Raw genomic sequence first — 56815 nt, 5'->3', positions numbered from 1 at the left:
CCGAACCCGGGCTCGCTCCGCCGTCGGGCGGCTCGACGGCCCCTTCGTCGTGGGACTCGCGCCAGTCGTCCGGCAGGATGTGGTCGAGCACGTCGTCCACGGTCACCACCCCCAGCAGACGACGCTCCGGGTCCAGCACCGGCAGCGCGAGGAAGTCGTAGGCGGCCATCATCCGTGTCACCCGCCCCACCGGCGCGTCCGGTGTCAGCCACGCCTGCGTGTCCGAGTCCAGCACCGACGCGACCGCGGCGTGCGGGGGCTCGCGCAGCAGCCGCTGGAAGTGCGCCACCCCGAGGAACCGGCCCGTCGGGGTCTCCGTCGGCGGCCGTGCCACGAACACCATGGCGGCCAGCGCGGGCGGCAGCTCCTTGCGCCTCAGCTGCGCCAGGGCCATCGCGATCGTGTCGTCCGCGCCCAGGATGACCGGCTCCGTCGTCATGAGACCGCCCGCCGTGTCCTCGCCGTACTCCAGCAGACGCCGGACGTCCGCCGCCTCCTCGGGTTCCATGAGCGCCAGCAGGTCGTCCGCCTGCGCGTCCGGCAGCTCGCCCAGGAGGTCCGCCGCGTCGTCGGGCTCCATCGCCTCGAGCACGTCCGCGGCACGTCCGGCGTCCAGCTCGGTGAGGATCGCCACCTGGTCGTCCTCCGGCATCTCCTCCAGGACGTCGGCGAGGCGCTCGTCGTCGAGCGCCCGGGCCACCTCGATGCGCCGCACGGGCCCGAGCTCGTGGAGCGCGTCGGCGAGGTCGGCGGCACGCATGTTCTCGTACGCCTCCAGCAGACGTGCCGCGCCCTGGTCGACGTCGGTGCGCGCCAGCCCGGTCACGCCGTCGACCGGAACCGTCAGCGTCGATCCTCGGCGACGCAGCGACAACGGCGCCACCCGTTCGGGCCGCCGCCGTACGAACAACTGGTCCACCAGCCAGTCACCCGTGCGCTGCCTCGTGATGGCGACGTCCTCCACCGTCGCCTCGCCCGACCCGTCCGTGAGCCGCACACGGCGGTCGAGCAGTTCCCCCAGCACCAGCGACTCCATCGCCCGCTGCTCGAACCGGCGCATGTTCACCAGACCGGTGCTGATCACCTGGCCCGGGCCGATGCTGGTGACGCGGGTGAGGGGGAGGAACACCCGCCGTCGTCCCGGAACCTCCACGACCAGGCCGACCGCCCGCGGAGGCCGGTTCGAGCGCATGAGCACGACCACGTCACGCACCCGTCCCACCTGGTCCCCGATCGGGTCGAAGACCGCCGTACCGGCCAGGCGCGCCACAAACACCGGGGAAGTGGTGGAGCTCATGGTCGCCAGGCTACGCCGGACCGGCCGCCGGTTTCTCGCGATCCCCAGGGAAGTACGGGAGACTGTGCAGATGAGCATGTCCCGCCCGGGCGCGATCCCCAAGGTTCCCACTCTGCCCGCCGGAGACGAGGTCGCCGCATACCCGACCTACCTCCAGGCGCAGCAGGCCGTCGACTACCTGTCCGACCACAAGTTCCCCGTCGAGAACGTCACCATCGTCGGCACCGACCTGCGCATGGTCGAACGCGTCACGGGACGGCTCACGTACGGCCGGGTGGCGCTCGCCGGTGTTCTGTCCGGTGCCTGGTTCGGCCTCTTCGTCGGCCTGCTGCTCACGCTCTTCGCCGGCGACGGCGGAGGCGGGGTGCTGTTCGTCGGTATCGGGCTCGGTGCCGGGTTCGGGCTGCTCTTCAGCGTGCTGTCGTACGCGTTCACGGGCGGACGGCGCGACTTCACGTCGTCGTCCCAGATCGTGGCGGCGACGTACGCCATCCTCTGCGCGCACGACCACGCGAGCGACGCGCGAGCCATGCTGCTGGATTCCCCGAGCGGCGTGGGGCGGCCGTCGGGGAGCGCGCTCCCGGCGGCCGGGCGCGGGCCCTTCGGCACCACGCACCCGGGGATGTCCGACGGCGGTACCGGCGCGGTCCCGGGTGCCGGCACCGCGCCCACCGGGCAGGGCGCGGCGGGCGAGACGCCACCGGTCCGCAAGCCGGACCCGCGCTTCGTCACCCCGGAGGGCAAGCCTCGGTACGGCGCGATGCGCCCCGAGGAGGACACGCCGAACTCCGGGGCCGACGGCGCGGCGCCCTCCGGGGACGACCAGGAGGCCCGCAAGGACGACTCCTGAGGCGGGCGGCGGGCCGGCGGGTCAGCCGCGCAGGCCCGCCATCCACGCCTCGACGGCCTCCGGCTCGCGCGGCAGCGCCGCCGAGAGGTTCTCGTTGCCGTCGGCGGTGATCAGTACGTCGTCCTCGATGCGCACCCCGATGCCGCGGTACTCCTCGGGGACGGCGAGGTCGTCGGCCTTGAAGTACAGGCCCGGCTCGATGGTGAACACCATGCCGGGGGTCAGTTCGCCGTCCAGGTACATCTCGCGTCGCGCCTGCGCGCAGTCGTGCACGTCCAGGCCCAGATGGTGGCTCGTGCCGTGCACCATCCACCGCCGGTGCTGCTGCCCGTCCTGGCCGAGAGCCTCCGCCGCGGTCACGCCGTCGGGCAGCAGGCCCCACTCCTCGAGCCGCGCCGCGATCACCTCCATCGCCGCGTCGTGCAGGTCTCGGAATCGCGCGCCGGGCCGGGCGACCGCGAACGCCGCGTCCGCGGCGTCCAGCACGGCCCGGTAGATCCGTCGCTGCACGTCGCTGTACTCGCCACCCACCGGCAGCGTGCGCGTCACGTCCGCCGTGTACAGCGAGTCCACCTCGACGCCGCCGTCGAGCAGCACCAGGTCGCCCTCACGCACCTCGCCGTCGTTGCGGATCCAGTGCAGTGTCGTCGCATGGTCGCCGGCGGCCGCGATCGTCTCGTAGCCCACGGCGTTGCCCTCGAGGCGCGCGTTCGCGTCGAACGTCGTCTCGATGACGCGCTCGCCACGCCGGTGGGCCACCGCGCGGGGGAGCGCACGGACCACGGCCTCGAAGCCCTCGATCGTCCGGGCCACGGCCTCGCGCAGGTGCTCGATCTCCAGCTCGTCCTTGAGCAGCCGGATCTCCGAGGCCGCCTCGACGAGTGCGGCGTCGTCCAGGACGTCCGACGCCCGCTCCGCGGCCTCCGCGGACGCCTCCGCCTCGGCACGCTCGGCCAGGTCGAGACCGGCCTCGGCGCGGATCGCGTCGACCAGTGTCTCGATCTCCTCGTCGGCACCCGTCATGACGAGCAGCACGACGCCACCGTCCCCGACGTCCTTGGCCAGCGCGTCCTTCAGCTCGTCGACGTGCCGGGCCTCGATGCCCGTGAGCGTCTCGACGTCGGCCAGGGTCGGCCGGGCCCCCACCCAGAACTCGCCGTAGCGGGCGTCCGCGAAGAACTCCTCGTTGTCGCGCGGCGCGAGAGGCCGCACGTACAGCACGGCGTGATGGTTCGACGGCGTCCCGTCGGCCGCGGGATCACCGGTTCCCTCCTCGACCGGCTCCAGCACGAGCACCGCGTCGGGCTCCTGGTCCGTACCCAGACCCGTGAGGTGGGCGAACGCCGAGTGCGGGCGGAACCGGTAGTCCGTGTCGTTGGACCGGGTGCGCAGCGGGCCGGCAGGGATCACCAGACGGGCTCCGGGCAGCCGGGTGGAGAGGGCGGCCCTGCGGGTGGCCGTGAACGGCACCGCGCGGGAAGCGCTGACACCCAGGTCCGCCCGCGGTGCCCACTGCGACATCACGAAGTTCTTGAAGGCCCGGGACGCAGGACGCTGCGAGCGGTTGGATCCCCGCTCCTCGATGGACTGGTCGGACGAGGTGGTGTTCTCGCTCATGCGACCAGTCTCGCACTCGCACGCACGCACCCGGTAGCCGGCCTCGCCCCCGCCCGTGTGACCGCACCCGGCCGCCGCGTGCCGGACGTCACGCCCGGCGCGGAGCCGTGCCGGGCGCGGAAACTCTAGACTCGGTCCGTGATCGACCTCCACACCCACTCCACGGCGTCGGACGGCACCGACAGCCCGGCGCAGGTGGTGAAGGTCGCTGCCGCCGCCGGGCTCACGGCCGTCGCGCTGACCGACCACGACACGACCGCCGGCTGGGACGAGGCGGCCGCCGCCGCGGCCGGCGAAGGACCAGCTCTCGTCCGCGGTATCGAGATCTCGGCGCACGCGCTCGTGGGCGCCCGTCCCGTGGGTGTCCACGTCCTCGCCTACCTGCACGATCCCGGACACCCCGGGCTGCTGGCCGAACTGCGAAGGACGCGCGAGTCGCGGGCGACCCGGGCGGAGCGGATGGTCGGGCTGCTCGCCGAGGACTATCCGATCACCTGGGAGGACGTTCTGGCGCAGACCGAACCGGGCACGACGATCGGCCGCCCTCACCTCGCCGACGCCCTGGTCGCCGCCGGAGCGGTCGTCGACCGCGACGAGGCGTTCGCCACGATGCTCCACACGGGAAGCCCGTACTACGCACCGCACTACGCGCCCGACGCCGTGGAGGTCGTCCGCCTCGTCCGCGACGCCGGCGGCGTCCCCGTGTTCGCTCACCCCGGAGCGGACCGTCGGGGGCGGATCGTGCCGGACGAGACGATCGCCGACCTCGCGGGCGCCGGCCTCGCCGGGCTCGAGGTCCATCACCGCGACCACGACGCCCGGGCGAGGCACCGGCTGGTCGTGCTCGCGGACGCACTGGGCCTGCTGGTCACCGGTTCGAGCGACTACCACGGGCGCGGGAAGGCGAACCGGATCGGGGAGAACACGACCACACCGCAGGTGCTGGCCGAGATCGAGCGGCAGGGGGCACGCGAGGTGCTCCGGCCGGAGGCGGGGAACCACGCATGAACGAGCTCCTGGCGCTCTTCGCGACCGTCTTCGTGACGCTGTTCGTGATCATGGATCCGCCGGGCACGGTGCCCGTGTTCCTCGGCCTGACCAGCAGCATGGACCACAAACGGCGCAACCGCGCCGCACGGCAGGCGATCCTGGTGTCGTTCCTGGTGGTCGTCATCTTCGCGGTGTTCGGCAAGTACGTGCTGGCCTACATGGGCATCTCCCTGCCGGCCCTGCGCGCGGCGGGCGGTCTGCTGCTGTTGTTCGTGGCGATGGAACTGCTGACGGGCAAGGCCGAGGAGCCGTCGGCGTCAGCCAACACCAACGTCGCGATGGTGCCGCTGGGTACCCCGCTGCTCGCCGGGCCGGGCACCATCGTCGCCACCATGGTGTTCGTCGAGGAGCACGCCGAGCTCGCGTCCTGGGCCGTGATCGGCGCCGGGGTCGTGGCGGTGCACGTCTGCGTGTGGCTGTCGATGCGGTTCGCGAACATCATCCAGCGCGTCCTCCGGGACGACGGCGTGACGCTGGTGACCCGGATCGCGGGTGTGCTGCTGGCCGCGATCGCGGTGCAGATGATCGCGACGGCGGTGACCCAGTTCGTCACCGACCCCGAGATCCTGACAGGGCACTGACCGTCGTCAGTGGTCGACCGTCTCCAGCGTGACGGAGACCGGATCGTGGGCCGTGAGGTGCTCCTTGGTGCGTACCGCCTTCTTCATCGGCAGCACGTAGCCCCCCTCCCGGTCCGACGGAAAGACCGAGGTGCGCCAGGTGGTCGACCCCACGGTGACCTCGACGCGGATGGATCCGAAGCCACGTGGCGGCAGGGGAAGGTCGGCCAGGTCGTCGGAGACGTCGGCCGGTACGGTGACGAACCACCAGGCCTCCGACCGGGCCTCCCACTGCCACAGCGGAGCGCTGAACGATGCACGCACGGGTGGATCGTACGCTCCGGCCTCGCGGAGGCGGCCGGTCGCGGGGCCGGAGCGTACGGGCGGTGCGTCAGTTCTCCGACGGCGGGGTGGCGGGGCGGCCGCCCCGGGTACGGCGCCGGTTCCGGGTACGACGGCGGTTCGAGGTGCCGTCGCGCTCGGGCGTTCCTCCCGTGCCCCGGTCCGGTGTCGGGCTGCCGTCCGACGCCGCACCACCCCGGCTGCGGTTCCCGCTCCGGCTACGGCCGGCCGAGCCGGCGCGCTTGCCGGTCTCCCCGAGATCCTCGAGCCGCTCGCCCTCGAGGCCCTCGAGCACGCGCTTGCTCTGAGGCAGGCGGCCCTTGGTGCCCTCGGGGATGCCGAGCTCGGAGAACAGGTGCGGGGACGTCGAGTAGGTCTCGACCGGCTCCGGGATGCCGAGCTCCAGGGCTTTGTCGATGAGCTTCCAGCGCGGGACGTCGTCCCAGTCCACGAACGTGACGGCCGTGCCCTTGTTGCCCGCCCGGCCCGTGCGGCCGGTGCGGTGCAGGTACGTGCGCTCGTCCTCCGGACACTGGTAGTTCACGACGTGGGTGACGTCGTCGACGTCGATGCCGCGGGCGGCGACGTCGGTGGCGACGAGGACGTCGATCTTCTCGTTGCGGAACGCGCGCAGCGCCTGCTCACGAGCACCCTGACCGAGGTCGCCGTGGATGGCGCCGGCGGCGAACCCGCGCTCGCGCAGGTCGTCGGCGACCTTGGCGGCGGTGCGCTTGGTACGTGCGAACACGATGGTCCGGCCCCGACCCTCGGCCTGGAGGATGCGCGCCAGGACCTCGACCTTGTCCAGCGCGTGCGCGCGGTACACGACCTGCGCGATGTTCTTGACCGTGAAACCCTCGTCCGGGTCCGCGGCACGGATGTGCGTGGGCTGCTTCATGTACCGGCGGGCCATGCTCACCACGGCGCCCGGCATCGTGGCGCTGAACAGCATGGTGTGCCGCTGCGCGGGGGTGCGGGAGAGGATCTTCTCGACGTCGGGCAGGAAGCCGAGGTCGAGCATCTCGTCGGCCTCGTCCAGCACCACGGTGCCGGCCCGCAGCAGGGTCAGGTGTCCCTGGTTCATCAGGTCGATCATGCGGCCCGGCGTGCCGACGACGACGTCGACACCCTTGCGCAGGGCCTCGATCTGCGGCTCGTACGCCCTGCCGCCGTACACCTGCACGATGCGTACGGAACGCTTCGCCGAGGCGGTGGCCAGGTCGTTCGCGACCTGCACCGCGAGCTCGCGGGTCGGGACGACGACCACGGCCTGCGGCTTGCCCGGCGCGACGAGCTGGTCGTAGCCCTCCTCGCCGGGGGCGACGATGCGGTGCAGCAGCGGGACACCGAAGCCCAGGGTCTTGCCGGTCCCGGTCTTCGCCTGGCCGATGATGTCGTGGCCGCTCATCGCGACCGGTAGCGTCATCGCCTGGATCGGGAAGGGGTGCGTGATGCCCGAGTCGCGGAGGGCGTCGACGATCTCCTCGCGGACTCCGAAGTCCGCGAACGTCACGTTCTGGGCCTGGATCGCGGAGGGCGTGCTGTAGTCGGGGGAATCGGAAACGGTCTCGGCCGTACTCGCGGCCTGGCTGTCGGTGGTGGTCACTGGCGCCTTCATCTCTCGTCGGCGCGGCAACTGCCCCCTGCGGGCGATCGGCACGCGCCGTTCGTGCGGCAGCCGATCGTGAAGATTCGTCGCTGGCCCGGCGCCGTCGTGGCGCTCCGGGCTGCGAGTTCCGCGGGGCGGCCGGGCGGCCGGAGCGCGGAGTCGGAAGTCGTGAACAGGACGACCGGGCAACCGATTACGTGGCTCATGGTACGCGGTCGAGGTTTCGGGTGTTCTCCGGGGCCGCCGGGCTCGGCCCCGTGAGGGCTGTGCCTCGCGCCGGGGTTCCCGCGACCTCTGCGGGCCCGGGACCGGCTGTGTGCGTCCGAGGCGTGGCGGGACGCCGAGCCAGGTCTCCGGGTCGTTGCGGCGGCCCCGGGCCGGTCAGAGGGAGCCGAAGCCCACCTTGCGCGGTTCCTCGGTACCGATCTCGACGTAGCCGATGTGCTGAGCGGGAACGACGACGCGGCGGCCGCGGGTGTCGGTGAGTTCCAGGACGCCGTCGGGCAGTGCCTTCCGCACCGCGGCGGCGATCGCGTCGGCCGCCTCCTCGGTCTCGACGACGACCTCGCGCGGCAGGTGCTGCACACCGATGGTGACTTCCACGTTCACTCCTTCACGTGCCCGGACGGGCGGCGGGGCGCCGGAGGATCCCGGCTCGTCGCGATCCTAACCACGGCGAGCTCCGCGGATCGCGCGGTTTCGCCGAGGGCCGATGCGGGAACATCTCGGCGCGAACCCGTGGTACACCCGCGTGACCGGTCCGTGACCTCGTGGCACGATGTTCTTCGTGCAGAAGGCTCCCCGCTCCGGCCGATCCGCCCTGGCACTGCTGCTCGTGCTCGTGGTGGGTGTGGGCGCGGGTGCCGCTGCGACGGCGTACCAGCGCCCCGCGGAGTCGCGGGACGCCGTGCGGGCGATGCTCGACCGTGTGGCGGGGCAGGGCGCCGAGGTCCGCCACGAGGACGGGAGCCTGATCGATGCCGCGCGGCCACCCTCGTCCGGCCTGCGGTCGCCGGAGATGTCGTCGGAGACCGCACGGGAGCCGGAGGGCCCGGCTCCGAGGCGGGCGGCACGCCGGGCCCCCGCTCCGAGCCCCGTGCCGGACCCCGGCTCGGGGCTGCTGGAGGACGCCGAGGTGCCGGGGCGGGCGTCCGGAAAGCTGCGCACCGTGCCGGGGCGGGAGGGCGCGCCCGGGGACGGCGAGGTGCTGCGGGTGCGGGTGGCCGTCGAGCGAGGACTTCCCGTCGACCACGGTGTCTTCGCGGACGCCGTCATGACGACGCTGAACGACCGCCGTGGCTGGTCGTCGGTGGACGGCGTGACGTTCGCGCGGACGGACACCGACGACCACGACTTCCGCGTCGTGCTGGCCAGCCCGCGGACCACCGACGAGCTGTGCCATCCGCTCGACACCGGCGGGACGCTCTCCTGCGGGGTCATCGGGACCGCCGTCCTGAACTTCCGGCGCTGGGTCCACGGCTCCGACGCCTGGGAGAGCGACGCGCGCTACCGCCAGTACCTGGTGAACCACGAGGTGGGCCACGTGCTCGGCCATCCGCACGACGAGTGCGCCGGCCGGGGGAAGCGGGGCACCGTGATGCTTCAGCAGACGCTGTCGACCCAGGGTTGCCGGCCGGAGCCGTGGCCGGCGCCCGGCAGGCGCTGACGGCTCCTGGGCCGCTGCTCCGACGGCCACCCGCGCCGGGCGGTGCGTACACGCCGTGCGGACTGTGGTGGAGGGACGGTGTCAGTGTCTCGTGATGGGATGCTCCGCGTGACGACAGCACTCCCGAGACTCCGGCTCGTGCCGCCCGGGCCGGACCGGCGCGACACCGCTGTGCGCCCTTTGGACGACACCCAGGCGGAGGCGGTGGAGGTTGCTCTGTCCCGGCCGGTCACCCTTGTCGCCGGCGCGCCGGGCACGGGCAAGACGACGGTGGCGGCACAGGTGGCCGTCCAGGCGTTGCGAGCGGGCGCGCCGCCGGAGCGTGTGCTGGTCCTGGCGGCGTCACGGCGCTCGGCCGCCCGGATGCGGGACGACGTCGCGACCCGGGCGGGCCGGACCGTCGGGGCGCCGATGGTGCGTACGGCCGCGTCCGCGGCCTTCTCGATCCTGCGCACCCGTGAGCTGGCCCTCGACGCACCGCCGCCCACCCTGGTGTCCGGGCCGGAGCAGGACCTGATCCTGGCGGAGCTGCTGGCCGGGCACGCCGACGGCAGCGGCGCGGGCCTGGAGCTGCCGCCGGGTCTGCCGGCGGACTCCCTGTCGCTGCGCGGACTTCGCCAGGAACTCCGTGACCTGCTGATGCGTGCCGCCGAACGCGGTCTGGGGCCGGTGGAACTGCACCGTCTGGGCAGGGAGCACGGCCGTCCGGAATGGGTCATGGCGGCCCGGCTGTACGAGGAGTACCTCGACGTCATGACGTTGCGGTCGGGTACCCCCGACACGGGAGCGCGCTACGACCCCGCCGTCGTGGTGGACGAGGCGACGCACGCGCTGCGGTCCTGGGAACAGGACCTTCCCGGGCTGCCACGTCTCACGTGGGACCTGGTGGTCGTGGACGACTACCAGGAGGCGACGGCGGCCACCGCCCGGTTCCTGCACGTGCTGCGCGAGGACGGAGCTCGCCTGGTGCTCCTGGGGGATCCCGACAGTGCCGTCCAGGGCTTCCGGGGCGCCGCGCCGGGCCTGGTGGGCCGTGCGGCCGCGAGTCCGGGCCCCGTGGGGGCGTTCGATGCCGTGACGGTGGTCCTCGGCACGGCGTGGCGGCAGGGGGCCGAGCTGCGTGGGGTGACGCGCGCCGTGACCGGACGGATCCCCGTTCTGGCGAGCGCACTCCACCGTCGCGCGGCGGCTCGCCCCGGAGCCGGGCGCGACGGCGGTGAGCCGGACGGTCGCGGCCCCGCCGGGGACGGCGCGGAGGGCGGCACCTCCGAGGCCGGCGCGGCCGAGGCGGTACGCGTGGCGGTGCTGCCGGGCGCCGCGCAGGAGGCCGCCTGGATCGCACGCGAGCTGCGGGCGGAACACCTCTTGCACGGCACACCCTGGGAGCACATGGCGGTGATCGCGAGGAGCGGGACCCGGCTGGCGGCCCTGCGCAGGGAACTGGCCTCGGCCTCGGTCCCGGTGGCCCTGCTCGGCTCGGACCTGCCGCTTCGGGACGAGCCCGCGGTGGCCCCGCTGCTCGCGGCCGCCCGGGTCGCCGCCGGGGCGCCGCGCGGCAGCCTGGAGGCTCTCATCGCCGCCGAGATCGACGGCGCGGAGACCGGCGCCCTGGACCCGGGGACGGCCGCCCTTCTGCTCACCTCCCCGATCGGCGGACTCGACGCCGTGGCGCTGCGCCGGCTACGGCGAGCGCTGCGGTCGGAGGAACTGGCCGAGGGCGGGGGGCGCACCTCCGACGCGTTGCTCGTGGAGGTGCTCGGGGACCCGGCCCGGGCCGGGCTGCTCCCCGAGCCGGTGCGGCAGGCACCCGTCCGGGTGGCGTCCGTGCTCGCGGCGGGCCGTGCGGCGGCCGCCGAGCCGGGTGCCACGGCCCAGACCGTGCTGTGGGCGGTCTGGGAGGCCACGGGCCTCGCCGAGCGCTGGCGCAGGTACGCGCTGGGTGGTGGTCCGGGCGCCCTGCGTGCCGACCGGGATCTCGACGCGGTGCTCGCGCTGTTCCGCGCGGCGGAGACGTTCGTGGACCGGATGCCGGGGGCGCCGGTGTCGGCATTCGTGGACTACCTGGAGTCGCAGGACCTGCCGGCCGACTCGCTCGCGGCGTCCGGCTCGGGCGCGGGCGCGGTCGAGGCGCTGACCCCGGCGGGCGCGGCGGGCCGCGAGTGGGACGTCGTCGTGGTGGCCGGGGTGCAGGACGGCGTCTGGCCCGACCTGCGCCTTCGTGACTCGCTGCTCGGCTCCCAGGCGCTGGTCGAGCTCTACGCGGGGCGTGCCGACGACGCGCGGGTGCACGGCGCCGAAGCCCGCCGGCAGGTGCTCGCCGACGAACTGCGCGCCTTCGCGGTGGCGGTCTCACGCGCTCGTCGCCGGCTGCTGGTGACCGCCGTCGAGGACGCCGAGGACGCTCCGAGCGTCTTCTGCGACCTGATCTCGCCGCGGGACGACGACGGTGGAGGTCCTGACCCGCGCCGCGCCGTGGTCGGCCCGCCGCTCGATCTGCGCGGCGTCGTGGCCGCCGCACGGGCCGAGCTGGTCAGGGCCGTCACGTCGGCCGATCCGGCGTCCGCCGGAGTCGGCGAGTCCGCGCGGGCCGCCGCCCGGCTGCTGGCGGACCTGGCGGCCGCGGGTGTCGCCGAGGCGGATCCCACGACGTGGTACGGCGTGGCGGGACCGTCGAGCGACGCACCGCTGTGGGGTCCGCGTCAGACCGTGACGGTCTCGCCGTCGAAGGTGGAGACGGTTACCACGTGTGCCCTGCGCTGGGTGTTCGAGGCGGCCGGGGGAACGGCGCCCGACGCCACCCACCAGAGCCTCGGTACGCTGCTGCACTCCATCGCCCAGGACATGCCGCGGGGTTCCCTGCACGAGCTGAAGGCCGAGCTGGACCGGCGGTGGCCGGAACTCGCCCTGCCGGAAGGCTGGCCCTCGCGGCAGCTGCGCGGGCGGGCCGAGCAGATGGTCGAGCGGCTCGCGGCCTACCTGGCAGGCTCCGGCGAGCCGCTGCTGGTGGAGGCGGACTTCGACGTGCGCGTGGGGCGGGCGCGGCTGCGTGGCCAGGTCGACCGGGTCGAGGACGCCGGTGACGGCGCGGTCCGGGTCGCGGACCTGAAGACCGGCAAGTCGGCGCAGTCGAAGGCCGAGGCCGCCGAGAATCCTCAGCTCGGCGCCTACCAGCTCGCGGTGGAGCAGAACGCGTTGGACCTTCCCGAGGGCACGGTCAGCAAGGGCGCGAGCCTGGTCTACGTCGGCACGCCGTCCGCGGGTGCGACCGTCCGGGACCAGCCGGCGCTCGCTCCCGGGCCCGACGGCGAGTCCTGGGCGCGGGACGTCGTGGAGACGGCGGCGGACACGATGGCCTCGGACAGCTTCGCGGCCCAGCGCAACAAGCTCTGTGAGATGTGCTCGGTGCGTCGCTCCTGCCCGTTGCAGCCCGAAGGGCGCAAGGTGGTCGAGTGAGCCAGGACGCCCTGTTCGGTGACGACTTCGTCATCCACGACGACTACCTGACGGCCGGCCCCGACGCGGCCGGTGACCTGCGGCAGCTCCAGGACCGGGCGCTGTCGGAGGCCGGTCGCCCGAGACTCTCCGCGCGCGCCATCGCACGGCTGCTCGGCAGGCCCGAGCCCACCGACGAGCAGGCCGCCGTGATCGAGGCCCCTCTCGAACCCGCGCTCGTGGTCGCCGGCGCCGGCTCCGGAAAGACGGAGACGATGGCGGCACGCGTGGTCTGGCTCATCGCGAACCGCCTGGTCTCACCCGAGGAGGTGCTCGGCCTCACCTTCACCCGCAAGGCAGCCGGGGAGCTCTCCCAGCGTGTCCAGACACGGCTGGCACAGCTCGCCCGGGCCCTCGGCGCGGAGTCCGGCGAGGCGCTGCCCGGCGCGGCGGACCTCGCGATCGACCGGCCCACCATCGCCACATACAACGCGTACGCGGCCGGGCTCGTGGGGGACCACGGGCTGCGGCTGGGCGTCGAACCCGGCGCGCGCCTGCTCGGCGAGGCGGAACAGTGGCAACTCGCGTCGCAGGTCGTGGAGTCGTGGTCGGAGGATCTCGGCACCGACAAGGCGGTCAGCACGGTGACCGCGGCAGTGGTCGCGTTGTCGGGAGCGCTGGGTGAGCACCTGCTCGACCCGGCCGACGCCCGTGCCCGCCTCGACGCCATGGCCGAACACCTGGAGTCGATACCCCTCGGCGAGAAGCAGCGCAAACGCACCAAGGACGTGGAGCAGCTCATCGGTTCGGTGGCCGAACGGGCCCGCCTCGTCGATCTCGTCGTGGAGTACCGCCGCCGCAAGCGGATCACCGAGACCCTCGACTTCGGCGACCAGGTCGCCTTCGCCGCCGAACTGGCACGCTCGGTTCCCGCCGTCGGTGCGGCCGAACGCTCGCGGTTCGCGGTCGTGCTGCTCGACGAGTACCAGGACACCTCGTACGCGCAGGTGGAGCTTCTGGCGGGCCTGTTCGGCGGCGGCCACCCGGTGATCGCGGTCGGCGACCCGCACCAGTCGATCTACGGCTGGCGTGGGGCGTCCGCCTCGGGCCTGGCACGCTTCCCCGAGCGGTTCCGGCGTGACGACGGCGTCGCCGCCCGCGTCCACTACCTGTCCACCTCATGGCGGAACGACGCCGCCGTGCTCGCCGCGGCCAACGTCGTGGCCGGCCCGCTCCGGGCGGCCGGCGGATCGGGTACGACGGCGGGACGTGGTGTGCACGTGCCGCCGCTCGACCTGCGTCCCGGCGCCGGGCACGGTCGCGTGGACGCGCACGTCGCCGCCACCGTCGAGGAGGAGGCCGCCGCCGTCGCCGAATGGGTGGCCGCGCGCTGGCGTCCCGGGACCGCCCCGGGCGGGCGGGTCACGGCCGCCGTCCTGTGCCGGGCACGGTCCCAGTTCACCGCGGTCGAGGTCGCGCTCCGCTCAGCCGGCCTCCCGGTCGAGGTCGTCGGCCTCGGAGGACTTCTCACCACCCCCGAGGTGGTCGACGTGGTGGCGCTCCTGGAAGCCGCGCACGACCCCTCCCGCGGCGACTCGTTGCTGCGCCTCCTCACCGGGCCGCGCGTCCACCTCGGTGCCGCGGACCTGCACGCCCTCGGATCGTGGGCCGCGGACCTCGCCCGCGAGGACGACCCTCGCCGTGCCGGCGAACGTGCCACCGGCGGCGATCCGCCGGAAGGGCCGGACGCCGCCGTGGCGGATCACGGCACCGGCCTGCCCGGTCCCGACGACGTGACGGTGGTCGAGGGTGACGTCGTCGACCACCGTTCCATCATCGATGCGCTCGACGACCTCCCGGAACCGGGCCGGCCCGCACGGGACGGGCGGTTCCTCACCCCGCAGGGGCATGCCCGGCTGACGGCCCTCGCGGAGGTGCTGCGCGGGATGCGCGGTCTGACGTATCTGTCGCTGCCGGAGCTGGTGGTCCAGGCGGAGCGGGCGCTGGGGCTCGACGTGGAGGCCGTCACGGCGGCCGCGCTCACCGGCGCGGGAGCCACGGGAGCGGTGAGTGACCGCGGCCGTGAGCACCTGGATGCCTTCCGCGACGTCGCCGCGTCGTTCGCCCAGTCGGCGGACGTGGCCACGCTCGGTGCCTTCCTTGCCTGGCTGGGCGTGGCGAGCACCCGGGAGAACGGACTCGACATGCCGGTACGGGAGCCGGACCCGGACGCGGTCCAGATCATCACGGCGCACGCCGCCAAGGGCCTCGAATGGGACGTGGTGGCGGTGCCCGGGATGGTCGGTGGCGTCTTCCCGGCCTGGGACCGGGGCTCACGGTCCGGAGAGAAGTCGAGCGGCTGGCTGAGCGGCCTCGGCGAGCTGCCCTACCACCTGCGCGGTGACGCGGAGGATCTGCCGGCGTTCCGGTGGGAGGCGGCGTCGGACACGAAGGACCTCGTGGCACTGCGCGAGGAGTTCAAGGAGGACTGCGGTGCTCACCGGCTGGCGGAGGAGCGGCGGCTCGCCTACGTCGCTCTCACCCGAGCACGCAGGGAGCTGCTGCTGACCGGTTCGTGGTGGGGGACCGCCACGCGTCCACGCGAGGCGTCGGTGTTCCTGGAGGAACTGGCGGACGCCGGGCTCGTGTCCACCGAGGGCTGGGTGGCGCCGCCGGATCCGGACGCCGAGAACCCGCGCGACCTGGTCACCGACACGGCCGTCTGGCCGGCGGCCGACGCCGGTGCCCCGGCGTCGGCGCCGTCGGCACGGGAGGTGCTGCGTGCCACGGCCGCCCTGGTCGGTGGTGAGGAAGCCGCGCGGGCCGACGGGACGACGGCCACCGGGGGACGGCCGACGTCGGCCGGCCTGACGGCTCCCGCCGGGCTGCTCCGCGACGCCGCGGGACACGACCTCGTCGAGCTCGCCGCGATGCTGCTGGCGGAACGCGCCGAGCGTGACGAGGGCCTGGTCGAGTTCCCCGCGCACGTGTCGGCGTCGGGGCTGGTACGGCTCGCGGCCGACCGTGACGACTTCACGCTGCAGCTCCGGCGTCCCGTCCCGACACAGCCGACCGTGCACGCGCGGCGCGGCACCCAGCTGCACGCCTGGGTCGAGCAGTTCTACCGGTCGGCTTCCCTGCTGGATGTCGACGACCTGCCCGGTGCCGAGGGCGAGGACCTGCCCGCGGACGGTGACCTCGCCAAGCTGCGGGAGACCTTCCTGCGTTCGGAGTGGGCGTCACGCACGCCGATAGCGGTGGAGGCGGACGTCGAGACCCCGGTGGCAGGAGTCATGCTGCGCTGCCGGATGGACGCGGTCTTCCCCGATCCCGACGGGGAGCCGGGGAGCGTCGTCGTCGTGGACTGGAAGACGGGCCGCGAACCGCACGACCCCGTCGCACGTGCGGCGCGCGAGGTCCAGCTCGCGGTGTACCGCCTGGCGTGGTCCCGGTGGACCGGGCTGCCCCTGGACAAGGTCAGTGCGGCCTTCTGCTACCTCGGCTCCGACACGACGGTCCGCCCGGAACGGCTGCTCGGCGAGGCGGAACTGGTGGCGCTCATCCGCGGTGACGGGGACGCGCCGACGCCCGCCTGACCGACGAGACGGCCCGCCGGAACCGGCCCGGCCGGCTCGCCCCTCCTCACCGGCTCACCCCTCCTCACGGGTCGCCTCGTCGAGGTCGTGGAGCATCGCCGTGGCGTCCTGGATCACCTCGGGAAGCTTGTGCCGGACGCCGTGCAGCAGCCAGCGCGCCAGCGCGAGTTCACCCACCAGCAGCGCACGGTCCTGCAGCCGCGGGTCGCTCAGCTCGGTGCGGCGCAGCTGGTAGGCCTCCATGATCGAGTCCGCGGCCTCGACGGGTGCCGCCACCAGCAGCCAGGCGAGGTCGTCAGCCGGGTCGGCGACCTTCGCCTCGGACCAGCCGGAGATCGCCACGACCCGGCCGCGATCCACGAGCATCTGATCGGCCGCCAGATCTCCGTGCACCACCACCGGCTGGAACTTCCACAGTGACACGTCCTCCAGCGCCGCCTCCCAGCGGTGCAGCAGGTTCGGTGGGATACGCCCGGTCTTCGCCGCCTCGTCGATCTCCGACATGCGGCGGTCGCGGTAGTCGGCCGCCGCGTAGCTCGGCAGCCCGCACCCTTCCACCACCGAGGCGGGCAGCTCGTGGATCGCGCCGATCGCGCGGCCGAGGTCGGCGGCCAGTCCGGGACCCGGGGCGAGCGTCTCGACGTCGAGCCACTCGCCGACGATCCTCCGGTGCACCACCGCGCGTCCACCCTCGGGCAGCAGCGCGTAGCCGGCGATCTGCGGCACGACGAACGGCAGGACGCCCGTGTCCACGTACAGCTTCAGTGACTCGAGCAGTTCCATCTCGGCCTCGAGCGCGGCACCCGCGACGGTGCTCCGTGGCGCACGGACCACCCATTCCTGGTCGTCCTGGCTGGTCACGATCGCGGTGTCGTAGTCGCCGGGCATGGTGTCGGTCCGGACCGACGCGGCCTCCAGACCGGGGACGGCCGCCGTGGACAGGGCGGCGAGCGCAAGGGGAGTACGTGGCACCCCCTTACGGTATTGCGCCCGGCGCCTCCGGTGTGCCACCCGCGCCGGACGGGGCGTCCCGCGGTGTCGCCCGATACGGTCGGTCCATGCTGGATCTACCCCTCGCGCACGTCGCCCACGATCGTGCCGCGCACCGGCGCAGCAAGCCCGGCCTGGTCGACGACCTGCTCGCCGTGCGGGAGACCCGGGTGCTGCTCGTCAGTTCCGGACGGGTTGCGGCGGCCGGCCACACCCCTGCGCTGCTCCCGGCGCACGAGGCCGTCGTCGGCCAGGGGAGCGAGCACTACTTCCTCGGCGAGGCGGACGACGTGGCGTACCTGGCGCGGCCGGTACCCGGCGTGGCCGACGGCGAGCCGGCGGCACTGCCCGCGGGCCTGGCGTGGATCACCCCACGAGATCTCGCCGACTCCGGCGACCCGCTGGCCACGGGCCTCGCCGTCGAGGCCGTCGCGCTCGCCAACTGGCACGACCGGGCGGCTCGCTGTCCGCGGTGCGGCGAGCCCACCCAGGTCGCCGCCGCCGGCTGGGTCCGCCGGTGCGCGGGCGACGACCTGGAGCACTACCCGCGCACCGACCCTGCCGTCATCATGTCGATCGTGGACGACGACGACCGGTTGCTGCTCGGCCGCGGTCCGTCCTGGCCTCCCGGCAGCATGTCGGTCCTGGCCGGCTTCGTGGAGCCGGGCGAGAGCGCCGAGTACGCGGTGGCCCGGGAGGCGATGGAGGAGGCGGGCGTGGCCGTCGCCCGCATCGAGTACCGGGCGAGCCAGCCGTGGCCGATGCCGGCGTCGCTCATGCTCGGCTTCCGGGCACATGCCGAGACCACCGAGCTGCGTCCCGACGGGGACGAGGTGAGCGAACTGCGCTGGTTCACCCGGGAGGAACTGTCGGCCGCTCGTGCGGACGGCAGCCTTCGTCTCTCCGGCCGCGCCTCCATCGCGCGATCCCTGATCGAGGAATGGTTCGGCGGCCGGATCGGCGACTGACCGGCCGACCGGGTGGCGGCCCGCACCCGCCAGACGGCACGGCCACCGGCTCTCAGTTCGCGAGTGCCGCCTTGACCTCTGCCAACGACGGGTTCGTGGCCGCCGCGCCACTCGGGTAGACCACGGTCGGAACGGTGCGGTTGCCGCCGTTGACCTGCTCGACGAACGCGGCCGTCTCCGGCCGCTCCTCGATGTCGATCACCTCGTAGCCGATGCCCTCGGAGTCGAGCTGCGTCCGCAGCCGCCGGCAGTACCCGCACCATGCGGTCGAGTACATGAGGACGGTCCCCGGGGCGGGGACCGGCGTGGTGGTCTCGGTCATCTCTTCGTCTCCTCCAGCGTGCGCGAGGCGATCTCGCGTCGATCGTCGCGGTCGTGGGTATCCTCCCGGACCCCGCGCCGGCGCACTTCTCATGCCGTGCCCCGTACCGCGTCCCTCGTCGATGTCGGTGTCGCCTGACAGAATCTCCGCCATGGTGACGCACGCGCCTGCACTCTCCAACTCCGCCACCGGCCCGGTCCATCCCGACGCGATCCTCGACGCGCTCGATCCCGAGCAGCGGGACGTGGCCCTGGCCCTCCGAGGTCCGGTGTGCGTGCTCGCCGGAGCCGGTACCGGGAAGACCCGCGCCATCACCCACCGCATCGCCTACGGCGTACGCACCGGCGTCTACAAGCCGAACAGCGTCCTGGCCGTCACCTTCACCGCCCGCGCCGCCGGAGAGATGCGCACCCGGCTTCGCGGCCTGGGGGTGCTCGGCGTGCAGGCACGGACCTTCCACGCCGCCGCCCTGCGTCAGCTGGCCTACTTCTGGCCACGCGTCGTCGGGGGAGCGCCCCCGCGGCTGGTCGAGCACAAGGCGCAGTTCGTCGCCGAGTCCGCGCGCCGCCTGGGGCTCTCGGTCGACCGGGTCGCCGTCCGCGACCTGTCCTCCGAGGTCGAGTGGTCCAAGGTCAGCCTCGTCACCGCCGACGACTACGAGCGCGTCGCCGCCGCTCGCGGCCGCGACGCACCGTCCGGCTACGACCACCAGACGATCGCCCGCCTCATCACCATGTACGAGGAGGTGAAGACCGAGCGCGACGCCATCGACTTCGAGGACGTCCTGCTCATGCTCTCCGACATGCTGAACAGTCATCGGGCGATCGCCGATGAGGTGCGCGGCCAGTACCGGCACTTCGTCGTCGACGAGTACCAGGACGTCTCGCCCCTGCAGCAGTTCCTGCTCGACCAGTGGCTCGGCGGCCGCGAGGAGCTGTGTGTCGTCGGCGACCCGTCCCAGACGATCTATTCCTTCACCGGCGCCACCCCCCGGTACCTCCTCGACTTCCGGCGCCGCTTCCGGAACGCCGCAGAGGTCCGGCTCGTCCGCGACTACCGCTCGACGCCGCAGGTCGTCGGGCTCGCCAACGACCTCCTGCGCCGTGCCGGGCACGGGGCCGCGCAGGCGCTCGAACTCGTCGCGCAGCGCGAGCCCGGACCTCCCGTCACGTTCACCGCCCACGACGACGACGAGGCGGAGGCCGCGGCCATCGCCACCCGGGCCGCCCGCCTCATCGATTCCGGCGTCCCCGCGAGCGAGATCGCCGTCCTGTACCGCACCAACGCCCAGTCGGAAGCTTTCGAGGCCGCCTTCGCCGACGCCGGCGTCGGGTACCTCGTGCGCGGGGGCGAACGCTTCTTCCAGCGCAAGGAGGTGCGCGACGCCATCGTCCTGCTCCGCGGCGCCGCACGTTCCGCCGACCCCGGGCAGCCGATGCCCGCGCAGGTGCGGGACGTCCTCGCCGCCGCCGGATGGGCGGCCGAGCCACCCGCCGCCCGAGGCGCGGCCCGGGAACGCTGGGACTCGATGCAGGCGCTCGTGGCGCTCGCGGACGATCTGGCCGCGGCGGCGAGCGCGGAGGCGCCCGCCACCATCGGCACGCTCGTGGACGAGCTCACCGAACGGGCGAAGGCGCAGCACGCGCCGACGGTCGAGGGTGTGACGCTGGCGTCGCTGCACGCTGCGAAGGGGCTCGAGTGGGACGCGGTGTTCCTCGCCGGCATGAGCGAGGGGCTCATGCCGATCTCGCTGGCGGAGACGGACGAGGCCGTGCACGAGGAACGCCGTCTGCTCTACGTGGGGATCACACGTGCGCGGGAGCGGCTGGAGGTGTCGTTCGCGCGCAGTCGCAACCCCGGGGGGCGGGCCACGAGGAAGCGCACACGCTTCCTGGACGGCATCTGGCCGGAGGAGTCGCGCGGACCGCGCCGGACACGTGGCGGCCAGGGGAAGGCGCGGACGCTGCTGACCCGTGCGGACGACGTCGCCCTGTTCGACGCGCTGCGTGAGTGGCGCGTGGAGGTGGCCCAGGAGGTGGACAAGCCCGCCTACACGATCCTCACCGACGCGAGCCTCGCCGAGATCGCCGAGGCGCGCCCCGGGTCGGTGGCCGAGCTCGCGCGCGTCAACGGGGTCGGGCCGGGGAAGATCGACCGCTACGGACCGACGATCCTGGCGATCGTGCGCAGCGCACCGGGCGGGTGACCAGCCCTGGGCCCTCAGCCGGACAGCGCTTTCACCGGCGGTTGACGAATCCCGGGAAACTGTCAGCAAAAAAAGTTGGAAAAAGAGTTGGAGTCCGCGAGGCGGGCGTCATAGTGTGCATGTTGTCCTTGAAAGAGCGGGCGGAGCCGAGAAGGCCGAGCCCCGAGTGCGCGAGGAGGTGGGAAGCCTGATGGAGATCATGAAGCAGGTCCAGACGTGGACGGATTCGCTGTGTGGCACGGGTGTGCCGTCGTACGCGAACCGGCCCGTCTCTGCGCGCGCGGATATCTCTGTCCACACGCCGCGTCTGCGCGGCGAAGGCGGAGGCTTCCCGAACGCCACCCTCGCCCCCGACTCCGTTCCAGGAGTGCATCCGGTCTAGATCGACCGGCGCATTCAGGCCGCGGAGTCCACCCGGGACCCGCGGCCTGAGGTTTTTCCAGGCAGATTCCGGCCTCATCCGGCCGGCTGGAGGAACGCCAGACCTGGGTCCTGCATCACCCGACGTTCACCGATGACGTTCACGTAACAGGATCACAGGAGACAACCGTGCGCCTCACTGCGCTCCTTGACACCCTCCCCCAGGGCGGATCCGGCCCCTGGAACCCTTCGACCGGCATCCCCGCCAGTGCTGCCACGAGCGGCTCTGATGCCCGCGAGTTCAACCGGATCATGGACTCGCTGCTCCCGTGCCGTACCAACGACCCCGAGCTCTGGTTCGCCGAGCACTCCGCCGAGGTGGAGCGCGCCAAGACGCTCTGCCGCGAGTGCCCGCTGATCGACGGCTGCCTGGCAGGCGCCCTCGAGCGGCGCGAGCCGTGGGGCGTCTGGGGCGGTGAGGTCTTCGTCGACGGCACCGTCGTGGCGCGCAAGCGCGGCCGCGGCCGGCCCCGGAAGTCGGAGACCGCGGCCGCCGGGACTCCGGCGGCCGCGTGATCCGCACGGGTCAGGGGGCGATGGCGAGACACCCGCACCGTGGGTGCGGATCGAGCTTCCGGACGCGAGGCAGGCAGTCCGGCAGCGCGATCTCCAGGCAGGTGCCGACGGCCGTCGGCCGGTGCCCGTCCAGCTGGGCGAGCACCTGGCCGGCGGCCGTCGCCGCTGCCAAGGCCGTGAGCGAGGACTCCTGCAGCTGCTCCGGCCCCTGCCGCAACTGGGCCGCGACCAGGGGCCAGTCCCGGTCCTGATCGGCGCGCTCCGCGTCCAGGCAGGCGACGCAGGCGCTGCGGCCCGGCCGCACGAGCGGCCCGACGGCGACGTCCGCCTCGCGTGCGACGACGGACAGGTGCGGCACGGCGGCGCTCATCAGGCGGGTGAAACGGGCAGGCAGCGCCGCGCGGGACTCCACCACGACGGCGACGTCGGGCTCGGCGTCACCGTTCACCTGGATGTCCGGCGGCGGCGACCGCCGGTTCAGCAGCCGCGCGAGAGCGACGTCCCGGGGGTCACCCACGTCCTGCTCGCCGTAGGCGCCGAGCCCCACGTCGGTCGTCTGCACGGGTTGCGGGTCGTGCAGGACGAGGCGGCCGACGCCCGCCGCGGCGACCAGGAGAGCGATCGCCGCGCCGATGCGGCCGAGCCCGGCCAGTGCGACCGTGGCGGCACCCCGGCCGGCGAGGGTCGCGAGGCCTGCCCCGTCCGTCCGCAGCGTGCCGAGGACCCGGGCGTCGGCCGCCGCTTCGCCCGGCGCGAGGGAGGTCCGCCGGGCCGGCGCGGGCGGCACGAGCATTCCCGCTCGGGCGAGCACGTCGAGAATGAGTTCCCGCCGGGCCGGGGCGACGCCGCGACGGGTCGCGGACTGCTCGGGCGTCACGTGCCGGCGATCCGACAGGTCGCGCAGCCACGAGGTCTCGGCCGGGGAGAGCCCGTCGAGCACCAGCGCCCAGCGCGGGTCGGCACCGCACTGCACCGCGCCGTCCGAACGCATGACCACCGGTGTACCCGGGCGCAGGCGCAGAGCGGCACGCGGGGACGGGAGCGACGCGGGCCGGCCGGTGCGGGACGTGCTCATGGGCGTACTCCTGGGGCGGTGCGCGGGGACGGGACTTCACCGTGCCAGGACGTGCGGCACTCCGCCGCCTGTCCACAGGACCCACGGGTTCCCGGACCTCGGACCGCAATCTGACTTTCCCGTTGCAGGGCGTGTTCTTGACCCGTCAACGCCGATAACCGCTACCGTCTTGGTGTGGCCCACGACGATCCGACGTCCGTGGAGGTGCGCCGGAGCCGCCGTCGTACCGCCACGGTGAGCGCGTATCGCGACGGTGACCGAACCATCGTCGCGATTCCGGCGCGCTTCTCGCGGGCTCAGGAACGGGAGTGGGTGGCCAAGATGCTCGCCCGGCTCGAGGACAAGGAACGCCGCCGCAAGCCGTCCGACGACGAACTCCTGTCGCGGGCGGAGTTCCTCTCCGCGAAGTACCTCGAGGGGCGCGCCACGCCGTCGAGCGTCCGCTGGGCGTCGAACCAGGGACGGCGATGGGGTTCCTGCACGCTGCTGGACGGATCGATAAGGATCTCGACCCGCGTGCAGGGCATGCCCGGCTGGGTGCTCGACTACGTGCTCCTGCACGAGCTGGCCCACCTGTTGCATGCGGGCCACGGCCCCAACTTCTGGAAGATCCTCGAGGCGTACCCGAAGACCGAGCGGGCCCGCGGCTTCCTGGAGGGGGCGTCGTTCGCGCAGGACGACGTGGCGTCCCCCACCTCCGACGAGGAGGACTGACGGCCGTGAGGCCGTGACGCCGCGCGGGGGTGCGTGGCAGGTGTGCGGCGGCCGCGCCTCAGCTCTCGTCGCCGAGAATCTCCCGCAGCGCGGCGTCGACATCCGCGTGCTCCTCGGCAGTGGACGCCCGCCGGGCCGGGTAGCCCGCCGGGTCGTCCAGGTCCTCGGTGACCGGGAGCAGGTCGGGGTGGTCCCACACGCTGTCGCGCGCCGCCTGGCCGCCGTCGTTCGTCAGGACGGTGAAGAGGCGGGCGGCGTCGCGCGAGCGGCGTGGCCGGAGCTCCAGCCCGACGAGCGTGGCGAAGGTGTGCTCGGCGGGGCCGCCGGCGGCACGACGCCGGCGGATCATCTCCCGCAGTGCCACGGAGTGCGGCAGATGCGGAAGCGCCGCGGCCGCCGCGACCTCGTCGACCCAGCCCTCCACCAGCGCGAGCGTGGTCTCCAGCCGGAGCAGTACCGCCTTCTGCTCGTCGGTGTTCTGCAGGCCGAACACACCGCCGGAGAGCGCGCCGCGCAGCGCGTTCGGGTCCGACATGTCGATGTCGCGCACCTGGGACTCGAGCACGTCCAGGTCGATGGTGATGCCGCGGGCGTACTGCTCCACGATCCCCAGCAGGTGCCCCCGCAGCCATGTGACGTGCGTGAACAGGCGGGTGTGCGCCGCTTCCCGCAGGGCGAGGAAGTGCCGCACCTCGTCCGGCGGGGCGTCGAGGCCCTCGGCGAACTTCTCGACGTTGGTGGGCAGGAGCACGGTGTGCGTGTCGTCGAGCAGCGGCAGGCCGATGTCCGTGGCGCCGAACACCTCTCGCGACAACGTCCCGGCTGCCTGGCCGACCTGCATCCCGAAGACGGCGGAACCCAGCCGGCGCATCATCTGTGCGGGGTCCATGCCCAGGCCCGCCAGGGCGCCGGCCGGCATGCCGGGCATCGCCACGCCGTCGTCCACGCCGTCCGGGAGCTGGTCGGCGAGCACCGTGGCGAGGGCGTCGGCGACCGACGCCGCGACGGGTGCGGCAAGCTTGTTCCAGGCGGGTAGCGTCGCCTCGACCCACTCCGAACGGGACCACGCACGCGCCGTCCCCACCGACGGCGGCAGGTCGGTGACGGCGTCCAGCCACAGCTCCGCGACGGACAGGGCGTCGGTGGCGGCCTTGGCCTGGCTACCGGTGAGCGAGGGGTCGCCCTCGGCGACGGCGACCTGGCGCGCCACGTCGTGCGCGACGTCGGAGTTCACCGGTCCCGTCCCGGGCTCGGCCAGCATCCGCTGCACCTGCGAGAGCGCGAACTGCATCATCATCGGGTCCTGGGCACCGGACATCGTCGAGGGGTCGAAGCCGCGCGCCCGCATCTCGGCGAGCACCTCGTCGGCACCGTCACCGAGCATGGAACGGAGCATTTCCTCCCACGGCTGGTCGCCGCGGCTGGGGTTGTCGGTCATGTCGCTCCTCGTTCGTTCGGCGGGACGCCCGCGGGCCTCCCTGGGGCCGCTGGGGACGTCCCCGGTGGCCACCGTATCCACGTGTGGCCAACTCCGGGGACCACGGAGCGGGTTCCCGACTTCGCTCTCGGCGCACAAGCACACGGACGGGGCCGGCTCGCAGGGATCCTCCAGGCGGATGAGGGATGATGAAGCGGTGACGTCGAGCGACCTCGAGAACCCCACGCCGTCCGGGCGGGCGTCCATGTCCGGCGCCGGCTCAGCGACCTCTTCCGGCGGCCCCGCCGCGGACGGGGAGGCCTCCCGGCACGTCGTCGGGTACCCGGACGCACCACCCGTCACCCGCCGTACCGTCACGCTGGGTGTCACCCTGCTGCTGACCGCGGCGCTGGCCGCCGTCGCCCTGGTGCTGCCCGCTCCGTACGCGGTGCGTGCGCCGGGCCCCACCGAGAACACGCTGGGCGAACAGGACGAGACACCGCTCATCGAGATCGACGGCACGCGCACGTACGAGTCGACGGGGGAACTGCGGCTCACGACGGTCTCCGTCTCCGGTGGGCCGGGCTACCCGGTGAGCGCCGGGCAGGTCGTGCAGGCATGGCTGGACCCCACGCGTTCGGTGGTCCCGGTCGAGGCGATCTTCCCCGAGGAGACGAGCGCCGAGGAGCAGCAGGAGGTGAGCCAGGCGGAGATGGTCAGCTCCCAGGAGTCGGCCACCGCGGCGGCCCTCACGGAGCTCGGTGAGGACGTGCCGGCCACCCTGGAGGTGGCGGGGGCCGAGCCCGGCACGGGGGCGGAGGGCGTCGTGGCCGAGGGCGACGTGATCGTCTCCTTCCAGGGTGCTCCGGTGGACACGTACGCCGAGCTCATCGACGGCCTCGCGCAGACGGAGCCCGGCTCGGACGTCGTCCTGGGCGTACGGCGCGACGGCGAGACGCGGGATCTGACGATCACCACGGGCGGCGCCGAGGGCGAGGACCGTGCCGTGATGGGCGTCTACATCGATCCCCGTTACGACTTCCCCGTCGAGGTGTCGATCCAGATCGAGGACATCGGCGGTCCGAGTGCCGGGATGATGTTCGCGCTCGGCATCATCGACAAGCTCACCGCCGAGGACGAGGCGGACGGAGAGGTCATCGCCGGGACGGGAACGATGAGCCCGGAGGGGGTCGTCGGGCCGATCGGCGGCATCGAGCAGAAGCTGTACGGGGCGGTGCGCGACGGCGCCACCTGGTTCCTCGCACCCGCGGCCAACTGCCCGGAGGTGGTGGGCAACGAACCCGACGGGCTCCGCGTGGTCCGGGTCGAGACCCTGCGCGACGCCCGCGAGGCGATGGAGAGGATCGGTGCCGGTGACGGCGAGAGTCTCCCCACCTGCCCGGCGTCGTCGTAGATGTGGGAACCTTGTGATCGCCTCGCCCGTTGCCCCTGGGTAGGTACCGACAGTCCGACGAGAGCAGTGAGGTAACAACGCCGTGTCCTTCGCCGTACCGCGTCCCCGGCAGGGTGGCGCTCCCCCCGCTCGCCGACGGAGTCCGCTTGGGGCGGCGATCGTCGCGGTCGCTGTCGTGGTGGTCGCCCTCCTGTTGATGGCCCAGTTCTGGACCGAGATCCTCTGGTTCGACCAGATCGGGTTCTCCCGGGTGATCTGGACCGAGTGGATCACCCGTGGTGTCCTGTTCGCGCTCGGGTTCCTCGTGATGGGCGGCGCAGTGTTCGCGTCGTTCGCCGTCGCGTACCGGTCGCGCCCGATGTACGTCCCCAGCGCCGAGCAGGCGACGCTCGAGCAGTACCGCGAGGCGATCGAGCCTCTGCGCAAGGTCGTGACGTTCGCGGCCCCGGTGCTGGTCGGTTTCTTCGCCGGTATCGCGGCGTCGGCCCAGTGGCAGACCGTCCTGATGGCCATGAACGCCGAGCCGTTCGGCGAGACCGACCCGGAGTTCGGGATGGACATCTCGTTCTTCGTGTTCCTGCTCCCGGCGCTGCGCAGCATCGTCGGCTTCCTCATGGCCGTGGTCATCATCTCCGGCATCGCAGGTGTCGTGACCCACTACCTGTACGGCGGCCTGCGTGTGGGGCCGGCGCAGGGCAACATCCCGCGCACGACGAAGGCCGCACGCATCCACATCGCCGTCATCGGCACGGTGCTCATGCTGCTGTTCGCCGCGAACTACTGGCTCGACCGCTACTCGATCCTCGCGAGCGCGGGCGACCGCTTCGACGGCGCGTCCTACTCCGACATCCATGCCGTGATCCCGGCCAAGGGGATCCTCGCGGTCGTGGCCCTGCTGGTCGCGGTCCTGTTCCTGGCGGCCGCGTTCCGCGGTAACTGGCAGCTGCCGGCGATCGGCGTCGGCCTCATGGTGGTGTCCGCGATCGTGATCGGCGGTATCTACCCGGCCGTCGTGCAGCGGTTCCAGGTCACCCCGAACGCGCAGGAGCTGGAGCAGCCGTACATCCAGCGCAACATCGACGCGACGCTCGCCGCGTTCGACATCAAGGACATCGAGACGCAGAACTACAACGCGACGACCGAGGCCGAGGAGGGCGCGCTCCGCGAGGACGCCGACACGACCGCGTCGATCCGCCTGCTCGACCCGGAGATCGTGTCGCCGTCGTTCCGGCAGCTGCAGCAGAACAAGCAGTACTACAACTTCAGCGACTCGCTGTCCGTGGACCGGTACGAGATCGACGGGGAGAGCCGCGACACCGTCATCGCCGTGCGGGAGCTCAACCAGGACGGTCTCGGCAGCGACCAGCGCAACTGGGTGAACGACCACACCGTGTACACGCACGGCTACGGCGTGGTGGCCGCCTACGGCAACCAGCTCGGCCCGGGCGGTCAGCCGGCGTTCTTCGAGGGCGGGATCCCGTCGGAGGGCGCGATCACCGAGCTCGAGGGTGACTACGAGCCGCGCATCTACTTCTCGCCGTCCACCGTGAACTACTCGGTGGTGGGCAAGCCGGACGACGGCCGCGAGCCGTGGGAACTCGACTACCCGGCCGACGACGCCGACGGCGGGGACCAGGTCAAGACGACGTTCGAGGGCGACGGCGGTCCGAGCATCGGCTCGTTCGGCAGCAAGTTGCTCTACGCGCTGAAGTTCGGGGAGGAGCAGCTGCTGCTCTCGGACCGTGTGACCGAGGAGTCGCAGATCCTGTACGACCGCGACCCGCAGCAGCGTGTGGCGAAGGTGGCCCCGTGGCTGACGCTCGACAACCGGGTCTACCCGGCCGTCGTCGACGGGCGCGTGAAGTGGATCGTCGACGCCTACACGACGACGAACCAGTACCCGTACTCGGCCTACATGCAGATGCAGGAGGCCACCACGGACACGCTCACCCTGCAGCAGGAGGGGGCGCCCGTGAACCTGCCGGCCGAGGTGAACTACATTCGCAACTCGGTCAAGGCCACGGTCGACGCCTACGACGGCTCGGTGGACCTGTACGCGTGGGAGCCCGAGGACCCGGTGCTCCAGACCTGGGAGAACGTGTTCCCGGGATCGGTGAAGCCGCTCGAGGAGATCTCGGGCGAGCTGATGAGCCACGTGCGCTACCCGGAGGACATGTTCAAGGTGCAGCGCAGCCTGCTCACCGAGTACCACGTCACCGACGCGAGCGACTTCTTCTCGGGCAACGACTTCTGGAACAACCCGGAGGACCCGACGTCGGACGCCACGGTGAGCCCGCTGCAGCCGCCGTACTACCTCACGCTGCAGATGCCCGGGCAGGAGGAGTCGGCGTTCTCGCTGACGTCGACGTTCATCCCGGGCGGTAACACGCCGCGGCAGATCCTGACCGGCTTTCTGGCGGCGGATGCGGACGCGGGGTCGACGGCGGGCCAGAAGGACGAGGATTACGGCACACTGCGCCTCCTCGAGCTACCGCGGGACACCACGGTGCCGGGCCCGGGACAGGTGCAGAACATCTTCAACTCCGACCCGGTGGCCGGTGAGCAGTTGCGCATCCTGGAGCAGGGCCGGTCGACGGTGCTGCTCGGCAACCAGCTCACGCTCCCGGTGGGTGGCGGTCTCGTGTACGTGCAGCCGGTGTACATCCAGTCCGCCGAGGGCACGAGCATCCCGCTGCTGCACAAGGTGATGGTGGCGTTCGGGGACGAGGTCGGTTACGCCGACACCCTCACCGAGGCGCTCGACCAGGTCTTCGGCGGTGACGCCGGCGCCGAGGCGGGCGACGCCGAGGGATCGACCGAGGGCGAGGCGCCGGAGGCACCCGTCGACGGTGAGGAGCCCGAGATCCCCGAGGATCCCGCGACCGAGGAGCCCGACGCGGAGCCCACGGCGGACACGGGTGAGGAGCCCGCGGCACCGACCGGGGACCTCGAGGAGGCGCTGCAGCGCGCGGCCGACGCGATGGAGGCCGCCGAGCAGGCGCAGCGTGACGGTGACTGGACGGCCTACGGCGAGGCGCAGGAGGACCTCCAGCAGGCCATCGAGGACGCGCTCGCCGCGGAGCAGGCGGCTGCCGAGTAGAGCAGGCTCCGGTCACACCCGGCGGGCGACGATCATCGAGTTGATGACGTCGCCCGCCGGGTGTTTCACGGCGAGGACGTCGAACCCGGTCATCGTGCCCGGGTCGATCTCCGGGTAGAGAAGCGCGCGCAGGCCGCGCGCGCTGCGCGCCAGCAGGAGCGCACCCGGTCGCATCCGCTCGGCGAGCGACCGCAGCATCGCCGACTTCGCGGCCGGCGTCGCACCCACGAGTGCCGCGAGGACGACGACGTCGTGCCCGGCCAACGGGAACGTGGCCGCGTCGTCGTGCACGACGGTCGTCAGCGGTTCGCCCGTTGCCTCGAGGAACCGGCGAGCGGCGACGACGGCGGCGGGATCGCGCTCGACGCCGACCGCCCGTACGCCGAGCCCGTGCGCGTACCCGGTGGCGGTCAGGGGCAGCGGGCCGCACCCGAGGACGACGACGGAGCGTGGCGCCCGGTGGGCCAGGTGCCGTCGCAGCAGGCGCAGCTCCATGGCGACGAGGTCACGGTAGTTGTCGCGATACGGGAAGTGGCCGAGCTCGGCGGCCGGGTCGGCGGCGGAGGCGACCCGGCCGGACCAGTGGGTCTCGAGCGCGCACTCCCCGCGGGCGCTCAGGTCGCGGAGCCGGTCGACACGTGCGCAGACCTCGGGGTGGGCACGGACCTGGTGCGCGACCGGACCGAGCGTGGTGGTGACGGTCCGGACCACGGCGGAGAACAGGCGGTTCACGACGGGACCGGGTACGAGGGAGTCGAGGGCGGCGAGTTCGTCGGCGAGCCGGACGAGCCGTGCGACGACGGCGTCGGCAGGGTCGGAGAGCGGACGGTAGAGCAGGTCACGGCTGTCGTCCCAGGAGGGCATGGGCAGGAGCTTGGCACGTCGTAACGGTTCGAACACGTGTGACCTGCGTCTCCAGCGCCCGATCGGGTTTGCGTCCGGGTCTGTCGTCGCGTAATGTAGGGATCACCGACGCGGGGTGGAGCAGCTCGGTAGCTCGCTGGGCTCATAACCCAGAGGTCGGAGGTTCAAATCCTCCCCCCGCTACCAGATGAGGCCCTCATCAGCAGAAATGCTGATGAGGGCCTCTGTTATCTCCGGAACTGGCGGTCCGGGGACCGGGCCAGGCCGCGTCGGCGTGTCCTCACCGGGCGCGCCAGGGCGGAAACCGCGGGACCATGGGCTCTGACGGTGCGGCGTCGGCGCGGCGGACAGCACCTCGTGGAGTCGGGACGCGTGACCCGGAGGTGCGTGATGGTCCCTGAGCGTGAGGTCATCCGGCGGCTGGTGGTCCTCGGCGGCGCCCTGTCACTTCTTCTCGTCGGGCTGGTCGGGCCGGCGGCCGCCGAACCGGAGACCCCGGTGTCCTACCCTCCCGGATCGACCGTGACACGGGCGGACCGTCTCGGGTTCGACACGTGTACCGCCCCGTCCCTCGCGGCGCTGCGGGCATGGCGGGGAACGTCGCCGTACACGGCGGTGAACATCTACTTCGGGGGCGACAACCGGGGCTGCCGGCAGCCCGAGCTGACGAAGGCGTGGGTGCGCGACGCCAACGCGTCCGGCTGGAGGATCCTGCCGACCTACTTCGGCCATCAGCCGTACTGCATGTTCGGCACCAAGGAGCACCGGTACGGTGCGAGCACCGCGACCTCGCGTGGAACGGCGGATGCCACCGACGCGGTCGCGCGGGCAGAGGCGCTGGGCCTCCTGCCGGGAAGCGCGCTGTACGCCGACGTCGAGCACTACGACCGTGGTGACGCCGCCTGCCGCACCGCGGTGCGCCGGTACGTCTCCGCCTGGACGAAGAAGCTCCACGCGGCGGGCTACCTGGCGGGCGTGTACGTGCACCAGAACTCCGGGCTGCGGGATCTCTCGGACTCGTACGACTCGGCCACGTACGCCCGGCCCGACGCGGTGTGGATGGCTCGCTGGGACGGTTCGCCGTCGCTGACCGGCTGGCCCACCGCGCCGAACGCGCAGTGGTCCGCGTTCCAGCGTGCCAAGCAGTACGAGGGCGACCACCACGAGACCTGGGGCGGGGTGACGATCAACATCGACTCCGACGTCATCAGGGCACCCGTGGCGAGCGTCGCGTGGCGCCACTCGGTCACCGGCTCGGCGGCGCTCAGGGCCCGCACCGGCCCGTCGACGACGACGTCCGTCGTGCGCACCTACGAGCCGGGCGCCTCGCTACGGGTCGTGTGCCAGGCCACGGGGCAGAGGGTCGGCACGACGACGGTGTGGGACCGGCTGGCCACGGGCGCCTGGGTCAGCGACTACTTCGTCTCGACCCCGTCGAGCACCGGGTTCAGCCCTGGCCTGCCGCGATGTGTCTATCCCGGACAGGTGACGACGGGTTCGCTCAACGCCCGCACCGGCCCCGGCGTGTCCTACCCGACGACCGGCAGGCCGCTGAGCCGCGGCGCACTGGCCTCCGTGATGTGCCAGAAGTCGGGCAGCAGGGTCGGCACCACCTCCGTGTGGAACAAGCTGCGTGACGGACGCTGGGTCAGCGACTACTACGTCTCCAACCGCTCCGACACGACCTGGAGCGCGCCTGTTCCGCGCTGCAGGTGACGGCCGGCCCCGGGGAGCGGGACGGGCATCGTGCATCCGGAACGGCGACCAGCGGGGCTGCCCGCCCGGACTCAACGTGCCAGGAGCGCGGCCGCCGCCGCCCGTGCCGTGAGGAACGCCTCGGGCTGGACCCCGGTGGTGTGCGCGGTGAGCGCGCCCTCGTACATCAGGTGGATCTGCCTGCCGATGGTTGCCGGATCCTGTCGGCCGTCGACCGGCCCGGTGCCGTCACCCAGGGTCTTCTCGGCCAGGTCCACGAACAGCCGCAGCATGTACGCCTTGTCCTCCCGGATCACGGCGTTCCCGGGATGGTCCGTCCCGCCGATCTCGGCGTGCGCGTTCACGAAGGCGCATCCGCGCCGGTTGCGCTCGGCCCAGTCTGCCGCGATGTCGAGCACCGTCAGGAGGCGTTCGCGTCCGGTGGTGCCCGATGCCTCCAGACGCTCGTGCAGATGCTTCCGCCAGATCGCCTCTCGTCGGCGGAGATAGGCGGCCACCAGGGCGTCCTTCGAGCCGAACCGGTCGTAGAGGGTCTTCTTGGTGACCCCGGCCTCGTCGGCGATGCGGTCGACCCCCACGGCGCGAATCCCGTTCGCGTAGAACAACTCGGCGGCCACGGCGAGCACCTTCTCCCCGGCCGGCGTGGCCGGGTTGGGTTCTCTGCGGGGGCGTGCGGTGACACGCGGCATGTCGCCTCCTGTCGGCGTGGTGCGTCGGTGCTGACTGTCCCACCCTCCGGCGAGTGGGTGCACTGCGAGTATACCGACCGGTGTGGTTATATCGCCGCATGGCTCGCCTCGCACCCGCTCTGCTCGTGGTCCTGTGGAGCTCCGGCTTCGTCGGTGCCACCCTGGCCGCCCGCTCGGCGCCCGCCGAGACCACGCTCCTGTGGCGGTACGCGGTCGCGGCACCGCCGATGGTTCTGGTCGTCGCCGTGCTCGGCCGGCGGTACTCCTGGAAGTACCTGCGGCGCGAGGCCGTGCTCGGTGCCCTGGGCCAGGCGGGCTACCTGTACGGCGTGTTCCGTGCGGCGGACGCCGGTCTGCCCGCCGGTACGACGGCGCTGGTCGCGTCGCTTCAGCCCGCTCTGGTCGCCGTCGTCCTCGCGGCTCTGCCCGCGGCCGGGAAGCGGCGCGGGGGCGTGCCGAGCCGGCTCTCCCGATCCGTCCGGCGGCGCCGGTGGCTCGCCCTGACCGCGGGTTTCGCCGGGGTGGTGCTCGCGGTGGGCGGCGACGGCGCCGGCATGAGCGTCGGTACGAGCCCGTCGGCGCTCGGCTGGGCGGCCGCCGGCATGCTGTCGCTCGCCGCGGCCACCCTCCTTGCCGAGAGGTGGCCGCCAGCCGCCGACCACGACGTGCTCGACTCCCTCGCCGTTCAGAGTGTCGTCGCGCTCGTGGCCTTCGGGCTGCTCGCCGTGGCCTCGGGGCGCGCCCTGCCGCCGCCGGCGCCGTCGTTCTGGGTGGCCGTCGTCTGGCTCGTCGTGCTCTCGTTCGCCGGCGGGTACGGCGCCTACCTCTGGGTGCTGCGAACCTCCGGTGCCGTCGCGGTGAGCGCGTGGCTCTACCTCACTCCCGCCGTCAGCGCCGCCTGGGGTCTGCTGATGTTCGGCGACGCCCTGTCGTGGGCGGCTGCCGCCGGTTTCGCGGTCGCGCTGGCGGCGGTGCTGGGCATGCGGAGCGCTCCGACGAGTACCTCACCGAGGAAAGGAGAACGGATGATGCACCTGCTGAGGTCCATCGCGGCCGCCCTGAGGTCCTTCGCGCGAGCCGTCGACACGGCACACGCGATCCAGCTCGGCCTCCTGGCGCCGGAGAAGCGGCGTCCCGGGCCGTAGGGGAGCCGGGACGCACCGCGGCCCGGCCACTCGGTGGCCGGGCCGCGAGTCCGGCACGTCCTGCGGGCTCGGTGGACGGCCGGCGTGGGTGCCGGGGCCTCAGCGCCGGACGAAGCCCAGGAGCGCCTCGTTGACCTCGGTGGCGTGGGTCCACAGGAGGCCGTGCGGCGCACCCTCGATCTCGACGTACTCGGCGTCGGGAAGCGCCTCGTGGAACGGGCGCCCGGTCGCGTCGATGGGCAGGATGTTGTCCTTGGTCCCGTGCAGGATCAGGGCGGGCTTGCCCGACGCGCGCACGGCCGCGACGTCGTCCCGGAAGTCCTCGATCCAGGTGGGAACCACCGCGTAGGCGGCCAGCGGCGCGCTGCGCGTGGCGGTGTTCCAGCTGGCGGTGACCGCCTCCTGGCTGATGCGTGAGCCCAGCGTCTCGTCGAGGTTGTAGAAGTCGCTGAAGAACTGCGTGTACCAGGCGTACCGGTCGGCGCGGGCCGCCTCGGCGATGCCGTCGAAGACGGACTGCGGCACGCCGGTCGGGTTGTCGTCACCGGCCAGGAGGAACGGCTCGAGGGAGGCGAGGAACGCCAGCTTCGCGACGCGCTCGTGACCGTGGTTCCTCACGTACCGGGCCAGCTCGCCGGTGCCCATCGAGAACCCGACCAGGATGACGTCGCGCAGGTCGAGGGTCTCCAGCAGGGTGTTCAGGTCTGCCGCGAAGGTGTCGTAGTCGTAGCCCGTGCCGACCTTGCTCGACTGCCCGAAGCCGCGGCGGTCGTAGGTGATGACGCGGTAGCCGGCGGCGATCAGCTCGCGCGACTGCAGCTCCCAGCTGTTGCCGTCCAGCGGGTAGCCGTGGATGAGGACGACCGGCTGCCCCGTGCCGTGGTCCTCGTAGTAGATCTCGGTGGTGGTGCTGTTCTCGGTGCCGACGCTGACGTATCCCATGATCCGGTTCCCTTCGGGTTCCTGAGCCGCGGAGAACGATCGTTCTCCGCGTGCCTGCTATCGTAGAGAACGATCGTTCTCCGCGCAAGTGGAGTGCAGCCAGGGCCGCGAGGCCGCGACGGAAGGGGCGGGATGATCGACGAGACGAGCGCGCGGGAGCGCGTCGTACGAGCCGCGGACGAACTGTTCTACGCGCGGGGCGTGCAGGCCGTCGGTATGGACGCGGTACGGGCTGCCGCGGGGGTGTCGCTGAAGCGCATCTACGCGTTGTTCGCCTCGAAGGACGAGCTGATCATCGCCGTGCTCCGCCACCGTACCGAGATCTGGGACGCCGGCCTGGCCTCGGCGGCCGAGCGGGCGACGACCGCGCGCGAACGCATCCTCTCCATCTTCGACTTCCTCGATGCCTGGTTCCGGCAGCCGGACTTCCGGGGGTGTGCGTTCATCAACACGCACGGCGAGCTGGGCGCGAACTCCTCGGCCGTGGCCGATGCGGTCCGCGTGCAGAAGACAGCGTTCCAGGCCTATGTCGCGCGGCTGGTCGACGAGCTGGGTGCTCCGCCCCGCCTCGCGCCACAGCTCGCGATCCTCGCCGAAGGCGCCCAGACCACCGCGGCGATCGCGGGCACACCGGACGCCGCCCACCAGGCCCGCGCCGCCGCCGAGACCCTGCTCGACGCGGCAGTGCGCTGACCGGAGCTCCCGTGGCCGTCGCCGCTACCGGAAGGACCAGCTCCGCACGGCCCGGAGCTGGGCGACCAGGGCGGCGGACTGGCGGCGGCTGGTGATCGTGATCAGCTCGGCGTGTGCGGCGTGCTCGGCGATCAACCGATGGACCCGGGGGCGCATCGTCCTGCGGTAGCCCCAGATGTAGCGCACGAAGCTCCAGCTGATGCGGTCGTAGACCCCGTCCTCGGTGTGCTGGCCCCCGTGGTAGCGCAGCCTGCGCCGCAAGACGCCCGACAGGCAGGTGAGTGCGTCGAGATCGAGGAAGATCACGGTGTCGGCGGCGGCGAGCCGGATCAGGAGCGTGTCCGTGTAGTTGCCCTCCACGAGCCACCGGGGCCGGGCCACCAGCGTGCGCTGGACCGCTGCGAACTCTTCTCTCGGCAGGGGGTTCCAGTCGCCGTCGTAGTAGACGCTGTCCAGGTGGGTCAGCGGGAGATCGAGGACGCCCGCCAGCTGGTTGGCGAGGTACGTCTTGCCCGACCCACCACAGCCGATGATCGCGATCCTCTCCACAGCCAGGAACGTTACCCCCACCCGGCGGTTTTGGCGGTGCCGGGCCGTCACGACGTCCCGGCCGGGCGTCGTCGGCCCGCACGGGTCTCAGCCGTCGTACCGCTCGCGGTACAGCTCGCTCCACCTCGAGGTCGCGGTGCCGTACACCTCGCCCCAGTCGCGAACCTTCTCCCGATAGGCGTTCCCCCAGTTGGCGGCCTTGGTCTCGTAGCCGTAGCGCCAGAGCTGGTTCTTCCGTCCGGAGAAGTACTGCCAGACGGCGTGCTCGGTGGCCCGGTCCAGGACGCCGCGGTCCCCGAGCTCGCGCGCGATGTCCATCCCGGCACGCCCCTCGGACTCGGCCGTCTCCATGAGCGTGCGGCCGTGTCTCTCCGCCTCGGCCATGTTGGCCCGGCCTGCCTCGTCGATCCGGTCCAGCTCGGCGCGTCGCCAGGCGTTCCAGGCGTCCATCAGGCGGGAGTACTCCTCGTCGAGATGGCGCTCCAGCTCGGTCCGGGTGCTCGCGTCGGTGTACGAGCCTCCGCCGGCGTCGGCGATCGCGCGCAGCCCTTCGTGGTCCGCGTGACCCACCCGGAACCCGATCACGTTGACGATCGGGTCCACCCCGCTGTCCGCGAGCTCGCGAGCTGCGGCGACGGGATCGCCGCCGCAGGTCTCCAGGCCGTCGGTGACGACGTAGACGATCGCGTCGGTGGCGTCGCCCGGCACGTCCTGTCTCGCCGCCCGGACGGCACGCGCCAGCGGAGTCCAGCCACCCGGGCCGACGTCGTCGAGCGCGTGCGCGAACCGCTGCGCGTCCGCCTCGTCGTCGTAGACGACGTCGCTCGACGCGCACGACTCCCGCTTGCCGTCCGCGGTGGCGTCGCCCGCGTCGCCGTACACCCGCAAGGACACCGTGGAGTCGTCGGGAAGCCGTTCCACGAACCGCCGCAACGCCGCCTTGGCCTCGTCCATGCGCGTGCCGTCACCGGCGCGTTTCGCCATCGAGCCGCTCGCGTCCAGCACGAGCGCGAAGTGGTTGGTGCCGACGGCCGTCCCCTCGACCGGCTCCTGGTCGGGGCCGGCCGCGGGATCGTCGATCGCGTACTCGAACTCGACGCTCGCCGCCAGCGCCTCGGCGTAGTCGCCGTGGATCTGCCCGAGTACGGCGCGCTGCCACTCCTCGGCCGTGCCCGGTCGCATCGCCAGCACGGCGTCGACGACGGCGTCCTCGTCGAACGCCTCGCCCGCGTAGGGCCCCGGCTCGTACAGCATCAGCTCCTCGGTCGCCGTGAGGTCTCGCGGGGCGTCGTACGCCACGGGAACGAGCTCCGGGACCCCGGCGGAAGGTGTGACCCGGGCCGGTGCGGCGCTGCCCGCCTCGCCTGCCGGCACGGAGGGCCCCGAGGTGCAGCCCGTGAGCGCCACGGCCACCATCACGGCGACCGTTCCGGCCGCACGGTGCGCGCCGGCCGGGCCGCGTGGCCGGACGGCGGGCGTGGACCGGGTGGAACGGCGGGGTGAAGGCATCGGCGGCTCCTCGTGGTGCACCGTGTCAGCGGCTGCGGCGGCCCCAGCATGCCGGTGCGGCGTGCGGCGTCGCAACAGGTGGGACACCGGGGCGCCGGGCCGCCCGGCGGGGGCGGTCAGGCGTTGTGGCTCGTGGCCAGGAACCCGCCGACGCCGATCATCATCACCCCGCCCGTCAGGCCCAGGCCGTCGAGCCGTTCGGGGCGGCGGGCGAACCAGCTCCTCGCCTGGCTCGCGGCGAGCACCCACACCACGTCCGACACGCAGGCCAGGACGGCGAACAGCGCACCGAGCAGGAGCAGCTGCGGCGCTGCCGGCGCGCCGCCGGCGATGAACTGCGGCAGGAACGCCATGAGGAACACGACGGTCTTCGGGTTGGTGACTCCGACGACGAAGCCGGTCCGGACGGCGCCGAGCCCGCTCGTCGTCCGATGCACGGCGTCTTGCTCCAGCGCCGCCCGCGCGTCGGCGCGGTGCCGGATCGCCTGGATGCCCAGGTAGACCACATACGCCGCGCCCACCAGCTTGAGCACCGTGAACGCCGTCGTCGAGGCCGCCACGAGCGCGCCGAGACCGACCGCCGCTGCGACGCCCTGCACCAGTACACCGGAGGCGTTGCCCACCACGGACAGCAGCGCGTCGCGGCGCCCCACGGTCAGGGCCCGTCCGAGGGCGAACAGCAGGCTGGGGCCAGGAATCTCGATCAGCACGATCGAGGCGACCGTGAACGCGGCAAGCTGGGCGAGGGTCGGCACGGTCCCAGTATGCCCCGGTCTCGACCGGAAGCCGCGTTCGTCCCGGTCCTTCCGCCGCGGCGGGGGTGCGGCCGCGCCGCCGGATGGGGTCGGCCGCGGCGGGGGACTACGCCGTCCGTCGTCCGGGGACCGGCGGGTTGGCCGAGCGCTTGCGGTTGGAGGAGGCCCGGCGTGCCTCGCCGTCCGTGACCTCGAAGAGCCCGCCCAGTCCGTCGAGCACACGCCACGCCGGCTGGTTCTCCGCGGCGGGGACCACGGCGCCGAGCACGGGGATCCGGGCCACGAGATCCTCGATGCGCATCGTCCCGTCCGGAGCCGGAAGCTGCTCGTCCACGGCGGCGAGGAGTGACGGGCTGATCAGCGTGCTGCGCACGAGCGACGCGGAGCGGCTGTCGATCTGCTGCGCGTGCATGTGCGAGATCTCGAACCGTTCGGCCAGCTCCGGCAGTTTCGCCTGCGGATCGGCGAACCGGCGTGCGACGAGGATCGTCCGGGCACGCTCGTCCAGGTAGCCGAGAGTCGAAGTGATGCGCTCGTCGAGCGGGCGCTCCAGGTCGCGCGGGGCGGGCGGCGTGGGCGACCCGGTCGGCGCGGGGTGCTGGAGGGAGCGGTACACCATCCGCTGCACGAGAGCGCTCAGCGTCTTGGCCCCGTAGTGCGGGAGGAAACGCAGCTCGGCGATCGTGCGGTCGGTGAGGTCTGCGAAGCTCGTGATGCCCTTCTCGCGGAAGCGCTCCGCGTGGCTCGCGGGGATCTCGAGGTCCGCCATGCTGTCCGTGAGCGCGATCGCGGGGAACATGACGCCCACCGGCGCGGCAGGCAGCTGTTCGATGACAATGCTGGTCAACGCGTTCACCTGGTGCCGGAGCCGGCCCCGCACCTGTGGCTCGAAGTCCCAGGACGACGTCTTGCGGCCGTCTCCCGCGAGGCCGAGCGTGATCAGCCACGGGAACCAGGCCGTCCACGCCGGCCGGACGGCACCGCCCGTCCGTGGCCGTGCGGGCTGCGCGGGACGAGGCCGCGGGGCGCGTGCGGCCGTGTGCGCCGCGGCCTGGACCGCGCGCGCCGAGCTCCGCCGCGCGGTGCCGGACGGTGTTCCGTTCGGCGGTGTGTCGCCGCCGGCCGTGGTCCCCGTGGCGGGGGAGTGGTTCGAGGCCGCGAGGCCCGTCGTCCCGTTCGACGCGCCATCGAGCCCGAGGGTCTGCACCAGGAACGCCCACACGGGCAGGTTGGTACGCGGCACGGTCTCGGTGAGCACGGGATGCTGCGGCAGCAGCGTGGCGAGGGCGACGGTGCTGTTCTGCTGACTCATCGCCTCGGTGAGCGCGTCGTGGTCCGGCCCGCGGGACGCGCCGGCGATACGGGTCGCGGCCCGCCGTTCGAGGTGGACGACGTCGGCGTCGCCGATCCCCAGCTCGCCCGCGAGGCTCTCGTACGGCGTCGGCCGCCGGGCGAGAGCGCGGCTTCGCAGCACGTAGTACTCGTCGTCGGACAGCTCCGCCAGTGCTCCGGCGAGCCGCTCCGTGAGCGAACGACCGGACGTTTCGGGACCCCGGGACCCAGTGTTCTCGTTCGGCAAGGCTCCACTCCTCCACAGGCTGCTGCGGGCGAGAGTACCGGAGTTGGACGGTTGTCCATGAATCCGGAACGCCGCAGTCCTGTGCGGATGTGACCTGCTTTCCTGAAGCTCAGATGAAATGTCGAGATTGTGGGTGAAGAAAAGCGGCGCTGCCGTGGTGGCGCCGCCGCGAGCCGCCGCACCGCGGCCGAGGCGCCCCGGCGCGGTGCGGGGCGGGAGCGCCGGCACGGGCTCCCGCCCCGGGCCTCAGGTGGTGGAACAGGACGCGGTGGGTGAAGTGGTGTTGCCGTTCGAGTACAACGTGATGCCGAAGGTGTTGCCGTTGCCGTTCGGGGTGGCGACGAGCGTGCCGGAGGTACCGTTCACCGAGGCGTTCCACGAGTTCTGGAGTGTCTGGCCCGAGCCGGTCGTGATCGTCACGCGCCAGTTGTTCGTCCCGTTCACGCCAGAACGTCGTGTTGAAGCGGTCACCCCACTGCTCGGCACCCCAGGCGTTGGGGGCGGGCCTCACCCCAGTGTCCCGGGCTCGCCGTACTGCGGCTCGGTCTCCTCGAAGACCAGCAGGGTTCGCGTGCTCAGCACGCCGTCCATGCCCTGGATCTCGTCGAGCACGATGCGCCGCAGGTCGGCGTTGTCGCGGGCCCGTACGAGCATGACGACGTCGAACTCCCCGCCCACCAGCGCGAAGTGCGCCACCCCGGGCATCGCCTCCAGCCGGGCGCGGATGTTGCGCCACTCGGTCTGCACCAGGTTGAGCGTCACGTAGGCCGATGTCGCCAGACCTGCCGCGACCGGATCGATGTCCGCGTGGAATCCGCGGATCACCCCCTCGCTCCGCAGCCGCCGGGTTCGCGCGTACGCGTTCGCCCGGGAGATGTGCAGCGCCTCCGCCAGGGCGCGCATCGACATGCGCCCGTCGTGGCGCAGGGCGTCCAGGATGCGTTCGTCCGTGCCGTCGAGTGCCACCTGTCTCGCCTCCGCCTCGTCGCGTGGGTGCGGTCTGGACGTTCGGCTCCCGGATCGCCCGCGTCACGACACATCTTCTCGACCTTTGCCGGTTCATGGCAACCAGATGGCTCGCGGATCCAGAATCGGACCATGAGACCTGATCCTGAGGGTCTGCTGCCGGCGACGGAGCCGGTGACCCTGATCGACAGCGACGGCGCTCCGGTCACCCCCGCGCGCGCCGCCGTCCCGCCCGCTTCCGAGCTCGTCGCGGCCCTGGGCGCGATGATCACCGCCCGCCGGTTCAACGACCAGGCCTACGCCCTGGTCCGCCAGGGCCGGCTCGCCGTCTACCCGTCCTCCCACGGGCAGGAGGCGTGTCAGGTCGCGGCCGCCCGGGTGCTGTCCGACGGCGACTGGCTGTTTCCCACCTACCGTGACACCGCCGCCGTCGTGGCGCGCGGGGTCGACCCGGGACAGACGCTGACCCTCCTGTCCGGCGAGTGGCACCACGGCTGGGACGTCGCCACCCACCGTGTCGCGCCGCTGACGACACCGCTCGCGACCCAGCTCCCGCACGCCGTAGGCGTCGCCCACGCCGCCCGGCTGCGCGGCGAGGACACCGTGGTCCTCGCCCTGTGCGGCGACGGCGGCACCAGCGAGGGCGACTTCCACGAGGCGCTGAACTTCGCGGCCGTCCTGCGCGCGCCCGTCGTGTTCCTGGTGCAGAACAACACCTTCGCCATCTCCGTGCCCCTGTCCCGGCAGACGGCCGCCCCGTCGCTGGCGCACAAGGGCGCCGGGTATGGCATCCCCGGGCAGCGCGTGGACGGGAACGACGTCGCGGCCCTGCTCGCCGTGCTCGGTGCGGCGGTGGACGCCGCACGCACGGGCGGCGGGCCACAACTCGTCGAGGCGCACACCTATCGCATGCAGGCCCACACCAACGCGGACGACGCCACCCGCTACCGCGACGACGACGAGGTCGCCGTCTGGTCCCGGCGAGACCCCGTCGAGCGGCTGCGGACGTTCCTCACCCGTCGCGGCGACGTCGACGAGGCACGCCTGGCCGCCTTCGCCGATGACGCCGAACGTCTGGCGGCCCGGCTCCGTGACGAGCTCGCGGCCGACCTCCGCCACGACCCGTCCGAACTGTTCGAGCACGTGTACGCGACCCCGACGCCGCAGCTGCGCGAGCAGCTGGCGATGCTGCGGGACGAGGCCACGCGCGACACACCGGCCGGAGGTTCCCGATGACCGAGAAGCTCACGATGGCGCAGGCGCTCAACCGGGCCCTGCGCGACGCGATGGCCGCGGACGGGAGCGTGTCGGTGTTCGGGGAGGACGTCGGCCGGCTGGGCGGCGTGTTCCGCATCACCGACGGCCTCGCCGCCGAGTTCGGCGAGGACCGCTGCTTCGACACGCCCCTGGCGGAGGCGGGCATCGTCGGCGTCGCGGTCGGCATGGCGATGAACGGCATGCGGCCCGTGGTCGAGATGCAGTTCGACGCGTTCGCCTACCCCGCGTTCGAGCAGATCACCAGCCATGTCGCCAAGATGCGCAACCGTACCCGCGGGCAGGTGGCGCTGCCGATGGTGATCCGCGTGCCGTACGCGGGCGGGATCGGCGGCGTGGAACACCACAGCGACTCGTCGGAGGCGTACTTCGCGCACACCCCGGGCCTCCACGTGGTCACGCCGTCCGACCCGGCCGATGCCTACGGCCTGCTGCGGGCGGCGGTCGCATCGGACGACCCGGTCGTGTTCCTCGAGCCGAAGAAGCTCTACTTCGGCGCGGACGAGGTGGACCTCGACCTTCCCGTTCCCCCGATCGGTCGAGCCGTGGTGCGGCGGCCCGGGACCGACGCGACGCTGATCGCGTACGGCCCGAGCGTCCCGGTCGCGCTGGACGCGGCCGCGGCGGCAGCCGTCGAGGGACGGAGCCTCCAGGTCGTGGACGTGCGGTCGCTCCAGCCGTTCGACGACGACACCGTCTGCCGGGCGGTCCGCTCCACCGGGCGAGCCGTCGTCGTGGCGGAGGCGCCCGGATTCGTGAGTGTCGCCTCCGAGATCGCGGCGCGCGTGACCGAGCGCTGCTGGGACGCGCTCGCCGCGCCCGTGGGGCGCGTGACGGGGCTCGACATCCCGTACCCGCCCCCCAGGCTCGAGCATCTGCACCTGCCCGACGTCGACCGCGTCCTCGACGCCGTCGACGACCTGCGATGGGAGCGGGGCGAATGATCGGCGAGGGCGGGAGCCCGACGGCGGCGGGCGCGCCGACGGGTGTCCCGGACGACGGAGGAGAGCGCATGACCAGGACGTTCACGCTGCCCGACCTGGGCGAGGGGCTGACGGAGGCGGAGATCGTGGCCTGGCTGGTCGCCGAGGGCGACGTGGTCGTCGTCGACCAGGCGGTCGCGGAGGTGGAGACCGCCAAGTCGGTGGTGGAGGTGCCGACGCCGTACGCGGGCGTCGTGGAACGGCTGTGCGCGGGCGAGGGCGAGACGCTCGAGGTGGGGCTCCCGCTGCTCGAGGTCGGCGAGCAGGCGGAGCCCTCCGGCGACCGGGCGGAACCTTCCGGCGACCAGGCGAAGCCCTCCGGCGGCAGGGCGGAGCCTTCCGGCGGCGGGGCGGCGGGATCCGCGGCCGCTCCGCAGGACGAGACGTATCGCGAGGAGGAACGGGCCGGGTCCGGGAACGTGCTTGTCGGGTACGGGACCCGGGACGGCGTTCCGGAGGGGACGGGGCCGCGGCGCCGCCGTCGTCCCCGGGACCCGGGCCGGCTCGCACGGGGCGCGCCCCGGCCCGGGGCGGCCGGCCCCGGCGGCTTCCGGTCCGACGACGGGACCCGGGTCCCGATGACCGGCTTCCAGAAGGCCGCGGCGACCGCGATGGCGCGGAGCCGGGCCGAGATCCCCGAGGCGACGATCTGGGTGGACGTCGACTTCACCCCCCTGACCGAGCTGCGTGCGTCCCGGCCCGACGGGCCCGGCCTGCTCGCGTACCTGGCACGGTTCACGACGGCGGCGCTCGCCGGGCACCCCGTGCTGAACGCGCGCGTCGACGCCGGGCGGGACGAGATCGTGCGGCTCGACCGGGTGCACCTCGGGCTCGCGGTCCAGGGCGCCCGCGGTCTCGTCGCCCCCGCGGTGCTCGGAGCGGAGCGGATGACGACCGCGCACCTCGACGCCGCGATCCGTGACCTGGTCGCCCGGGCCCGGGAGGGCCGGGCCACGGACGAGGAACTCACCGCCGGCACGTTCACGCTGAACAACTACGGCGGTCTCGGGGTCGACGGCAGCGCGCCGATCATCAACCACCCCCAGGTGGCGATGCTGGGTGTCGGCCGGATCATCGACCGGCCGTGGGTGGTGGACGGTTCGGTGCGGCCGCGCAAGATCGCTCAGGTCAGCTTCGTCTTCGACCACCGCGTCTGCGACGGCGTGGAGGCGGCGGCGTTCCTCCGCGCGGTGACGAGCGCGGTCGAGGACCCGCTGTCGGTGATCGAGCGGCTCTGACCCCGCGGTCCTCAGGCCGCCGCGGCCGGGACGCCCTTCTCCGCGAGGAACGGCGCGATCTGCGAGGCGACCTCCGCCGGGGTCTCGTAGTGCGTCAGGTGGCCCACGTCGGGGACGAGTCCCAGACGGGCGTCCCGGAACCGGGCCGCCAGGGCGCGCTGGTCCGCCACCCGCGCGAGGTCGTCCCGCGTGCCGCCGATCAGCAGCGTCGGGACGTCGACCGCCGCGGCGGAGTCCCGGACGCTGGCCGTGATCGAGGCGTGGAAGGCCTCCAGCAGCGACGCCCGGGTCGCGAACCCGGCGAAGTACCGGCCGTGCTCCTCGTGGATCCAGCGGCGCAGCGCCCGGTCCCCGGTACGCACCATGGCGACGCTCGCCACCCGCGTGAGCGCGGGATGCCGCAGCAGCGAGGTGCCGGTCTCCTCGGGGAGGATCCCGGCCAGCCCGTGCAGCACGGCGGTCGCGCCGACGGAGAGCGTGTCCCGCCCGCTCAGCGGGCGCCGCGGGATCGGGTTGACCAGCACGAGGCGCCGGGTGAGCGGCACCGGCGCTCCCTCGCACGACGCCGTCGTCGCCGCCGCGACGACGGAGCCGAACGAGTGGCCGCCCAGCACGACGTCGCCCGTGGGGGCGACCTTCCGGAGCAGCGCGCGGGCCCAGGCCGCGTAGCCGGCGACGTCGTGCCGCCCGCCCGGCAGCGGTGGCGACGCGCCGAACCCCGGCAGGTCCGGCACGGTCACCCGGAGGCGAGGGCGGAGCCGCAGGAGATGGGCGACGATCGGCTCGAGTCCGTGGTGATCGCCGCGGAAACCGTGCAGGAGCACCATGTGCTCGCTCGCGTCCCCCGCCCCGTAGTGCCACAGGTGCGTGCGGCCACCGCGGACGGTGAGAGCGGAACGTTCCACCGGCGTTGCCGCGATCAGCGCCGCGTAGGGGGAGGGGAGCGGTTCGTGTGCCATCCTGCCGAAGCCTAGCCACCTCGCGCGCCGGTGTGGTGAGCATCGTGGGACCTGTGGGGAACCCCGGGCCAAGTTGGGGGTGAACCCCCGATGAATAGGGGGAGACCCCCATGGTTGGGACGCCTGGGGGCATACAGTATGGGCGCATGACATTGATCGCCGTCGGCCTGACGCTCCTCGGCGCCGTGTGCTTCGCGGCGGCGTCGGTGCTCCAGCACCACGCGGTGACCACCACCGAGCACCCGGACGCCCGTGACCGCGTCGAGCCCTCACCGACGACGGCGTCGGTCGTCGAACCGGTGCGCCACCTGAACGGCCGCCATCTCCTGGCGATCGTGCGGCGACGGCGCTGGCTGCAGGGGGCGGGTCTCGCGGGGGCGGGGTCGCTCGTGCACGCGGTGGCGCTGCTGCTCGCCCCGCTGCGCGTGGTGCAGCCGGTCGGTGTGCTCGCCGTTCCCCTGGCGGTGCTGATGTCCGCGTGGAAGTCCCGGACCATGCCTTCCCGGGGCGTGCTCGTCGGCGCCGCGCTCACGGTCGCCGGGGTCGTGGTGTTCGTCGCCGCGTCCGCGGGTTCGGCCACCACCGCCACGCCGTCGGCCGGGGCGACGCTCACGGCCGGGATCGTGATCGGCGCGACGGTCGCCCTGCTCGGCTTCGCCGGGATGGCGCGGCAGGGGCGGGGCCCGCTCCGCTGCCTGGCGCTCGCCGGGGCGGTGGCGGCGGCCTACGGGCTGCTGTCCGCGCTCGTCCGGGTGGCCGCCCAGGCGGCCGCGACCGAGGGCGTCCTGTCACCCTTCGTGCTGGGGTGCGTGGCCGGCGCGCTCGTCGCGTTCCTCGTCGGCGCCTGGCTCGTGCAGCACGCCTTCCACGCCGGCGCGCCCGAGATCGTGATCGCCTGTCTGACGGTCGGCGACCCGCTGGTCGCCGTCGTCCTGGGTGCGGTCCTGCTCGGTGAGGGGTCGACGACGCCGATCGGTGCCTGGGTGCTGCTCGGCGCGGCCGCGGTGACCGCGACCGCCGGCGTCTTCACCCTGGCGCACCACCATCCCGACGCCGTTGCCGCGCGCGCCGGGCAGGAACAGATCGTGGCCAGAACTTGATCGAATCGTCCACAACCAAATGCCCGTCCTGTCCGTCTTAGACGGGTGCAGGTGACAATGCAGGTCAACGCCCCGTATGGGGCTGTACCACAGGAGAACCCACAGTGAACATGCTCCGGATCCTCGTCGGCGCCGAGACGTTCGCCCCGGACGTCAACGGTGCCGCACGATTCGCCGACCGCCTCTCCGCCGGACTTGCGGCACGCGGCCACGAAGTCCACGTGGTCGCCCCGTCCCCGGCCGGGGAGCCGGGTGTCGAGGTGCGCGACGGCGTCGTCGTGCACCGGGTGTCGTCCCGCCGCATGCCCGGGTTCGACGCGATGCGTGTCTGTCTCCCGTGGGAGGCGGCGTCCGAGGTGCGTGACGTCTACGAGCGCGTGCGGCCCGACGTCGTGCACACCAACGGGCACCTGTCGCTGGGCCGCGCCGTCGTGAACACCGCGAAGCGGACCGGGGTCCCTCTCGTGGCCACCAACCACCTCATGCCCGAGAACATCGTGGGCTACCTGCCGATCCCGGCCTCGATGCACGAGGCGTTCGCCGGCTGGATGTACCGCGACCTCGGCCGCGTCTACGCACGGGCCGACGCGGTGACCGCGCCCACCCCGAGCGCCGTCGACCTCATCACCCGCCGCGCGGGCCTGACCGCCGCGTTCCCCGTGTCCAACGGCATCGACGCCGACGCCTACGAGGAAGCGCGTGCCGCCGTCGCCGCGCGCCGCGGCGCGCCCACCGGACCGACCGCGCTCTACGAGCCGACGGTGCTGTTCGTCGGACGGCTCGACCAGGAGAAGCGGGTCGACGAACTGATCCGCGCGTTCGCGCGCGTGGCCCCGGACGTGCCCGGCCGGCTCGACGTCGTGGGCGACGGCGAGCGGCGCGCCACGTGGGAGGCCCTCGCCGAGGAGCTCGGCATGTCGGGCCGCATCCGCTTCCGCGGCTTCCTGTCCGACGACGAGCTGCTGACCGCCTACGCGTCGGCCGACCTGTTCTGCATGCCGGGCATCGCCGAGCTGCAGAGCATCGTCACGATGGAGGCCATGGCGGCCCGGCTGCCCGTGATCGCCGCCGACGCGATGGCGCTCCCGCACCTCGTGCGCCCCGGCTCCAACGGCGAGCTGTTCCAGCCGGGTGACATCGACGAACTGGCCGGCCACCTGCGGACGCTCCTGGCCGACGCCGCCCTGCGTGAGCGGTACGGCGCCGCGAGCCGCGAGCTGATCCAGGCCCACACCATGGGCGCGACCCTCGGCGTCTTCGAGGCCCTCTACGAGAAGGTCATGGGCGTCGTCCCGGTCGCCGTCTGAGCCGGGGGCGGGGCGACCCCGCGAGGGTGCGGCGATCACCGCGTCGGGCGCATGATGGATGGGAGGACCGCTCGACGAGGAGGGAACCATGAGGGCAGCAGTGGGAGACCGGATCGTCACCGCCTCGGGAACCGTGGGGGGTGCCACACGGGACGGCGTCGTCGTCGAGTGCCCGCACGGCGACGGCTCGCCGCCGTACCGCGTGCGCTGGAGCGACACCGGGGAGGAGACGCTCGTCTTCCCCGGACCCGACACGATCGTCGATCGTTCCGAACCCGTGTTCGTGGCCGACGACGCCGAGGACGCCGGCGGGGCCCGCACCCTCACGTGGCAGGTGGAGATCACGCTCAACGAGTCCTCCGGGAGCACCACCGCGGAGGCGACCGTCCGCGGCCTGCCCGAGGTGCGTGCCGTCGGGCACGCCCGCAAGGCGCCCGAGGACCCCGAGGTACCTCAGATCGGTGACGAGATCGCGGCCGCCCGCGCACTACGGCGGCTCGCGGACCGCCTGCTCGCGGTGGCGGAGGACGACGTGTCGGCGGCCGTGGGCCACCGGGCGCACGTGCACGCCTGACGCGATGCCCGAGGCGGCACGGAACCGGCCGGCCGCCTCGGGCGGCGCGAAGGGCCGCGGTACGCGGCCGGCACGGTCACAGGGACCGGAGGAGTGCCGCGAGGGTCTCCGCCGAACGCGGCCAGCCGAAGCGGGACGCCCTCTCCACGGCCGCCGCCGAGCGCTTCTCCCAGACGCCCGGCTCCTCGAGCGCACGGACCGCGTCCGCGAACCCCTCGGCGTCCTCCGGCGGTACGAAGGCCCCCGCTTCCCCCGCGACCTCGCGGAACACCGGGATGTCGCTCACCACCACCGGGGTGCCGAGCAACATCGCCTCCACCAGCGGGATCCCGAAACCCTCGTCCCGCGAGGCCGACACCAGAGCCGTCGCACGCCGGAGCAGGCGCCGGTACTCCTCGTCGGACACGCCGTCGTGGAACACGAGCCGGCCGTTCCCCGCCAGGCCGGTGAGGCGCTCGCGCGCGCCTGCCGGGGCGCGGGACAACAGGTGCAGCTCGTGGTCGGGCAGCAGGGCCGCCGCCCGCGCCAGCGTCTCCACGTTCTTGTACGGCATGAACGAGCCCATGTACACGAGCGTGCCCGTCCGGGGCTCGCGCCCGACGTCCGCCTCGTCCGCCGGCACGGGTTCGGCCGCGTTCGGCACCACCGTGACCGGCCGGCGCGTCAGCCGCTTCTCGGCGATGAGGCCCGCCGTCGTCGCCGACACCGTGACGACGGCGTCCGCCCGGTTCAGCAGCACCCGCTGGGGCCACCACGCCAGGTGGAACAGCCGCCACAGGAGGCGCACCGGCCACGGCAGGTCACGGGGCGGCGTCGGGTTCCGGTAGTAGATGAGATCGTGCAGCGTGAGCACCAGCCGGTAGTTCCGGCCCCAGGACCCCATGGTCTGCATGGGGCTGAACACGACGTCCGGCCGCAGCCGCCGCACCTGCCACGCGACGAACGGCTCGCGCCAGCTCGTCGGCGCGCTGATCCGGTGCCACGGCAGGTCCGGCAGGTGGACGAGCTGCCGCTCGTCGTGGATCAGCAGCTCCACGGGCATCAGCCGCGCGAGCTCACCCACGACCCCGGCCGTGTAGCGGCTGATCCCGTCGTGTCGTCCCAGCCGGACGTACCGGCAGTCGACGAACACCCGCGTCGTGTCTTCTCCTTGGCGTGCCATCGCCGCGAGCCTAGTCATCCCGCGGGGCCGTGCGGGCACGGACCGCGGAATTCCCGGGGAACCCCTGGCGAGGCCGGGGGAGGTCCCGGAGGAAGGCGGAGGATGGCCCCCGTGGCACGCCGCGGTCTCGGGAGACCGTCAGGTACGTTCGTCGGGTGGGCAGCCGGGTGAGTGTGGAGCAGCATCGAGCCGACGTCGAGTCACTGCTGGCGGAACTGACGCCCGAGCCCGGCACCGGCCGCACCGACGGGCACGGGCGGACCGCGGAACGGCTCCACGTCGGCGAGGCGCTCGGCCGCGTCCTCGCCGCGGACGTCCTCGCACCCGAACCGCTGCCCCGGTTCCGCAACTCCCAGATGGACGGCTTCGCCGTACGAGCCGCGGACGTCACCGCCGCCTCGCCCGACAGGCCCGTCGCGCTGCCCGTGGCCGGTGAGGTCGCCGCGCGGCCCGGGCGGCCGGCGCCGCTCACCCCCGGCTCCGCCGTACGGATCATGACCGGTGCGCCCGTTCCCGACGGGGCCGACGCCGTCGTCCCCGTGGAGGACACCGACGTCGGCACCTTCAACCGCCCGGCGCCGGGCCGCGGCGCCGACGAGACCGGTGCGCCGTCGTCCGTCGCGCCCGGCCGGCGGCCGACGACGCCGGCGGGCGATCGCGGCAACCCGCCCCCGGCCGACACCGTGCGGATCCGCGTGCCGAGAACGGCCGGCGACTTCCTGCGGGAGCCCGGGTCCGACGTCGGTGCCGGTGACCTCGTGCTGCCCGCCGGCACCGTGCTCGCGCCGCACCACCTCGCCGCCGCCGCGGCCTGCGGCATCGGGGGGCTGCCCGTGCGCCGCCGGGTCCGGGTCGCGATCGTGTCGACCGGCAGCGAGCTCGTCCCACCCGGCGCACCCGCCGGGCCCGGGCAGATCTGGGACGCCAACGCCGTGGCGCTCGCGGCGGCGGTGCGGGAGGCGGGCGCCGAGGTCGCCGGTACGGAGCGGGTCGGGGACGACGACGAGGCCGCACGCGTGACGCTGCACCGGGCGGCAGCCTCCGCAGACCTGCTGATCACGTCCGGCGGCGTCAGCCAAGGGGCGCACGAGGTGGTCAAGGACGTCCTGGCGGACCTGGTGTTCCGGGCGGTCGGCATGCAGCCGGGCGGCCCTCAGGGGTTCGGGCGGCTCGGGGGGACGCCGGTGCTGACGTTCCCCGGGAACCCGGTGAGCACGCAGGTGTCGTTCGTCGTGTTCCTGCGGGACGTGCTGCGCAGGGCCGGCGGGCTGCCGCCGGTCGGTGAGCGGCGTGCGGTCCTCGGACGGGACGGCCTGCCGGACGGCGCCCTCGTGTCTCCCGCGGGCAGGAGGCAGTTCCTGCGGGGTCGCCTCCGGGACGCGGGCATCCGGGACGTCGCGGCGTACCCGGTCGTCGAGGTCGTCGGCGGCCCCGGATCCCACCTGGTCGCCTCGATGGCGGCGGCCGACGTGCTGATCGACGTGCCTGCCGACGTCACGGAGCTGTGCGCGGGCGACGCGGTGACGGTTCTGCCCCTGTGACGCCGGGCCGGCTCCCGGCCGGGTCGTTCCTCGGGCCGGTCCGTTGCATAGGGTGGTCGGGTGAGCGACGTGAGCACCGTGACCGACGCCGTCCTCGGCGAGAACCTGACCCGCGCCGTCGAGGAAGCCGTCGCCGCGCCCGAGTGCGGGGCGGTCGTCACGTTCCGCGGGGTCGTCCGGGACGACGACGGCGGGCGCTCCGTGACCGGCCTCGACTACGAGGCGCACCCCGACGCCACCACCGTCCTGCGAAAAGTGTGCCAGGCGGTGTCGGACGAGACCGGGCTGCGGGTCGCCGCGGTGCACCGGTACGGCCACCTCGGGGTGGGGGACGTCGCGCTCGTCGCGACGGCTTCCGCCGGCCACCGCGAGGAGGCGTTCGAGGCATGCTCCCTGCTGGTCGAGCGCATCAAGGCGGAGGTGCCGATCTGGAAGAAGCAGCAGTTCACCGACGGAGAGTCGGAATGGGTGGGGTTGTAGGGCCCGCCGTGCGCCGCTCAGCCGCCGATGGCGCCCATCGAACGCGCCGTCTCCGCGAAGGCGTCACCGGCCAGCTCCGGTGAGTCGGAGCCGTGGGCACGGGGCTTGGCCCACATGGCGGTCCGCCAGGCGTCGGCGACCTCGTCGTCCGAGGCGCCTGAACGGAGCAGGGCCCGAAGGTCCGTCTCCTCGTCGCCGAACAGGCACGAGCGAACCGTTCCCTCGGCCGTCAGCCGGGTGCGGTCGCACGTACGGCAGAAGGAGCGCGTCACCGAGGCGATGATCCCGACCGTGCCGGGGCCGTCGTCGACCAGCCACTCCTCGGCCGGGGCGGACGGGTCCTCGCGGCCCGCCGGCGTGAGCGTGAAGCGGGTCCCGAGGCGTTCGAGCAGGTCGGCGGCGGAGACGACGTCGTCCCTGGTCCAGTTTCCGTCCGCGTCGAGCGGCATCTCCTCGATGAACCTCAGGCGGCAGCCGTGCTCCAGCGCCCAGGCGAGGAGATCGGGGGCACCCTCGAGGACCTCGGGGAGCAGTACCGCGTTGATCTTCACCGGCGACAGCCCGGCGGAGATCGCGCCGCGGATGCCGGTGAGCACGTCGTCGAGCCGGTCCCGCCGGGTGAGCGCGGCGAACGCCGCGTGGTCCACCGTGTCCAGGCTGACGTTGACGCGATCCAGCCCCGCGGCGACGAGCGCGTCCGCGCGCTTGTCGAGGCCCAGGGCGTTGGTCGTGATGGCGAAGCGCACGGTGCCCGGCGCCCCGGTGGTGTCCGGCGTCGCTGTGGTGTCCGGCGTCGCCCGCGCGATCTCGTGCAGCGCCGCGTCGGCCGCCTCCCGTGACGCCGTCAGGATCGTCTCCAGGTCTCGCCGCATCAGCGGCTCGCCACCCGTGAAGCGGACGTCCCGGATGCCGAGGTGCACACCGATGCCCACCAGCCGCGCGATCTCGCCGGGCGTGAGGAGCTCGTCGCGGGGGATCAGCGGGAGTCCCTCGGCGGGCATGCAATAGGTGCAGCGCAGGTTGCAGGCGGTGGTGAGAGAGACGCGCAGATCTCGCGCGATGCGCCCGTACCGGTCCACCAGCCGCACGTCCGCGGGACGCGACGGCAGGTTCTCCGGACGCGGTACGCGCCGCATCGTGGGAATCCCGAGCGAGACGGCTGCCATCTCACGAGACTAACCGGCCGCCCGTGCCGCATGGCAGGCGTTCCAGGTTACGGCCTGCGGACGATCAGGCGTATCCCGCCTTGACCACCAGCACCGGCGCCGGCGAGTCCAGCAGCACCTGCTGCGTGGTCGACCCGACCAGGAACGTTCCGACGGTCGAGTGCTTGCGTGCCCCGATCACCACGAGCGATGCGGCGACACGTTCCGCCGCCTCGATGATCGACTCCGCGACCTCCTCGGACTCCGTCCGGTACACGACCGGCTTGACCGTGACCGACGGCGGGACGCTGTCCAGCAGGTGCGCCAGGTGGGAAGGGACGTCCGGGCTCTCCTGCGGGGTCAGGACCAGAACGGACAGATCCTGCCGCCGTCGCTCCGCCTCGGCGGTGGCGGCTCGCAGTGCGGACTCGCCCTGGGGCGACGCGTTGTACGCCACGAGGACCGTCATTCCTCTGAACACCTCCGGGACGCGGCTCATGAGAGCTGGGACATGCCGCAGTCGAACTCTCTCACATCGGGGCGGCGCGAGCCGCTCGTACGGCGGGCCCGCGCACCTTCGTGCCTCCGCGCAGGCCGCCCGGTTCGCGGGACCGCGGCGCAGGCGACACGCGCGGGCGCGCACTCAGCGCAGGCGCGCCTGCGTGATCCTGCCCTCCTTGACGCCGACGATCCCCATGACGGTCCCGCCGAGGTCCTCGCCGCGCGTCGCCCGGCCGTCGCTCCCGTCCGCGTCGGCCCACACGAGGTACCTGCCCGGTGGCACGTGCGCGAAGCCGAACCAGCCGTTTCCGTCCGTCCGCCGTTCGTAGCCGGGTCCGGACCCGAGCGGCCGCAGGGTCACGGCCACGCCGTCCAGTGGCGCGCCGTTCTCGTCGACGAGGGTGCCCGTGACGTGGCCGTCGTCGGGCGCGGACTTCCACGGCATGTCCGGGACCACGGCGTCGTCCTCGAAGATTCCGCCCGGCCCGGCCAGCGCCTCGGCCAGGGCGGCCTGCTGGGCGTCGCGCAGCGCCGGGTCGGTGATGACCTCCTGGCTCGGGTTGGCGTACGAGTAGCCGCTCCATCCCGCCGCCGTGTGCCCCGCCTCGGTCGGCGCCACGGACCGCTCCGCCTGTGCCACGCTGTCCTGGATCGAGTTCAGGTACAGCGCCGGGCCGTTCACCGCCTGCCGTTCGCCCTGGTGGTCGGCGAGGAACGCGGACCACTCGTCGAACATGACCTGCTGGGCCGGATCGTGGTCCCGCTTGTAGTTCATGGTCACGGCCGTGTCCATGATCCCCTCGTCGAGCCAGCCCGCCCAGTCCTGCAGGACCTCCGCGTAGGTGCGGGTGTTCGTCCAGCCACCCACCGCGCCGGGTCCGTTGCCGTACGTGATCGCGTCCATGGACAGCCGCAGGGAGGGGTCGATCTCCCACAGGGACAGGTAGATCCGGCGCACCAGGCCGGTCACCTGGTCGCGGCGCCACTGGCTCCACTCCTCGTCGTCGGGCGCGGGGACGCCGGTGCGGCCGGTCGCCTCCTGGAAGCGGGCGACGGCGACGTCGTTGTAGCCCCACTCGCTGTACCGCGAGGTCGAGCTGTGGTCCGGATAGCGGATGTAGTCGAGGTTGATGCCGTCGACGTCGTACTCCCTGGCGATGCTGGAGACCGCTTCCGTGACGTAGGCGGCGGCGTCCGGGTGGCCCGGGTCGAGGTAGACGCGGTTGTCCACGATCTCGCGGCCGTCGGCCATCCTGCCGATCCAGCGGTCGCGGCCCTCGGCGTCGGGCCCGTGCGTGGTGTAGATGTGGTCGGGCGAACCGGGCGGGCCGTCCGGTACGTGCCACATGGTGTTCACCGTGACCCAGGCGTGCACCTCGATGCCGGCGTCGTGGGCGCGGTCGATGATCTCGTCGAGCGGGTCGTAGGGGACCGGGGCGATCGCGGCGTCGGTGCGCGGGTAGAGAGCCCGGTTGCAGAAGCAGTCGTACCGGCGGGCGGTCTGCACGATCAGGGCGTTGACGTTCATCGCCGTCGCCTCGTCGACCAGCTCCTGGACCTGCTCGGGCGTGTAGACGCCCTCGTTGAACGCGTCCACCCAGAGTGATCGCCACTGCTCGGGCACGGCGGAACCGTCCTCGTCGTGGGGTGTACCGGCAGGGCCGACGGCGGCCGCGGGCGTGAGCCCGGAAGGCGTGCCGGTGGGGGCCGCGGACGATGAGTCGGGCATCCGCCCGACGGCGGTCGCGGGCGCGGATGCGGCCGCCGGTGCGACTGCCGCGAGCGAGGCGGTCAGGGCGACGCCGGCGATCGTCGCCGTCAGGGCGTGCTTCATCGGTACCTCCTGGCGGGGCTTCCGGGAACCGCCGGCTCCTTCAAAAAAACCTACCTGACCATGGCGTGTCCGGAAACTTCGCGCAGGGGTTCCGGGCGCCGCCCTCCTCGGACGTCGGTGCCCCAGGCCGCTCCCGCCGGCGGTGTGCCGCGAGACACTCGGTAAGCGCATTCCATATTCCTGCGGGGATCCCCTAAGCTGCGGTCCGTACCCCGTCAACGACGAAGTTGGGAGCATCACGGTGTCAGCGAAGTCATCGGCCCCAGTGGAAACCGGCGCATCCGACCCGGGCAAGTCCGTCCTCGAACGTCTCGGGCGCGCGGGGGTGGTTCCTGTTGTTGTTGTCGATGATGTCGGGCAGGGGCTTGGTGTGGCGGGGGCGTTGGATGAGGGTGGTTTGCCGGTGGCTGAGGTTACTTTTCGTAGGGCTGGTGCGGGGGCTGTCATCGAGGCGATCGTTGACCGGCATCCGGGCATGTTGGTGGGTGCTGGGACGGTGGTGGATGCGCGTCAGGTGGACGAGGCGGTGGCGGCTGGTGCTTCGTTCGTGGTGTCGCCGGGGTTGAGTGTGTCGGTGGTCCGTGCGGCGCAGGAGGCGGGTGTGCCGGTTGTGCCGGGTGTGGCCACGGCGTCGGAGGTGATGGCCGCGCTGGAGCTTGGTATCTCGACCGTCAAGTTGTTCCCGGCCGGTGTCGTGGGTGGGCCTGCCGTGATCAAGGCGCTGTCGGGGCCGTTCGGGCAGGTGCGGTTCGTGCCGACCGGTGGGGTGGGTGCCGGGAACCTGCCGGACTACCTCGGTCTGCCGTCGGTGCTGGCGGTGGGTGGGTCGTGGATGGTGGACAGGGGCTTGGTGGTGGCGGGTGATTTCGCGGAGATCACTCGTCGTACGGCGCGGGCTGTGTCGATCGTGGCGGGGTCGCGTGCCTGAGGTGTCGTGCCTGTGTCCTGTTGCTCCTGGCGTGCCTGTGCCTGGCGTGTCTGGTGTGTCTGGCGGTGTCCGGTGGCCTTGGTGGCCTTGTTCTCGTGAAGGAGTTCGATGATGAATGCTTCGTTGTCTGTCCGTCCCGCGGCCGAGTGCCGGTATGACGTTGTCGCGCTCGGGGAGGTCATGCTTCGTCTGGATCCGGGTGAGCGGCGTGTGCGTAACGCGCGCCGGTTCGATGTGTGGGAGGGGGGTGGTGAGTACAACGTGGCTCGGGGGTTGCGGCGGTGTTTCGGGTTGCGGGGCGCGATCGTGACGGCGTTGGCGGACAACGATGTGGGCCGGCTGGTGGAGGATCTGATGCTGGGGGGCGGGTTGGACACGTCGTGGGTGCGGTGGCGGGAGTTCGACGGGATCGGGCGGCGGGTGCGTAACGGGTTGAACTTCACCGAGCGGGGGTTCGGGGTGCGTGGGGCGTTGGGGGTGAGTGACCGGGGGCATACCGCGGTCTCGCAGATGCGGCCGGAGGATGTGGACTGGGAGGCGTTGTTCTCCTCGGGGGTGCGGTGGCTGCACACGGGTGGGATCTTCGCGGCGTTGTCGGAGTCGGCCGCGGATGTGGCCGAGGCGGCGATGGCGGCCGCCCGCCGCCACGGCACGGTCGTGTCCTATGACCTGAACTATCGGCCTTCGTTGTGGAAGGGGATCGGTGGGGTGGCCCGGGCGCGGGAGGTCAACCGCAGGCTGGCGCGGCATGTGGATGTGATGATCGGGAACGAGGAGGACTTCACGGCCTGTCTCGGGTTCGAGGTGGAGGGCGTGTCGCAGGATCTGACGGATCTGGACACGGGCGCGTTCCGGGCCATGATCGAGCGGGCCTCGGGCGAGTACGACAACTTCCAGGTCGTGGCGACCACGTTGCGGGGGGTGCGGACCGCGACGGTGAACGACTGGGGTGCGATCGCGTGGTCGCGTCTCGAGGGGTTCGCCGAGGCGACCCACCGGCCGGGTCTGGAGATCTTCGACCGGGTGGGTGGGGGTGACTCGTTCGCCTCGGGGCTGGCGTACGGGCTGATGGAACTGGACACCCTGGAACAGGCCGTCCAGTACGGCGCCGCGCACGGCGCCCTGGCCATGACCACTCCCGGAGACACCACCACCGCCACCCTGCCCGAAGTCACCAAACTCGCCCGCGGCGGCAGCGCCCGCGTCGACCGCTGACGCCG

The 56815-nt window shown here is 72.9% G+C and carries 49 protein-coding genes and 1 tRNA gene (1 of these 50 cut by a window edge); 27 read left to right on the top strand and 23 right to left on the bottom strand.

The genetic code is table 11. The annotated features are described in order from the left end of the window. Window positions 1-1297: the 5' portion of a magnesium transporter MgtE N-terminal domain-containing protein gene (locus J0911_RS05665; protein WP_207274494.1), read on the bottom strand. It extends 29 nt beyond the left edge of the window; 1297 of the gene's 1326 nt are visible here — the first part of the coding sequence; it begins with the start codon at window positions 1295-1297; its stop codon lies beyond the left edge, outside the window. Window positions 1298-1367: 70 nt separating this feature from the next. On the opposite strand from J0911_RS05665, the gene J0911_RS05660 reads away from it, so the two are divergent. Beyond that, the gene (locus J0911_RS05660) at window positions 1368-2147 is read left to right on the top strand and encodes a YflT domain-containing protein (RefSeq protein WP_207274493.1); all 780 of its coding nucleotides are present in this window, start codon (window positions 1368-1370) and stop codon (window positions 2145-2147) included. A 21-nt stretch (window positions 2148-2168) separates the two neighbouring features. Here the strand turns inward: J0911_RS05660 and J0911_RS05655 are convergent, their stop codons facing one another. Beyond that, window positions 2169-3764: an aminopeptidase P family protein gene (locus J0911_RS05655; protein ID WP_207274492.1), complete on the bottom strand. Its 1596-nt coding sequence runs from the start codon at window positions 3762-3764 to the stop codon at window positions 2169-2171. 138 nt (window positions 3765-3902) lie between these two features. Here J0911_RS05655 and J0911_RS05650 point away from each other — a divergent pair, with 138 nt between their 5' ends. Then, window positions 3903-4772 (top strand): PHP domain-containing protein, encoded by an 870-nt coding sequence (locus tag J0911_RS05650; RefSeq protein WP_207274491.1) that lies wholly within the window; start codon window positions 3903-3905, stop codon window positions 4770-4772. After that, window positions 4769-5395: a MarC family protein gene (locus J0911_RS05645; protein ID WP_207274490.1), complete on the top strand. Its 627-nt coding sequence runs from the start codon at window positions 4769-4771 to the stop codon at window positions 5393-5395. Before J0911_RS05650 ends, J0911_RS05645 begins: the two co-directional genes overlap by 4 nt. Window positions 5396-5401: 6 nt before the next feature. Here the strand turns inward: J0911_RS05645 and J0911_RS05640 are convergent, their stop codons facing one another. The 3 genes from J0911_RS05640 to J0911_RS05630 form a co-directional block, all read right to left on the bottom strand. Further along, window positions 5402-5698: a DUF1905 domain-containing protein gene (locus tag J0911_RS05640; protein WP_207274489.1), complete on the bottom strand. Its 297-nt coding sequence runs from the start codon at window positions 5696-5698 to the stop codon at window positions 5402-5404. Between the two features lie 67 nt (window positions 5699-5765). After that, a complete protein-coding gene (locus J0911_RS05635; RefSeq protein ID WP_207274488.1) occupies window positions 5766-7334 on the bottom strand; it encodes a DEAD/DEAH box helicase in 1569 nt (522 codons plus the stop codon). A gap of 372 nt (window positions 7335-7706) precedes the next feature. After that, the gene (locus tag J0911_RS05630; RefSeq protein ID WP_207274487.1) at window positions 7707-7928 is read right to left on the bottom strand and encodes a DUF3107 domain-containing protein; all 222 of its coding nucleotides are present in this window, start codon (window positions 7926-7928) and stop codon (window positions 7707-7709) included. 184 nt (window positions 7929-8112) lie between these two features. Here J0911_RS05630 and J0911_RS05625 point away from each other — a divergent pair, with 184 nt between their 5' ends. The 3 genes from J0911_RS05625 (at window position 8113) to J0911_RS05615 (ending at window position 16019) form a co-directional block, all read left to right on the top strand. After that, window positions 8113-8991, top strand: coding sequence for a DUF3152 domain-containing protein (locus tag J0911_RS05625; RefSeq protein WP_207274486.1), 879 nt, complete (start codon window positions 8113-8115; stop codon window positions 8989-8991). Between the two features lie 99 nt (window positions 8992-9090). Next, window positions 9091-12444: an ATP-dependent helicase gene (locus tag J0911_RS05620; RefSeq protein ID WP_207274485.1), complete on the top strand. Its 3354-nt coding sequence runs from the start codon at window positions 9091-9093 to the stop codon at window positions 12442-12444. Next, entirely contained in the window at window positions 12441-16019 is a 3579-nt protein-coding gene (locus J0911_RS05615; RefSeq protein WP_372434841.1) for an ATP-dependent helicase, read from the top strand. The genes J0911_RS05620 and J0911_RS05615 overlap by 4 nt, the downstream gene beginning before the upstream one ends. Before the next feature lie 54 nt (window positions 16020-16073). Here J0911_RS05615 and J0911_RS05610 read toward each other — a convergent pair whose 3' ends face one another. Then, entirely contained in the window at window positions 16074-16991 is a 918-nt protein-coding gene (locus J0911_RS05610) for a phosphotransferase (RefSeq protein WP_207274484.1), read from the bottom strand. Between the two features lie 86 nt (window positions 16992-17077). Between J0911_RS05610 and nudC the strand changes: the two genes are divergently transcribed. Further along, on the top strand, window positions 17078-17977 hold the full coding sequence (nudC, locus tag J0911_RS05605) for an NAD(+) diphosphatase (protein WP_207274483.1): 900 nt from the start codon (window positions 17078-17080) through the stop codon (window positions 17975-17977). Between the two features lie 52 nt (window positions 17978-18029). Here nudC and J0911_RS05600 read toward each other — a convergent pair whose 3' ends face one another. Next, a complete protein-coding gene (locus tag J0911_RS05600) occupies window positions 18030-18299 on the bottom strand; it encodes a mycoredoxin (protein ID WP_207274482.1) in 270 nt (89 codons plus the stop codon). Between the two features lie 151 nt (window positions 18300-18450). Between J0911_RS05600 and J0911_RS05595 the strand changes: the two genes are divergently transcribed. From J0911_RS05595 to J0911_RS05585, 3 genes are all read left to right on the top strand, one after another. After that, entirely contained in the window at window positions 18451-20505 is a 2055-nt protein-coding gene (locus J0911_RS05595) for an ATP-dependent helicase (protein ID WP_207274481.1), read from the top strand. A gap of 190 nt (window positions 20506-20695) precedes the next feature. Continuing rightward, a complete protein-coding gene (locus J0911_RS05590) occupies window positions 20696-20887 on the top strand; it encodes a hypothetical protein (protein WP_207274480.1) in 192 nt (63 codons plus the stop codon). Between the two features lie 167 nt (window positions 20888-21054). Next, window positions 21055-21441 (top strand): WhiB family transcriptional regulator, encoded by a 387-nt coding sequence (locus tag J0911_RS05585; protein WP_307864928.1) that lies wholly within the window; start codon window positions 21055-21057, stop codon window positions 21439-21441. Between the two features lie 10 nt (window positions 21442-21451). Here the strand turns inward: J0911_RS05585 and J0911_RS05580 are convergent, their stop codons facing one another. Beyond that, window positions 21452-22516, bottom strand: a complete 1065-nt coding sequence (locus J0911_RS05580) for a ThiF family adenylyltransferase (RefSeq protein ID WP_207274479.1) — start codon at window positions 22514-22516, stop codon at window positions 21452-21454. A gap of 174 nt (window positions 22517-22690) precedes the next feature. Here J0911_RS05580 and J0911_RS05575 point away from each other — a divergent pair, with 174 nt between their 5' ends. Next, a complete protein-coding gene (locus J0911_RS05575) occupies window positions 22691-23230 on the top strand; it encodes a YgjP-like metallopeptidase domain-containing protein (protein ID WP_207274478.1) in 540 nt (179 codons plus the stop codon). 58 nt (window positions 23231-23288) lie between these two features. Here J0911_RS05575 and J0911_RS05570 read toward each other — a convergent pair whose 3' ends face one another. Then, on the bottom strand, window positions 23289-24668 hold the full coding sequence (locus J0911_RS05570) for a zinc-dependent metalloprotease (RefSeq protein ID WP_207274477.1): 1380 nt from the start codon (window positions 24666-24668) through the stop codon (window positions 23289-23291). 196 nt (window positions 24669-24864) lie between these two features. Here J0911_RS05570 and J0911_RS05565 point away from each other — a divergent pair, with 196 nt between their 5' ends. Together J0911_RS05565 and J0911_RS05560 are read left to right on the top strand one after the other, a co-directional pair. Next, entirely contained in the window at window positions 24865-26061 is a 1197-nt protein-coding gene (locus J0911_RS05565) for a YlbL family protein (RefSeq protein ID WP_307864927.1), read from the top strand. An 82-nt stretch (window positions 26062-26143) separates the two neighbouring features. Next, window positions 26144-29161 (top strand): UPF0182 family membrane protein, encoded by a 3018-nt coding sequence (locus J0911_RS05560; RefSeq protein ID WP_207274476.1) that lies wholly within the window; start codon window positions 26144-26146, stop codon window positions 29159-29161. Window positions 29162-29173: 12 nt separating this feature from the next. Here J0911_RS05560 and J0911_RS05555 read toward each other — a convergent pair whose 3' ends face one another. Then, a complete protein-coding gene (locus tag J0911_RS05555) occupies window positions 29174-30025 on the bottom strand; it encodes a nicotianamine synthase family protein (protein WP_207274475.1) in 852 nt (283 codons plus the stop codon). Window positions 30026-30134: 109 nt separating this feature from the next. Here J0911_RS05555 and J0911_RS05550 point away from each other — a divergent pair. After that, window positions 30135-30211 (top strand) — tRNA-Met (locus J0911_RS05550). Between the two features lie 204 nt (window positions 30212-30415). Next, a complete protein-coding gene (locus J0911_RS05545) occupies window positions 30416-31741 on the top strand; it encodes a glycoside hydrolase domain-containing protein (protein ID WP_207274474.1) in 1326 nt (441 codons plus the stop codon). A 71-nt stretch (window positions 31742-31812) separates the two neighbouring features. Here J0911_RS05545 and J0911_RS05540 read toward each other — a convergent pair whose 3' ends face one another. Beyond that, on the bottom strand, window positions 31813-32430 hold the full coding sequence (locus J0911_RS05540) for a TetR/AcrR family transcriptional regulator (protein ID WP_207274473.1): 618 nt from the start codon (window positions 32428-32430) through the stop codon (window positions 31813-31815). 98 nt (window positions 32431-32528) lie between these two features. On the opposite strand from J0911_RS05540, the gene J0911_RS05535 reads away from it, so the two are divergent. Beyond that, window positions 32529-33575 carry a DMT family transporter gene (locus J0911_RS05535; protein WP_207274472.1) on the top strand — a complete coding sequence of 349 codons (1047 nt, stop codon included), beginning with the start codon at window positions 32529-32531 and terminating at the stop codon, window positions 33573-33575. A 99-nt stretch (window positions 33576-33674) separates the two neighbouring features. Here the strand turns inward: J0911_RS05535 and J0911_RS05530 are convergent, their stop codons facing one another. Continuing rightward, window positions 33675-34517 carry an alpha/beta fold hydrolase gene (locus J0911_RS05530; protein WP_207274471.1) on the bottom strand — a complete coding sequence of 281 codons (843 nt, stop codon included), beginning with the start codon at window positions 34515-34517 and terminating at the stop codon, window positions 33675-33677. A gap of 132 nt (window positions 34518-34649) precedes the next feature. Between J0911_RS05530 and J0911_RS05525 the strand changes: the two genes are divergently transcribed. After that, a complete protein-coding gene (locus tag J0911_RS05525) occupies window positions 34650-35210 on the top strand; it encodes a TetR/AcrR family transcriptional regulator (RefSeq protein ID WP_207274470.1) in 561 nt (186 codons plus the stop codon). A gap of 24 nt (window positions 35211-35234) precedes the next feature. Here J0911_RS05525 and J0911_RS05520 read toward each other — a convergent pair whose 3' ends face one another. From J0911_RS05520 to J0911_RS05495, 6 genes are all read right to left on the bottom strand, one after another. Continuing rightward, window positions 35235-35759 carry a P-loop NTPase family protein gene (locus J0911_RS05520; RefSeq protein ID WP_207274469.1) on the bottom strand — a complete coding sequence of 175 codons (525 nt, stop codon included), beginning with the start codon at window positions 35757-35759 and terminating at the stop codon, window positions 35235-35237. Window positions 35760-35846: 87 nt separating this feature from the next. After that, window positions 35847-37268 carry a vWA domain-containing protein gene (locus tag J0911_RS05515; RefSeq protein WP_207274468.1) on the bottom strand — a complete coding sequence of 474 codons (1422 nt, stop codon included), beginning with the start codon at window positions 37266-37268 and terminating at the stop codon, window positions 35847-35849. Window positions 37269-37384: 116 nt separating this feature from the next. Further along, window positions 37385-38023, bottom strand: coding sequence for a LysE family translocator (locus tag J0911_RS05510; protein ID WP_207274467.1), 639 nt, complete (start codon window positions 38021-38023; stop codon window positions 37385-37387). 106 nt (window positions 38024-38129) lie between these two features. Then, the gene (locus tag J0911_RS05505; protein WP_207274466.1) at window positions 38130-39602 is read right to left on the bottom strand and encodes a hypothetical protein; all 1473 of its coding nucleotides are present in this window, start codon (window positions 39600-39602) and stop codon (window positions 38130-38132) included. Between the two features lie 246 nt (window positions 39603-39848). Continuing rightward, on the bottom strand, window positions 39849-40046 hold the full coding sequence (locus tag J0911_RS05500) for a hypothetical protein (RefSeq protein ID WP_207274465.1): 198 nt from the start codon (window positions 40044-40046) through the stop codon (window positions 39849-39851). Between the two features lie 63 nt (window positions 40047-40109). After that, the gene (locus J0911_RS05495; RefSeq protein WP_307864926.1) at window positions 40110-40568 is read right to left on the bottom strand and encodes an Lrp/AsnC family transcriptional regulator; all 459 of its coding nucleotides are present in this window, start codon (window positions 40566-40568) and stop codon (window positions 40110-40112) included. A gap of 132 nt (window positions 40569-40700) precedes the next feature. On the opposite strand from J0911_RS05495, the gene pdhA reads away from it, so the two are divergent. The 3 genes from pdhA to J0911_RS05480 all read left to right on the top strand — a co-directional run bounded on the left by pdhA (window position 40701) and on the right by J0911_RS05480 (window position 44064). Continuing rightward, a complete protein-coding gene (pdhA, locus tag J0911_RS05490; RefSeq protein ID WP_207274464.1) occupies window positions 40701-41804 on the top strand; it encodes a pyruvate dehydrogenase (acetyl-transferring) E1 component subunit alpha in 1104 nt (367 codons plus the stop codon). Continuing rightward, window positions 41801-42787: an alpha-ketoacid dehydrogenase subunit beta gene (locus J0911_RS05485; RefSeq protein WP_207274463.1), complete on the top strand. Its 987-nt coding sequence runs from the start codon at window positions 41801-41803 to the stop codon at window positions 42785-42787. The genes pdhA and J0911_RS05485 overlap by 4 nt, the downstream gene beginning before the upstream one ends. A gap of 68 nt (window positions 42788-42855) precedes the next feature. Further along, a complete protein-coding gene (locus J0911_RS05480; RefSeq protein WP_207274462.1) occupies window positions 42856-44064 on the top strand; it encodes a dihydrolipoamide acetyltransferase family protein in 1209 nt (402 codons plus the stop codon). A gap of 11 nt (window positions 44065-44075) precedes the next feature. Here the strand turns inward: J0911_RS05480 and J0911_RS05475 are convergent, their stop codons facing one another. Beyond that, complete coding sequence (locus J0911_RS05475; protein ID WP_207274461.1) at window positions 44076-45023, bottom strand: alpha/beta fold hydrolase; 948 nt, start codon at window positions 45021-45023, stop codon at window positions 44076-44078. A 146-nt stretch (window positions 45024-45169) separates the two neighbouring features. Here J0911_RS05475 and J0911_RS05470 point away from each other — a divergent pair, with 146 nt between their 5' ends. The 3 genes from J0911_RS05470 (at window position 45170) to J0911_RS05460 (ending at window position 48004) form a co-directional block, all read left to right on the top strand. Continuing rightward, entirely contained in the window at window positions 45170-46123 is a 954-nt protein-coding gene (locus J0911_RS05470; protein WP_207274460.1) for a DMT family protein, read from the top strand. A gap of 110 nt (window positions 46124-46233) precedes the next feature. Then, on the top strand, window positions 46234-47430 hold the full coding sequence (locus J0911_RS05465; RefSeq protein WP_207274748.1) for a glycosyltransferase: 1197 nt from the start codon (window positions 46234-46236) through the stop codon (window positions 47428-47430). 88 nt (window positions 47431-47518) lie between these two features. Beyond that, entirely contained in the window at window positions 47519-48004 is a 486-nt protein-coding gene (locus J0911_RS05460) for a dsRBD fold-containing protein (RefSeq protein ID WP_207274459.1), read from the top strand. 76 nt (window positions 48005-48080) lie between these two features. Here the strand turns inward: J0911_RS05460 and J0911_RS05455 are convergent, their stop codons facing one another. Further along, entirely contained in the window at window positions 48081-49166 is a 1086-nt protein-coding gene (locus J0911_RS05455) for a glycosyltransferase family 4 protein (protein ID WP_207274458.1), read from the bottom strand. A gap of 155 nt (window positions 49167-49321) precedes the next feature. On the opposite strand from J0911_RS05455, the gene J0911_RS21005 reads away from it, so the two are divergent. Both J0911_RS21005 and J0911_RS05445 read left to right on the top strand, forming a co-directional pair. Then, window positions 49322-50707 (top strand): molybdopterin molybdotransferase MoeA, encoded by a 1386-nt coding sequence (locus J0911_RS21005; protein ID WP_207274457.1) that lies wholly within the window; start codon window positions 49322-49324, stop codon window positions 50705-50707. 60 nt (window positions 50708-50767) lie between these two features. Then, complete coding sequence (locus J0911_RS05445; protein WP_207274456.1) at window positions 50768-51187, top strand: molybdenum cofactor biosynthesis protein MoaE; 420 nt, start codon at window positions 50768-50770, stop codon at window positions 51185-51187. A gap of 17 nt (window positions 51188-51204) precedes the next feature. Here the strand turns inward: J0911_RS05445 and J0911_RS05440 are convergent, their stop codons facing one another. From J0911_RS05440 to J0911_RS05430, 3 genes are all read right to left on the bottom strand, one after another. Then, on the bottom strand, window positions 51205-52353 hold the full coding sequence (locus J0911_RS05440; RefSeq protein ID WP_207274455.1) for a GTP 3',8-cyclase MoaA: 1149 nt from the start codon (window positions 52351-52353) through the stop codon (window positions 51205-51207). Between the two features lie 64 nt (window positions 52354-52417). Further along, window positions 52418-52801 (bottom strand): universal stress protein, encoded by a 384-nt coding sequence (locus tag J0911_RS05435; RefSeq protein ID WP_207274454.1) that lies wholly within the window; start codon window positions 52799-52801, stop codon window positions 52418-52420. Between the two features lie 174 nt (window positions 52802-52975). Beyond that, the gene (locus J0911_RS05430; RefSeq protein WP_207274453.1) at window positions 52976-54667 is read right to left on the bottom strand and encodes a family 10 glycosylhydrolase; all 1692 of its coding nucleotides are present in this window, start codon (window positions 54665-54667) and stop codon (window positions 52976-52978) included. 241 nt (window positions 54668-54908) lie between these two features. Between J0911_RS05430 and eda the strand changes: the two genes are divergently transcribed. Continuing rightward, window positions 54909-55595, top strand: a complete 687-nt coding sequence (gene eda / locus J0911_RS05425; protein ID WP_307864925.1) for a bifunctional 4-hydroxy-2-oxoglutarate aldolase/2-dehydro-3-deoxy-phosphogluconate aldolase — start codon at window positions 54909-54911, stop codon at window positions 55593-55595. 108 nt (window positions 55596-55703) lie between these two features. Further along, window positions 55704-56810, top strand: coding sequence for a sugar kinase (locus J0911_RS05420; RefSeq protein WP_207274452.1), 1107 nt, complete (start codon window positions 55704-55706; stop codon window positions 56808-56810). The last annotated feature ends 5 nt before the right edge of the window (window positions 56811-56815 follow it).

Source organism: Myceligenerans salitolerans, assembly GCF_017349295.1.
Classification (GTDB): Bacteria; Actinomycetota; Actinomycetes; order Actinomycetales; family Cellulomonadaceae; genus Myceligenerans; species Myceligenerans salitolerans.
Note: the sequence above shows the minus strand (reverse complement) of the source record. Positions and strands in the feature narration are given on the sequence as shown.

Excerpts from the sequence above, each read along its gene's own strand:
- J0911_RS05440 (WP_207274455.1), bottom strand. The coding sequence starts at position 52,353 with ATGGCAGCCGTCTCGCTCGGGATTCCCACGATGCGGCGCGTACCGCGT.
- J0911_RS05475 (WP_207274461.1), bottom strand. The coding sequence starts at position 45,023 with ATGGCACACGAACCGCTCCCCTCCCCCTACGCGGCGCTGATCGCGGCA.
- J0911_RS05545 (WP_207274474.1), top strand. The coding sequence starts at position 30,416 with ATGGTCCCTGAGCGTGAGGTCATCCGGCGGCTGGTGGTCCTCGGCGGC.
- J0911_RS05570 (WP_207274477.1), bottom strand. The coding sequence starts at position 24,668 with ATGACCGACAACCCCAGCCGCGGCGACCAGCCGTGGGAGGAAATGCTC.
- J0911_RS05430 (WP_207274453.1), bottom strand. The coding sequence starts at position 54,667 with ATGAAGCACGCCCTGACGGCGACGATCGCCGGCGTCGCCCTGACCGCC.
- J0911_RS05655 (WP_207274492.1), bottom strand. The coding sequence starts at position 3,764 with ATGAGCGAGAACACCACCTCGTCCGACCAGTCCATCGAGGAGCGGGGA.
- pdhA (WP_207274464.1), top strand. The coding sequence starts at position 40,701 with ATGAGACCTGATCCTGAGGGTCTGCTGCCGGCGACGGAGCCGGTGACC.
- J0911_RS05540 (WP_207274473.1), bottom strand. The coding sequence starts at position 32,430 with ATGCCGCGTGTCACCGCACGCCCCCGCAGAGAACCCAACCCGGCCACG.
- nudC (WP_207274483.1), top strand. The coding sequence starts at position 17,078 with ATGCTGGATCTACCCCTCGCGCACGTCGCCCACGATCGTGCCGCGCAC.
- J0911_RS05530 (WP_207274471.1), bottom strand. The coding sequence starts at position 34,517 with ATGGGATACGTCAGCGTCGGCACCGAGAACAGCACCACCACCGAGATC.
- J0911_RS05590 (WP_207274480.1), top strand. The coding sequence starts at position 20,696 with ATGGAGATCATGAAGCAGGTCCAGACGTGGACGGATTCGCTGTGTGGC.
- J0911_RS05460 (WP_207274459.1), top strand. The coding sequence starts at position 47,519 with ATGAGGGCAGCAGTGGGAGACCGGATCGTCACCGCCTCGGGAACCGTG.
- J0911_RS05435 (WP_207274454.1), bottom strand. The coding sequence starts at position 52,801 with ATGACGGTCCTCGTGGCGTACAACGCGTCGCCCCAGGGCGAGTCCGCA.
- J0911_RS05485 (WP_207274463.1), top strand. The coding sequence starts at position 41,801 with ATGACCGAGAAGCTCACGATGGCGCAGGCGCTCAACCGGGCCCTGCGC.
- J0911_RS05600 (WP_207274482.1), bottom strand. The coding sequence starts at position 18,299 with ATGACCGAGACCACCACGCCGGTCCCCGCCCCGGGGACCGTCCTCATG.
- J0911_RS05525 (WP_207274470.1), top strand. The coding sequence starts at position 34,650 with ATGATCGACGAGACGAGCGCGCGGGAGCGCGTCGTACGAGCCGCGGAC.
- J0911_RS05595 (WP_207274481.1), top strand. The coding sequence starts at position 18,451 with ATGGTGACGCACGCGCCTGCACTCTCCAACTCCGCCACCGGCCCGGTC.
- J0911_RS05660 (WP_207274493.1), top strand. The coding sequence starts at position 1,368 with ATGAGCATGTCCCGCCCGGGCGCGATCCCCAAGGTTCCCACTCTGCCC.
- J0911_RS05535 (WP_207274472.1), top strand. The coding sequence starts at position 32,529 with ATGGCTCGCCTCGCACCCGCTCTGCTCGTGGTCCTGTGGAGCTCCGGC.
- J0911_RS05480 (WP_207274462.1), top strand. The coding sequence starts at position 42,856 with ATGACCAGGACGTTCACGCTGCCCGACCTGGGCGAGGGGCTGACGGAG.
- J0911_RS05635 (WP_207274488.1), bottom strand. The coding sequence starts at position 7,334 with ATGAAGGCGCCAGTGACCACCACCGACAGCCAGGCCGCGAGTACGGCC.
- J0911_RS05620 (WP_207274485.1), top strand. The coding sequence starts at position 9,091 with ATGCTCCGCGTGACGACAGCACTCCCGAGACTCCGGCTCGTGCCGCCC.
- J0911_RS05470 (WP_207274460.1), top strand. The coding sequence starts at position 45,170 with ATGACATTGATCGCCGTCGGCCTGACGCTCCTCGGCGCCGTGTGCTTC.
- J0911_RS05580 (WP_207274479.1), bottom strand. The coding sequence starts at position 22,516 with ATGAGCACGTCCCGCACCGGCCGGCCCGCGTCGCTCCCGTCCCCGCGT.
- J0911_RS05555 (WP_207274475.1), bottom strand. The coding sequence starts at position 30,025 with ATGCCCTCCTGGGACGACAGCCGTGACCTGCTCTACCGTCCGCTCTCC.
- J0911_RS05645 (WP_207274490.1), top strand. The coding sequence starts at position 4,769 with ATGAACGAGCTCCTGGCGCTCTTCGCGACCGTCTTCGTGACGCTGTTC.
- J0911_RS05515 (WP_207274468.1), bottom strand. The coding sequence starts at position 37,268 with ATGCCTTCACCCCGCCGTTCCACCCGGTCCACGCCCGCCGTCCGGCCA.
- J0911_RS05455 (WP_207274458.1), bottom strand. The coding sequence starts at position 49,166 with ATGGCACGCCAAGGAGAAGACACGACGCGGGTGTTCGTCGACTGCCGG.
- J0911_RS05420 (WP_207274452.1), top strand. The coding sequence starts at position 55,704 with ATGATGAATGCTTCGTTGTCTGTCCGTCCCGCGGCCGAGTGCCGGTAT.
- J0911_RS05465 (WP_207274748.1), top strand. The coding sequence starts at position 46,234 with ATGCTCCGGATCCTCGTCGGCGCCGAGACGTTCGCCCCGGACGTCAAC.